This window comes from Algoriphagus sp., from assembly GCF_046296635.1.
Taxonomy (GTDB): Bacteria; Bacteroidota; Bacteroidia; order Cytophagales; family Cyclobacteriaceae; genus Algoriphagus.
In genome coordinates this window covers 1-57671 of sequence record NZ_JBKBKZ010000030.1, presented here as the reverse complement: position 1 = coordinate 57671, position 57671 = coordinate 1, and the positions used below count along the sequence as shown (strand labels likewise).

The following is a 57671-nucleotide window of genomic DNA, read 5'->3' as shown; positions in this document are numbered from 1 at the left end:
CGTACACTTTATCCACCAAACCTTGCTCTTTAGCATCTACATATTGTAGAATTGTGTCAATGGATTCCTGCTTGGCATTGTCGATAAATCCGCAAGTATTGATAATAATGATGTTGTTATCCTGAGAGTTAGACTCGTGACTGGCATTGATTCCGTTGCCTCTAAGCTGGGTCAATAAGACCTCGGAATCCACCAGGTTTTTGGAGCAACCCATGGTGATAATATTGACTTTGTCTTTCTTTAATGTTCTCGCTTTCACAGAATTCGCTTCAATTTGGGAGGGCAAAGGTAGGCAAAAATGGATTCGAAAGCTGATAAAGTCAGAAAGTTCCTTCCTTATCTTAGAACCGAGAGAGAAGCTAGTAAACTACATCAAAAACCTGTTATTTCTTTCAACAGCTTGAAAAATCCTTTTTTCCGTTCGGAATTTATTCCCCAATCCACTGGGACACTTTGGTAGCCTTCTTCAAATCCCTCATCTTTCATCCGATAATCAAATAATCCCCAAGACGCATAGGAGGAAACTGCTGCAGTAAAGTTGTTTTTTGGCTGCTCAAAGTTGAAATGATCATCTTCGTTGAAAATAATCGGCATAGGCCTATAGCCTGTGACATTTTTAGTCTGCTGTACCATTTCTACGATTCTATCCGGTTCCGAAACTCCATTCCCATGAAGCAAAATAAAATCGGAAGCTCTCACTACATTTTCTTTTGGGATTGTACCTCCACCATAGCTCGTACTGACCAATAATCTATTTCCATTCCTTTTTTTACTTTTTACTAATTCTATCAACTCATGAACCCGCGCTGGCTGTAGTATTTCATGGTCATAGTTGACATTACACTCATTGTTGATCTCAATTAAAATATTAGTGTATCCCTTTTCCAAAATCCAATCTACAGACTCAGTCACAGCATTTATTACTGCTTTTTCATCTGCTAATCGTTCATCTTGGCCAAAATAAAACAACCCAAGCATAGGCACCATCCCAAGTTCATCGGCTTTATCAAGAATTCTTTCCAGCCTTTCAAAATAATCCAGCCGTAATTGGCCCGCTTCGGTAAATGCAGAATTGATCCAAGGCTGACTTTGAGAATAGCCAAAAGGGCTCCCTCCTTGAAGGTTTATCGTAAATGACAAGAGTCCATGGGACTTCCAAATGGGCATATTTTCAATAAACTCATCCGTATTCCGATCAGCGTCCCACTTCTTGGTATCTGGATATTCCCAATTTTTAACAGTCTCTGGATTTAAGTCATCGAAAATCCCCTGCACCATTCTGGAATTCATCAATAAACCTTCAATCCGGTGTCCATTCCAGTATCGTCCCGGGTAGGTCAACTTCCCATTGATTAAGAATTGTTGCTCAGTAATACTGATAGTAGTCTTTCGGGAAGTTTGAGAATGAGCCGTTTCAAAAAGAAGAAAGGCACTCAAAGCGAAGAATAAGAGTTTGATTTTCATAGGTTTTATGGATTGATTAAAATGACAACCTTAATTCCAAACATGATTTTGGATTTCAATAATTTGACTTCCGCTATTTTTAGATTCGAAGCCAATATTACCTTAAGATCATTTAAGGTAATGTTTTAGTAAACCAACCTTAATGCAAATTATCACACTTCGGTAAATGCTTTACCTAATTTCGCATTGTACAGCAAATACTTTTTAACTCCTTGCATTATATTTTTGAGCCCCGATGTGAATCGGGGCTTTTTGGTTTTATAGTCAAAACATTTTTTGCTGATTTGAGGGCTTCCCTTACCTTAGATTCGAAAATCGACCTCAATGGAATTCACCGCTCCCAACGCCCAAAAATTAACTTTTGACAGGAAAAATCTCTCAGACGAAACGCTACTCAAACTTTACGAGTCACTTATCATGCCTCGCCGGATCGAGGAGAAAATGTTGATTCTTCTACGACAGGGTAGAATCACCAAATGGTTCAGCGGTTGGGGACAGGAAGCAATTTCGATTGGTGCTGTAAATGCCCTTCATGCTAATGAATTTATCCTTCCCATGCATCGAAATCTGGGGATTTTTACAGGCAGGAATATGCCTTTGGAGCGTCTTTTCGCTCAGTTTCAGGGAAAAAAGTCCGGTTTCACCAAGGGTCGTGATCGCTCCTTTCACTTTGGCAGCATCGAGCACCACGTCGTTGGAATGATTTCTCACCTTGGTCCACAGTTAGCAATAGCAGACGGGATTGGATTGGCACATAAACTCTCCGGAGAACAGAAAATCAGCCTGGTTTTTTCAGGAGACGGAGCGAGTTCGGAAGGTGATTTTCACGAGGGTTTGAATGTGGCTGCAGTCTGGAAATTACCCGTCATTTTTGTCGTGGAGCATAACGGCTACGGCCTTTCCACTCCAAGTGAGGAACAGTTTGCTTTCAAGTTTTTTACTGAAAAAGGTCCCGGATATGGAATGGAGACAGTCCGCATCCAAGGAAATAATGTGCTGGAAGTCTATGACACCATCCTGCGATTGGCGGAAAATATCCGTGAAAATCCGAGACCTGTTTTGGTTGAAGCGATCACTTTCCGAATGCGGGGACACGAAGAATCCTCCGGAACCAAGTACGTTCCCAAGCATTTGATAGAAGAATGGGCCCAGCTTGATCCTGTGGACAATTATGAGGCATATCTCGAATCAATTGGAGTATTAGATAATTCCATCAAGGAAAAACTAAATAAAAAAGTCAAAAAAGCGATCAACGATGCCTTGGAAATCGCTTTTGCTGAAGAGTCAATAACTCCAAGTTTGGAAGAAGAATTAGCAGATGTTTACTCTCCCTTTTCCCAAAAAGTAATAGAACCTGAAGGATTAAGTACTGAGAAGCGTTTCATCGATGCCATCAGCGACGGACTTCGCCAATCCATGGAAAAATATCCAAAACTCATCCTGATGGGTCAGGATATCGGAGAATACGGAGGAGTCTTTAAAATCACTGATGGGTTTAAAAATAAATTCGGAGCGGATCGCGTCAGAAATACTCCCCTATGCGAAAGTGCAATCATCGGTGCTGGACTTGGGCTCTCGATCAAAGGCTACAAAGCCATGGTGGAAATGCAGTTTGCAGACTTTGTCAGCGTCGGTTTTAATCAAATTGTGAACAACCTCGCTAAAATCCACTATCGCTGGGGTCAACATGCCGATGTGGTAATTCGAATGCCAACCGGTGCTGGAACCGCTGCAGGACCTTTTCATTCCCAATCCAATGAAGCTTGGTTTTTTCACACCCCCGGACTGAAAATCGTTTATCCTTCCAATCCTCACGATGCTAAGGGCTTGCTAAATGCAGCATTGGAAGACCCCAATCCATACCTCTACTTTGAGCACAAAATGCTTTACCGTTCCATCTCAGGGCCAGTTCCTGACAGTTACTACACTGTCGAAATTGGAAAGGCGGCTCTGGCGAAAACAGGAACTCAGATTTCGATTATCACTTATGGAATGGGCGTACATTGGGCGATCAGAGCCGTCGAAGAAATGGGCATTTCAGCAGATATTCTGGATTTGAGAACGCTGTTGCCTTGGGACCAAGAAGCCGTGGCTGCGACGGTGAAAAAGACCGGAAAGGTAATTTTCCTCCACGAAGACACCTTGACCGGAGGAATTGGAGCGGAGATCTGTGCTTGGATTTCTGAGCATTGCTTCCGCTGGCTGGATGCTCCCGTGATGCGGGAAGGCAGTTTGGATACACCTGTACCGTTTGCACCGAATCTGGAAAAGCAGTTTTTGCCTACAGAGAGATTTAAGAGGAAGTTGAGGGAGTTGGTTGAATTTTAATATTGGAAAATTGGAAGATTGGGCTGGGAGGCAAGGAAGTTAGGATGTTTGGAGTTTTTCAATTTCCAATGATCAAACTCAATGATCAATTGACAAGGAATTACTCTGAAAATTGAGAATTGGTCATTGAAGATTGATCATTTTGTACCTCGTAAATCGTAATTTAAAAATCGTCGATAAATTTCAAACCTTTAGCCAAACAAGAACTTATTTTAATTCCACCCATCCTGATTTTCGAACTGTGTAAGCGGAGAAGTTACCCAAGCCACCTTGCACATTGTTAGGAATCCTAATTGAAGTAACAAAAGGGTAGTCACCATAATATTTTTGCTGGATTACAGCCACATAATAATCATAGTAGCTTTTGCTGATGGTCCGTATTTCTGCACTTAGTTCATATTGAATCTCGGGGAAGAAAATAACCGATAAATATTCCAACACGATGATTCGCTTATTGCTTTTTGATCCAAAGACGTTGGGATTATACATAATACCTGAATTTAGTCCTCCTTCGAAGGCCACGCCATTGGTATCGACATTTAACAATCCTTCGTTGTCCAACACCACCTTGACTTGTTCAACTTGTTCAACGTCATTAAATCCGTTTGTCCTGACAAAAAACAGTAAATGGAAGTAATTTTTTTCATCCAAAAGCTCTAAATCCACTTCTACAGTGATTAGACCATTGGCCCTGTTGATAGAGAGGATTCGAAATGAGGGCGCCTCTGCTGCATTCTCAGGGACCCGATCCGTGGTTTCCACAGCCGGATATCCGGGAGCATTGACTTTGAGCGAATAGGACTTACCTGCCTCAGGCACGGACTCAAATGCAAAAAAGGCCCTGTAAGCAAAATGATTTGGAAACTTTTTTTCAATTTCAGGCAAGCCCACAGTGACAGTTGCTGAAGGTTGGAACACCCCCTCCTCCAACTTCCGGGCATCTTCCCAAAGTTCTACTTTTGCATCCGGAATATTCTGCAAGGCAAACATGGCAGTGGTAAATGGGATGTTATTGGTCACGGATATCATCAATGGTACATCGGGGCTGATATGACCATTGACTACCAATTTCTTTTGGGAATCAATGATTTCAATTGGGGAAGGAGACTCAGATAGACAGGAACAGGTCGCATAAATCAAAGCTAGGGCTGCTAAATTTCGGATGACATTAGAAGAATATTCCATAAGAAAAACCGGGGATAAGTGGAAATAAGGGATTGTCTATAAGTTGAATAGATCCGTCAGATGCTGCTCCAGGATCCTGGGATAGGAAGAAGGTGTTTTGTCGGTTATATAGATTATACACACTGACTGAAAAGCGGTGACCTCCCCAAGTAGTTGTTTTTTCGTAATTAGCAGAAACATCCAATCGGTGATAGGGCTTAAAGCGATAGGCATTTCGGGTACTGTACTCAATGAGATCTGCATTGTTTCCTATCCTATCACCCGGGATCACTACATTTTCAACGAAGGTCGAAACAGGCAATGTCACCGCTCTGCCTGTCAGGTAAATCCAAGTGGCACTGAGATTCCATCGTTTGCCAACTTGCTGATTGATCAAGGCTGAAAAATCATGTCTTCTGTCGAAAATGAACGGGAACTGTTCCCCGTTATTGATTTCTTGGAAAATTAGGTCTGATTTTGACCAAGTATAGGATATCCAACCCTGAGTTTTCCCCAACTGCTTTTGAAGCATCATTTCCACCCCTTTGGCCAATCCTTCTCCGGTGGTCACCTTTTCATTGGTGCTTCCCGTATTCAGAAAAAATGTCACCCCATCTTTGAAATCCAAAAGGCCTTCCATTTCCTTATGGAAGCCTTCTACCGTTAAATCAACCCCTCTGGAAAACGTTTTGGTATAGCCCAAAGACCACTGATTGGCATTTTGTGGACCTATCTCCGGATTAGACCCCAGCCAAAGATCAGTTGGCAGCCCGATGCCGCTATTGGTCAGCAGATGGAGGTATTGGGTCATTTTTGCGTACCCTCCCTTGATGGCGTTTGAAGAATTGATTGCCCATCTAAAGGAAGCCCTGGGCTGAATGGAAGGATAACTTACCCCACCCGACCAAAAATTACTGGCATGGATACCGACATTGACGCCCAACTGTCGGTTGATCGTAATCTCGTCCTCCACAAAAACAAACCCTTCCCATGCGTTATTCTCTTCCCTTAAGCTGGAAGAATCCTCCTCCCGTTGGTTGTTGCGGGTGATGGAGAAGTTGGACTGAAACTGATTTACAAATCTATGTCTGAGTAAAAGTCCACCAAATTTCACAAAGTGGGTTGGATTTGGGAAATAGCTGAAATCAATTTTTCCCCCAAAATCCCGGATTAAGGACTGTTGGTCAGAATAGTCCTCACTGAATATCCAGCCGCCCCCTGACCTGATTTCTACATAATTATCAGAAACGCTATTCAACTGATACCTGCTTGTAAAAAGATTGACATTGGAAAAAAGGGTTGGCTGAAAAACATGGTTCCATCGCAAAGAGGCTACCTGATTGCCCCATCCAAGTTTGACATCTTGTTCACTTTCTACCCTTGTATTTCCGAAGGAGCTTATCCTTAGTGTATTGTCTTTGTAGCGATCATTTCCCTGATAAATGCTCAGATAGATCCGATCCTTGGCAGAAAAGGTGTAATTGACCTTGGCGTTGACATCGTAGAAAGAATAATTGCTTTGGCCTCCGCTGGCACCATTTTCGATTTTTTGCCTTCTGGTAATAGGAATCAAAATGGGATCCAAAAAGCTTCTCCGGGCCGAAACCATAAAGGTCATTTTCTCCCCGGCCATCGGCCCTTCCAAAAAGAACTTCGAGGCAAAGGTACTGAGTCCGACATTTCCCGAAATCCTTTCCTTACTGCCTTCCTTCATGCTGATGTCCAAGACGGAGGAAAGCCTTCCTCCATATCGGGCAGGAAAAGCTCCTTTGGTCAAATCCATATTCTGGATTGCGTCAGAATTGAATACCGAGAGAAAGCCAAAAAGATGGGAGACATTGTACATGGGCACGCCGTCCAAGAGAATCAGATTTTGATCCTGAGATCCGCCGCGCACATTGAATCCCGAAGTGCCCTCGGTACCAAACTGCACGCCCGGAAGCAGTTGAAGAATCCGCAGGGGATCGACCTCTCCGCCGATTGCAGGCAGCTTTCGGACCAAAGCCATATTTACCTTGAAGGTACTCATCTGAATTTCCTCCACCTTGTCCTCCACCGAGACTACGGATACCTCGTCCAATAGCACATTGGCAATTTGGAGCTGGAAATTTTTTGCGATGTCTTGGAATAAAGCAACCTCTTTGGTCAGGGTCTGAAAACCCACATAAGAAATCCTAAGAGAATATGTCCCAGATGGAAGGGAAAGTGCAAAGTAACCATACTCATTGGTGGTTACTCCGATTCCTGTGCCCAAGATCTGAATGTTGGCACCGATTAGCTTTTCTCCATCGCCCTGATTGGTCACATAGCCGCTGAGGATTCTTTTTGAGGAAGCGGCAGGTGACAATAAGATAAGACTCCCCTGAATCTTATATTCCAATTGTAAGGCAGCTGTCCAAAAAGCAAGGATATCTTCAAGTTTAGCTCCCTCAAAATTTAATTCCACAACCTTCCCTTTTGGGAGGATTTGGCTTTGGTAGACAAACCGAAATGGAGTCTGCTTCTCAATACTTTCGATCAGTTGCTCGGAGGAGTAGGTTCCATTCAAACTTATCCGTTCCTGAGCTTTGGCCCAAAAAGACAAAAAACAGAGGAGAAAAATCAAGGACAACCTTACCATGAGGCACCTCCCGTTTCACAATTTCCACCTTGCATTACCATACTTGATTTGGAGGATTGCTGCAGTTCACTTCCGAAGGTCATGGCAACAGCCTGCACCATCTCATCGGGAGTCAATCCTTCAAACTTGGCCGTGAGTCCGCAGCCCATCAAAGAAGTAGCCGAGACCTTTACCTCCATGCCAAAATTATAGGCCATATCGGAGACAAACCGAGACAATGGCGCATTGTCATACTTCAGTTCTCCTGTCCACCAAGCGAGGTCATTAGCGCTTTTTCCCTTTTCTACGAACTGATCACCCAAAATGGTCAGTGACAGGTCCTTTGTCAGGATGCTGCTCCGACCTGAAGGGATACCAAATTCAACTTTACCGGAGAAAACAGAAACGGTGGCTTCGTCCGATTTAGGCGTTTGGACCAAAAAGGATGTCCCCAATACTTTGACAAAATGAGATTCGGTTTGCACCAAAAATGGTTTTTGCTCATTTCTTTTTACTTCAAAAAATGCATCGCCTTCCAAAAATACTGTTCGATCCTCCTTCAAATAGATCTTGGAAACTTTCAATTCAGCCCCCTCTTTCAACACTACGCGGGAACTGTCGGACAGCCAAATCTCCAATGGCCCTTTTCCCGCAATGTAATGTTGCTGCTTGGATGAAATTGAAAGCCAAATGGAAATAGAAATCGTCAGAATGACGGCCGCGGCTGCTGCATATTTGAAAAAGGCAGGAATAGTAAAAGTCTTCTTTTCTCCGATTTCCGCTTCAATTCCTGACCAAATTCTTTCCCGGTCAGGCAGAGGAATCCTGGAAGCCAACTTTGCAGAATTTTGCCAGAGCATTTGGTAGCTCTCCCACTTTTGAAGATTCTCAGGACTTTTGTCAAGCCACTCATGCAATTCCTGAATATCATCCTGACTCGGACTTTCGAGCCATCTTGCCAATTGTTCGTCTGTAGGTTCCATCAGTTTCCTCTTTTCCTATAAGTCGAAAAGTGGATTCAAAACCCCCATCCTGCTACTGAAAAATTTGCAGCAATCCGAAAAATAGTTGTGGAAGGAGGTTTTTTCTTAAAATTTTGAGGGCTTTACCGATTTGGTTTTCTACCGTTTTGGGACTGACATCCAGAGTTTTGGCAATATCGGCATAGCTCATCTGCTCATAGCGACTGAGCTTGAATATCACCTGACACCGGTCAGGAAGTGAATCGATCTCTTTATCAAGCAGTTCTAATTGGATATCTTCCTCCTCGACCTCCTTGACCTCGGCGATGATTCCCTCGGCCTCGAGATCTTCGGTGAATTTTAGGATATCCTTTCTTTTTCTTCGGTAATCTATGGCTTTGAAGGTGGCGGATTTCAGCAGGTAACTGGTCCAATTTTCAATGGAGGGCAGTTCAAACCTCCTTTGCCAAAGGCTCACAAAGATATCCTGACACAATTCCTCAGAAAGCTGAGAATCTCCTAATAGGGAATATAATCTTCGATATACGAGGGAATAATAGCTATCGAAAAAATCCCTGAATGAATTTTGATCGAAAGCTTTTTCAGAAGGTCGCTTGCCAAAAATACCCATCTCTTCTTCCTTTGATTGAGTACAGGGAAAACTAGCACTGGGCCTAAAAAGTTATTCTCCACATATTTCAATTGATCAGATCGGACTTAGCCTTTTCTTTTATCAAAAGTTTGATGTAGCCTGATCTATTTACTTTTAAATTCTTTTCAAAAAATAGAGATTTACACCTCCTTACCGCTACCCAAAGTTTGTGCTTTGTAGAGGAAAAATCTAGGAATCAACTCCGACCTACTCAGCACCTCGTAAAGTAAAAATCGTAAATCTTAAATGATTCAAATCCGAACACTCTTCAAAGAAGACCTATCAAAAGTTCAGTCTATTGCCCATCGCACTTGGCCATCCACTTTTGCTGATATCCTCAGTCCGGAGCAGATCGAATACATGCTCAATTGGATGTATTCTTTAGAAATGTTGGAGTCTCAATTTGAAAAGGGACACACTTTTTTGCTTGCTGAGGAAAATGGGGAAGAATTGGGATTCGCAGGTTTTGAATTGAATGTTGCCGAAGGTCCAAAAGCCAAACTTCATAAAATTTATCTATTGCCTTCTTCTCAAGGAAAAGGAGTGGGGAAAGCCTTGATTTTCGAAGTCGCAGATCGAGCAAGAAAAGCCGGACAAAAAAGTTTGCTTTTGAATGTCAATAAATACAACCAAAAGGCCATAGATTTTTACCTGAGAGTAGGTTTTCAGGAGATCTACAAAGAAGTGATCGACATCGGAAACGGCTACATAATGGATGATGTGGTGATGGAATTGAAGCTTTGAGGTTGACTTAACCTTTGAGGTTTTCCAAACCTCGAAGGTTTCATCTAAAAATCTAGCTCTGTTATGCTGCTTTTCCGAAAGCAGCATATTAGTTCTATTTGACATTGTCCTGCTTCTGGAGAAGCAGGACAACAAAAGGCTATTTTTCCCCTTAATTCTTCGAGATATGTAAAACCTCAAAGGTTATCTAACACCGTCTCCCAAAGCACCAAACCATTTGCAGAAGCAGTCGGCACAGGTTCCCAAGGCCCTTCCGGATTTTCAAGCCTTTCTTTGATTTGATCTGGTGAAAAATACCAGATGGCATAGATCATTTTCCGCACTTGATGATAGAGAAAACCCGTCCCAGTGACTTCAAAACAATAAGATTTAGCTGGTGAAAATTCGGTGGAAAAAATATCCGATTCAAAAACTCTTGCCGATAAAACTTCCCTTACAAAATCTATTTTCGTTCCACTAGCCTTGCAGAATGCTTTGAAATCATACTTTCCAATGAAAAGCTCTGCATTTTCTTGCATTTGATCCAAGGAATTAATTCCATTCACTATAGTCAAAAAAGCAGAAGCGAAAGGATGAAAAGACTCAGAATCGGAAAAAAAGTAACGGTAAGTTTTCTGCTTTACAGATTGAATCAGATTAAAATCTCTGCGAATTTCCTGAACGGTATTGAGTCGGATTTCTCCACCCAAGTTTTGGTTCAGTAATGCCAATAGCGGTTCGAATTCCAGCTTTTCCCGGAGAAATACCTGAAGAAATCCAGCTCTGCAACTTACTCCGGAATCAGTCCGACTCGAACCGATCAGACTGAAATCATCATGACCCAATACAAATCGAAAGACTCGCTCCAACTTTCCCTCCACTGTGGGTTGGCCGGCCTGCTTCGCCCAACCCTTGAATCTGGCACCGAAGTATGAAATGGAAAAGAGGTAAGAATAGGGTCTTGTGCGCATGTCTTAAATTCAATATTGACAAATCCTTTGAAACCCCTGACGGGTTAACTAAATTGAGGTAACCCAAAAGTAATGACCATGAAGAAACTTCTTAGCCTTTTGATGATTTTCGCCTGTTTTCAGGCAATCTCACAAACTCCGCCCACTAAAGAAATCCAGATCAAAATGGCAGTATTGGCTGCTCCTGAGGATCAGCGTGCCACAGCGACAGTATATGGCTATGATGCCAAAGGAGAAGTCATTTTGCTTCGCCAAGGAACAAATCAAACCGTTTGCCTAGCTGATGATTCGACAAGAGAAGGACTCAGCGTATCGTGTTACCATATCAGTGCACAGCCATTTATGGCCAGAGGTTGGGATTTAAGAAAAGAAGGTAAAAATGCAGATGAGATCTTTAAAGCAAGAGAAGCAGAATCCAAAAGCGGCAAACTTCAACTTCCTGATCAGGGAAGTTTGCTCAATGCTCTGACTGCAGATGAAAAAGATGTAAACTGGACTACAGGTGAAGCGAAAAACACTTACACTCGTTCAGTGGTCTATATTCCTTGGGCGACTGCGGAAAGCACAGGCTTACCTCTAAAACCAGCCGGTCCAGGCTTACCTTGGATCATGGATCCAGGAACTCACAGAGCGCATATTATGATCAATCCAGCGAGGAATTAGTATTAAGTTATTGGTTATTCGCAGAATTGTAAGGGGTTCGGGTTGTCACCCTGAGCGGAGTCGAAGGGTAATTAATTAATTGTTCATAGGATATGGTAGATATTCAATTTAATAACGATGAATTGGTCATTCTAAAGAACAGCCAAAGGAAAGTAATTCCATTAAAGGAACTTTCTCCTAAGCTCTTGAACGCTTCTAATAATGAACGTAATTTGTATCGGATTTCTACCTCAGGATATGGAATTCACTGGCCTTTGAATGATGAGGATATCTCCATAAAAGCATTATTTAATGACTAATAGTTTTCAGATATTAAAAATCTACTCATGGAAATCACCTTAAAAGAAGTATTTGAGGCTTCGAAAAAAGCGCTTTCAGAACTTGTAAGTTTACCAGAACCGGATTTTCGACTTGAGCAAGTGGAATATAAGAAAGATGAAAAATTATGGGATGTGGTAGTTTCCTTCCTTGTGGAAAATAAAAATCGAGCTGTTTGGGAAACCCCGATTTTCACTTCTTTGCCTTTCGAAAGAGTCTACAAACGGTTAAAAATTGATGAAAACAAAGAAGTCGTGGGTATCTACATGTTTTCCGAAATAGGATGATTTTTGTTGACACCAATGCGCTGATTCTTTTGGTTGTGGGGCTTATTGATAAGCCTCTTATCTCGACTCATAAACGAACTTCCATTTACGAATCAGTAGACTTTGATAATCTGGTTTTTTTGATTGGAAACTTGGAGAAAATCGTAACAAATCCCAACGTTTTAACTGAGGTAGACAACCTTCTAAACAACTTCCAAAAAGGTCATAGATGGGCTTATTTTCAGGTTTTGAAAGAATTGGTATCTAAGTCCACAGAAAAATTTCTTGAGTCTAAAAGGATTATTGAATCCAATGCTTTTTTTGAACTCGGTATAACAGATTCAGGAGTTTTAGAAATCTGTAAAGAGTGCGATTTGTTGATCACCGGTGATTCCAGACTTGCTGACTATGCGAACGCTTTTGGAATTAAAGTAGTGGACTTGGTGAAAATTAGAAATGAATGCTTAAACTGAAAAACCACCCCATTCTTAAAGTGATTTCTTCATTTCTAAAATGATAGCATCAAACTAAATTCTTCGAAGAAAGCCAATCCCCAACCTCGGAGGTCTATTATGCTTTGCCGCCGTTAGAGAAATTTTCGGATTCAAAAACGATAACTAAATTACTAAATCATTCAATTAGAAAGGTTACTTCCACAGCAGGGTGAATGGGAGAACTCTCAAAAACACCTATAATTCCTCCAGTGATGTAGAATCCCAGATCAATGTTTTTTGTGACCGTCTGGTCACTCAAAGAAAACCCAGACTTTTCTCCGTCTCCTAATAGGTCAAAAACTATAAAAATATTAGCGGCATTTTTTGGTAATGGAATCGGTTCATTGAATCCTACTGTATTCCATCCAGGATTATCAATAGAAACAATCTTAATTTCTCTAAGAACCTCCACGAATTCAGAAATAGAATTGTTTTTTCCAGGTCTCAAGTTTTTGGAATTATCGACTGCCAATATCCTCAACGATACATTAACTTTTTCCTTTAAATTTTGAGAGATATGGAACTTGATTTCGTCTAGGTGAAGCTGCTTTTTTTTTGGTGTTTTAACTCGAATTGTATAACGATAAAATTCATCTTCGGATCCTCCATAAAGTGTTATTGGATTAGAAACTTCCCTTATACCAGCAGATGCATCTCCAATTTTCAATTCACTCAGCAGCGTGGAATTAATGGCAAATTCAGGAAGTACAAAATCTTTGGTCTTCAAAAAAATTGTGTCCAAATCCCAAATCTGCTTTATAGAAAGCAAAGTATCATTGATTCCATAGCCAGATATATTGATCAAGGAGTTCTCGGGGATTTCCTTTTTTAGGTATTCCAGTTTCCCCGTCAAATTAGTAAAATCCATAAAACTACCTCCCTCTACTTGCACTCTGAGATATGAAAGGGGCATACGCTCATTAGAGGAATAGAAATAAGTTGTGTTTTTTTCTTGTCCATAAGACTGGACAAAGATCAATAAAAAAGGAACAATCAGCCATTTATTGACCGATGGTATAAGACACCAAAACGGGTTTTTCATAGTCTACTTCACTAAGATTTAATGACTCAATCACATCTTCATCATATTCGCCTGGTAACAACACAGTATGAAATAAACCCTCGCGAACGGCTATCGGCTTTAAAAAGAGCTCCTTCAGATCAGAATCAATCGAAAAACGGAAGGCCTTTCCATTTTGAATCAAGCCAAAGTTCAGGTTATCAATATTTTCGTTGAAGAAGTTAAAAGCAATTACGCTATCTTTTACCAGGAGATTAGTAGGAGCAAAATAATATGAACCTGATGAAAGGGTTTCGTATAGATCCTCTGCTCGATCAAATGTCGAGACCTTCTCTGGGATCCTTTTGCTTCCAAAGTCAATTACCTCAATTAAAGAAAGAGAGTCTCTCTCAATTTGATAAACTCTATCGCTAAACGGTTGCACAAGAAAATATTTATCTCCAAAATGAGATATGCTTTTGGGAAGAAAACCTTCTATAAAACCTGAAAATTGTGGTTCAAATTTAAAATTTGTAAAGTTTTCGTCAGAAAACCCATACCCTTTTTGAATTCCTGTCTCAATATCTGTGTCTGATACGAAAAACATTCTCCTCGAATTTGGAACAGAGAAAGCCCCTACCAAATAATCTTTTATATCATAAGCCTGAAAAACTGAGAAGTCCCCTAAGGAATAACTTATTAGTTTCATTTGACTTCTATCATAAATCGTAATGTTTTTTTCGTCAAAAATAAATAAATCGATTTGTACATATTCACCTGGTCCAGAACCCAATTTTAAAAGTTGTCTTTTAAACTGACCTTCCCTATCAAAAACCAAAATCGAAGATGTAACACCGTCCTCCAACACATAAATTAAAGAATCAGCAAACTCTATTTGCTTTATAACTCCTACACCAATAGAGTCCGGTACTTCCAAAAGAAATGACTCCTTTACCTTGATCCAATCACTGAAATTTTCATTTATAGCTATTGGGTCTAAATACTTTATGCTTCTAAGGTTAGATTCAGGTGTACAACCCACTACTAATATAATCAGTAGGAAATGATAAATTCTCATCTTTTATAATTTAAAATCTTCCCAGAAATTATTCTGGGAAGATTAGTTAAACCTAATAAGTTACGCACAACAGACGTAACCAACCTTGACTTTGCAACCAGATCTAAGCCACATTACTTTCATGTCCGTGACACAAACAGAATCAGAAATCCCTCCTACAGTGAATGTTTCCTGAGCCTTAACATTAACAGGCACGGATAAAATAACCATTGCAATAATAAGAATTAATAAATCTTTCATAAATATTAGATTTTAGTTTTACAAAGTATAGCAGGTTCACTCTGGCTAATCACCTCCAAAGTGATTAAAATTTTTATACGCCAATCTTTGGTACATCTGGATATTCTGGTTGCGCGCATCTCAAAAGGCAATTATAACCTGTTTTAGGTTTGCATCCCGAAACAAAAAATTGTTTCTTCATATCGAAATAAACTTTATCACAATCACCAGTTTCAGTTTGTGCCGTAGTTGGTGTTACTGAAAATGATGCGATCCCAGCAAGTGCAATTGTCATAATTACAAAGAATTTCTTTTTCATTTTTTTTAAGTTTTAAGTTAAATAAAGATTAAGAGGCCTTTAATGTGCACAACTAAAAATACTCCTCCCTGAATTAAAAAGCAAATTAACTTAGGAAAAAAAATGCGAAAAATTAATAAATGAATAAACCACCCCATTCCTGAGGTGGTTTCTTCGTTTTCGACAGGAAAGATTATCCCAAAATCTTGGCTGCCAACCAATCTCCAACTTCAGAAGTCTTATAAGCTTTTCCGCCGTCAGCAATATCCTCTGTCACATAGCCTTCGGCAAGTGATTGATTAACCACATCACTGATCAGTTTCGATTCTTCTGCCAAATCAAACGCATAATCAAACATCATGGCTGCAGAAAGAACTGTTCCCAGCGGATTTGCAATGTCTTTCCCAGCTGCTTGCGGATAAGAGCCATGGATCGGTTCGAATAGCTTCACTTTTGATCCCAAAGAAGCGGATGGCATCAAACCCATGGAACCCGAGATTACAGAAGCTTCGTCGGTCAGGATGTCACCAAAGAGGTTTTCCGTGATTAAGACATCGTAAGCTTTTGGCCATTGGATCAGTCGCATCGCAACAGCATCGACGAATTCATATTCCACTTTGACATCCGGGTATTCAGGGGCTAATTCCTGCACAGTTTCTCTCCAAAGTCGGGAAGTGGCCATCACATTGGCTTTGTCCACGCAGGTCAACAGTTTTCTCCTTTTTTGCGCAGCTTCAAAACCCATTCGTGCTAAACGGACAATCTCGTCTTTGCTGTAAATATTGGTATCGAATGCTTTGGTTCCCTGCTCATTTCTGCCTCTAGGCTCTCCGAAATAAATCCCACCTGTCAATTCTCTAAAAAACACCAAATCCACTCCGTCCACACGATCGAGTTTCAATGGAGACTTATGAACCAAGGACGGGAAAGTAAAAGTCGGTCGGACGTTGGCGAAAAGACCTAATTTCTGCCGCATTCGAAGCAAACCTTGCTCAGGTCGAACTTTGGCTTTGGGGTCATTGTCATATTTTGGATCGCCAATCGCACCAAAAAGAACTGCATCAGAAGCAGCGCAAATCTCATGTGTAGCATCCGGATAAGGATCTCCTGTGGCGTCAATAGCGCATGCGCCAACGAGTCCTTCTTGAAAGCTTATTTTGTGACCGAATTTTTGCCCGATTGCATTGACTACTTTCACTGCCTGAGCGATTACTTCAGGGCCGATGCCGTCACCCGGCAACAGCGCGATATTCATTTCCATAGTTCGTGGATTCTTTTTCTGGGTTTGTATTAAATGATTCGACGATGTTCAACATTTTTTCGGTGGCCATCATCGCAGCCACAGTTTGATCAGGGTCAAGCCCTTTTGTTTTAAAGATTTTGCCATAATCCCAGGTAATCACCGTCTCCACAAAAGCGTCGGTTTTTCCTCCCGGAGGAATAGAGACATGGTAATCAATCAACTTGGGAAGTTCCTTTTTCAGAGATTTGTAAATCTTTCTTACAGCCTTCATAAAAGAGTCGTATTGACCGTCTCCAGTGGCTGTGGCATCGTAGGGTTTTCCATGAACATTCAGCCTAAGCTGAACAGATGGCTTTAATCCCTTGGAATGTGTCATGTGATACCCTTCGATGCTGATGTTTTTGGAGATCGAGTTGTTCTGCAACACATCAGAAATGATGTAAGGCAAATCTTCTGTTGTTACTCGTTCTTTTTTGTCTCCCAATTCAATAATTCGTTGAGTTACTCTTGTGAGTTCTTCTTTCTCTAGGGAAATCCCCAACTCTTCTAAATTCTTGAGAATATTGGCTTTGCCGGAGGTCTTCCCAAGTGCGTATTTCCGCTGTCTTCCAAATCGCTCTGGAAGTAAATCATTGAAATAAAGATTCTTCTTATTGTCTCCGTCAGCATGGATTCCTGCTGTTTGAGTAAAGACATTTTCACCTACAACGGGTTTGTTGGCGGGGATATGTTGACCTGAAAACTGCTCCACCAATTTGGAAACACGGAAGATTTTTTGCTCCTGAACGCCGATCTCGAAGTCTGTGAAATCTTTGATTACGGCGATTACAGATTCCAAAGGCGCATTTCCGGCACGCTCACCCAAGCCGTTGACAGTAGTATGAATTCCGGCTGCTCCGTGAAGAATACCTTCCATGACATTGGCCACAGACAGGTCGTAATCATTGTGTGCATGAAAATCAAAGTGTGTTTCGGGAAATTTCCCAACAATCAAGTCCATGAAATCCCGAACCTCATCTGGCGAAAGCAATCCCAATGTATCGGGAAGCATAATTCGCTTGACCGACTGCCTGGTCAGAAATTCAATCAAACTGAGCGTGTATTCCGGAGAATTACGCATGCCATTTGACCAGTCTTCCAAGTAGACATTGACGGTAATTCCTTTTTCCTGAGCATAGGAAATGCTTTTTCCAATCTCTGCAAAATGCTGTTCAGGTGTCTTTTTCAACTGATGAACCAAATGATTCAGTGAGCCTTTGGTGAGTAGATTTAAAACTTTTGCGCCAGCTTCAATAATCCAATTCACTGAAACAGGCGTATCGACAAAACCCAAAACCTCCACTCGATCGAGATAGCCTTTTTGAGCTGCCCAAGCGGTGATTTTTTGAACCCCCTCCAACTCGCCCTCTGATACCCGAGCCGAAGCAACTTCGATTCGATCTACTTTGAGCTCTTCCAGCAAAAGCTTAGCAATCTGGAGCTTTTCAGAAGGCAAAAAGGAAACTCCCGAGGTCTGTTCGCCATCCCTCAGCGTGGTATCCATGATTTCTATGCGTCTGCCCACAGAATCCTCCAAGAGTTTTGAACCCTTGGAAAATTGGACTGCATGATTTCCAGTTGCCTTCATTATTAAGCTTAATTTATTTGGATGCCGCAAAGGCATCTATTTCAGCAGACATACTTAGCAAATAGTCGATGTCATCGAAGCCATTTTGCATATTGTCTTTTTTGTATTCATTGATATCAAAAGACTCGAACTCCCCTGTGGAAAGTAAGGTGATCTGCTGTTTCGGCAGATTTACTTCAATTTCAGTCTTGGGATCTGCTTGGATTGCATTGAAAAGGGTATCTGCAAATTCCGCTGAAATAGTCACTGGAAGCACTCCGATATTCAGACAGTTATTTTTAAAGATATCTGCGAAAAAGCTGGAAACCACACAGCGAAATCCATAATCATAAATCGCCCAAACCGCATGCTCTCGGCTGGAACCAGAACCAAAATTCTTTCCAGCCACCAAAATTTTACCGGAATAGGTTGGATCATTTAGGACAAAGTCCTTTTTAGGATTGCCCTCGACATCATATCTCCAGTCACGGAAGAGATTATCACCAAAACCTTCACGCTCGGTTGCCTTCAGGAATCTTGCAGGGATGATTTGGTCGGTATCCACATTTTCCGTTGGCAAAGGAACTGCGGTGCCAGTGAGGATAGTAAATTTATCGTAAGCCATGTTTTTTCTAATGAAAGATTGGAAAATTGAAAGAACTTGTCCGTCGTGGCGGATTGGAAGATTAAGGAAACCCGAGTGGTGAAGAGAAATTGAAATAATTTCTCATTTACCCAGCAAGGGAAATTAATTCCTCTTCTGACTTCTGACTTTAAAATTCTTAATTGTGAAATACTTCCCGTGGATCGGTTATTCTGCCAGTAATAGCTACAGCTGCCACGGTCAATGGAGACGCAAGCATCGTTCTAGCTCCAGGACCTTGACGGCCTTCGAAGTTTCTGTTAGATGTTGAAACCGCATATTTTCCAGAAGGAATCTTGTCGTCATTCATCGCCAAACAAGCAGAGCAACCCGGTTGACGCAAAACAAAGCCTGCTTCTTCCAAGATTTTCACCAAACCCTCTTCATTCGCCATTTTCTCCACTTCTTTGGAACCAGGCACAATCCAAGCAGTGATGTTATCCGCTTTTTTATGCCCTTTCACAAACTGAGCTACCGAACGGATATCTTCGATCCGACCATTGGTGCAAGAGCCCACAAAAACATAATCGACCAGCTTTCCTTTCACAGGTTCGCCCGGAGCAAATCCCATATATTCCAAAGATTTCAGGTAAGAAGTCTTGTTTGACCCCTCCATTCCTTCTGTTGAGGGGATGTTTCCGATTACTTTAATTCCCATTCCAGGATTGGTTCCGTAGGTAATCATCGGCTCGATATCCGCTGCTTCAAAGACTAATTCTTTGTCAAAAACAGCACCTTCATCGGTTTTCAAAGTTTTCCAATAGGCTACTGCTTTATCCCACTCTGCACCTTTTGGGGCATATTGTTTTCCTTCCAAGTAATTGAAAGTCGTCTCATCCGGTGATATCAGTCCACCACGAGCCCCCATTTCAATAGACATATTGCAAATGGTCATTCGAGCTTCCATCGACAGGCTTGTGATAGCCGAACCCGCATATTCTACAAAGTAACCTGTAGCACCTGCAGCGGATATTTTTGAAATGATGTAAAGAATGATGTCTTTAGAAGTAACACCAGCACCTAGAGTTCCATTGACGGAGATCCTCATTTTCTTGGCTTTGGATTGCATTATACACTGCGTTGCCAAAACCATTTCTACTTCCGAAGTTCCGATTCCAAAAGCAATTGCTCCAAAAGCTCCATGAGTAGAGGTATGTGAATCTCCACAAACAATCGTCATCCCCGGTTGGGTGATTCCCAATTCTGGCCCAATCACGTGCACAATGCCGTGATGAGCTGACCCTAGATCATGAAGTTCTATTCCGTGTTTTGCGCAGTTTTCGCGTAGTCGCTCTACTTGCATTCGGGAAAGCTTGTCTTTTATCGTCTGATCCTGATCGACCGTTGGCACGTTGTGATCAGGAGTAGCAACGGTTCTGCTTGGATTTTTTACACCGACTCCACGTTTTTCCAAGTTGAGAAAAGCTACCGGAGAGGTGACTTCGTGGATAAAATGCTTATCGATGAAGAACACATCGGGACCGGCAGGCACGGATTTGACCACGTGCGCATCCCATATTTTATCGAATAAAGTTGTCTTTTCCATAATTATGCTATCGCATATTCTTTGACTGGTATTTTATTGAGTGCATCGACAAAAGCTTGTGCTGAGGCCAATACGATGTCTTCATTTGAGGCAAATCCGTAATAAGGTTTTTCAGATTTAATGACCCGCATATGAACTTTTGCCACATCGTTGGAGCCATGGGTCATGGCTTGAATTAGAAATTCTTCCAATTCTACTTGAGGCTGTACCATAGTTTCAATTGCTTTCAGTACAGCGTCCACAGGACCAACCCCTGTCTCAGAAGCTTCATGTTCTTCATTTCCGATTCTAAGTTTAACCGTTGCGGAGATTTGTCCATTTGATAAATAGCTTACTTTTCCAAGCTCGATAAAATTGGAATCCTCCATGTATTTACCTACCAATCCCAAGAGATCCTTGCGGCCGATATCTCTTTTGCTATCTGCCAAAATCAAGAATTCCTCGTACACTTCACGCAGTTCCTCGCCTTCCAATTCCACACCTAATGCGTCCAAATGATGTTTTAGCGCAGCTCTTCCTGACCTTGCAGTCAACACGATGGTAGATTCATCCACTCCAACTTCCTTAGGGTCGATGATTTCATAATTCTCTCTGTGCTTCAATACACCATCTTGGTGAATGCCGGAAGAATGTGCAAAAGCATTTCTGCCCACAATTGCCTTGTTTGGTTGAACTGGCATATTCATCAGCTTGGAAACCAATCGGCTTGTTTGATAAATTTTCTGAGTCACGATGTCTGTGTAAACAGGAATGGATTTATGGCATTTGATTGCCATGACCACTTCTTCCATAGAAGTATTTCCAGCACGCTCACCGATTCCGTTGATGGTTACCTCCACCTGACGAGCACCATGCTGGACACCTGCTACGGTATTTGCGGTAGCCATACCCAAATCATTATGACAATGCGTCGCTATGATCGCACGGTCAATATTTGGTACATTATTTTTCAAGTTGGCTATGATTGCCCCGTATTGTTCGGGCAGGCAATATCCGGTTGTATCAGGAATATTGACCACGGTAGCTCCGGCTTTAATTACTTCCTCGATGATTCTGCAAAGAAAATAAGGTTCAGAACGTCCGGCATCTTCAGCGTAGAATTCTACATCCTCAACAAATCGCTTGGCATATTTGACCGCTGCTACGCCACGGGCAATGATATCTTCCGGCGTAGATCGGAGTTTGAATTGGATGTGATAGGGCGAAACACCAATTCCAGTATGAATTCGGCCCCTTTTTGCGAATTTGAGTGATTGAGCTGCTACGTCAATATCTTTTTCAACCGCTCTGGAGAGCGCACAAATAATCGGGTTGTAAACTGCCTTGGAAATCTCCTGAACAGAATTGAAATCACCTGGGCTGGATATTGGAAATCCCGCCTCGATAATATCTACTCCTAAAGCTTCCAGAGCTTTTGCCACCACAATCTTCTCCTGGGTGTTCAACTGACACCCGGGTACTTGTTCCCCATCTCTCAGGGTCGTATCAAAAATCCACAGCTTGTCACTCATATTCTTAGGGGTTTGGGTTTTAATTATTTTCTGGTCTCAACTGACGGACCACCGCACCGGCCTGCCACATTTCCGACTCTCGCAATTCTTTCAATTCAGCTTCTAGCTTTTCTCTGTAATCAGCCTTGGAGTTGGAATCAATAGACTTTTGAGCTTCTTGTCCTGTCTTTACGGACTCATAAAGCTTTTCAAAAACCGGCTTTGTCGCATCACGGAAAGGCTTCCACCAATCCAAGGCGCCTCTTTGGGCTGTAGTCGAACAGTTGGCATACATCCAATCCATTCCGTTTTCTGCCACAAGCGGCATCAATGACTGGGTCAGTTCTTCTACAGTCTCGTTGAAAGCCTCGGAAGGAGTGTGACCATTGGATCTCAACACTTCGTATTGTGCTGCAAAAATCCCTTGGATTGCGCCCATCAAAGTCCCTCTTTCTCCAGTCAAATCAGAAGTTACTTCTCTGTAGAAATCAGTCTCGAAAAGGTAGCCTGATCCAACACCGATACCCAAAGCAATCACTCGGTCTTTCGCTTTGCCTGTACCATCTTGGAAAATTGCGTAGGAAGAGTTTAGGCCTCGACCTTCCACAAACATTCTTCTTAAAGATGTACCGGAGCCTTTGGGTGCTACCAAAATCACGTCTACATCCGAAGGTGGAATGATGCCTGTTTTTTCTTTATAAGTTATTCCAAACCCGTGAGAGAAATAAAGTGCTTTACCCGGCGTCAAATGTTTTTTAACAGTAGGCCAAAGGGCGATTTGTCCCGCATCAGAAAGTAAAAACTGAAGAATTGTTCCTTTTTCACAGGCTTCCTCCAAATCAAAAAGTGTAACACCGGGAACCCAACCGTCAGATACGGCTTTATCCCAAGTCTTGGAGCCTTTTCGCTGCCCAACAATCACGTTGAATCCATTGTCCTTCAGATTTAATGCCTGACCCGGACCCTGGACTCCGTAACCCAATACTGCGATAACTTCGTTTTTGAGGACTTCTCTGGCTTTTTCCAAAGGAAATTCGTCCCTCGTTACTACATTTTCTTCAACTGTGCCGAATTTTAATTTCATCGTCTTAAATTTTGATTTAGAGGTTTGATTATGCTTGGGTTGAAATTTTATTTGATAAAGGATTCAATCGTAAGCATTCGCTTCGCCACGGCCACACGACCGGATCGGGCAAACTCCAACAATCCATATCCTTTGAGTATTTCCAATAATTCCTGAGTTTGCTCCTTGTGACCTGTGAGTTCGAGGACCACAAAATCCGGCTCAGCAGCAATGATTTTTGCATTATGCTGACGAATCACCTTTTCCAAGCCTCCATCAAGTCTGGAGACAGGGATTTTGTAAAGCGCAATTTCCTGATACACTACACCCTCATCTTCATGATAAAAGGCCTTGATCACATCGATGATTTTCTCGATCTGATTAACCAGTTGAATAACCGTATCCTCATTTACCGTCACTTCGATGGTTACTCGATGGATTCCTGGAATTCGGCTTTCGGAGGCGGTCAAGGCATCAATATTGATCCCGCGTCGGGTGAAAATGATGGTGATTCGATTGAGAATTCCGATGAAATTCTCTGTAATGACGAAAATGGTATATCTCTTCATAGGTTTGAATTAGCTCAATCTTACCTCTTCTACCGAGCAACCGGTAGCTATCATTGGGAATACGTTGTCTTCTTTCTCGACCACTACCTCAAGGAAGAAAGGTCCATCGTGGATCAACATATCCTCAATGGCTTCCTTCAAATCAGTCCTTTCTGTTACTTTTTGAGCCCTGATATTGTAGGCATCAGCTATTTTGGTAAAATCCGGATTGTCAAGCTCTGTGAAGGAATAACGTCTGTCAAAAAACATCTGCTGCCATTGACGGACCATTCCAAGGAAGTTGTTATTCAACAGGACAATTTTCACAGGAGCTTTCGTCTGCATGATGGTACCCAATTCCTGAATAGTCATCTGAATTCCACCATCCCCAACAACACAAATCACTTGTCTCGAATAGTCGTGTAATTGAGCTCCCAACGCTGCAGGAAGGGCAAAGCCCATCGTGCCTAATCCACCGGAGGTCACTTGTGTCCTTGTTTTCTTATAGTTGAAATATCGCCAAGCAATCATTTGATGCTGACCGACGTCTGTTACCAGTATTGCATCATCTGCTTTGTATTGATTGATCTGATGGATCACTTCACCCATGGTTAGCCCCACTTTGGATGGCATAAGGTCATGCTGCTTTACTGCCTCAGTTTCCTGGCGTTCCAGCTCTCGGAATTTTTCCATCCAAGCATCATGCTTTTTGGATTGAATAGCTTCATTGAGCATGGAAAGGCTTTCTTTGCAGTCGCCCATGACAGCTACCTCCACCTTCACGTTTTTATTAACTTCAGCAGCGTCAAGTTCCAAATGAATGACTTTTGCCTGCTTTGCGTAACGCTTTAAATCGCCGGTGACACGATCGTCAAATCGCATCCCTACCGCAACCAACACATCACACTTATTAGTCAAAAGATTTGGTGCATAATTCCCATGCATACCAAGCTTACCGACATAGTTTGGATGGTCTTCAGATAAAGCTCCCGAACCCAAAAGTGTAGATGCTGCCGGTATGCCCGATTTATCCAGGAAGAACTTCAGCTCTGCTTCCGCCTTCCCCAATACTACTCCCTGACCAAAAAGCAGATAAGGTCTTTCCGCAGAATTGATCAGTTCAGCAGCTTGTTTGATCTGAGAAACTTCAATCGGAGTATGCGTCTTATAAGATCTGAACCCAAGGCAAGGGGTATAATTCCACTCTCCAAAATCAACCTGAGCATTTTTAGTAATATCGATCAAAACCGGACCTGGTCTACCGGAACGGGCGATGTAAAACCCTTTTGCGATAGCAGGAGCAATATCTTCTACTCGTCTTACCTGAATATTCCACTTGGTACCAGGCATAGAAATGCCGACCACATCAGTTTCTTGAAAGGCATCCGTTCCAAGCAAATGTGCTGCAACCTGACCGGTAATACATACCAATGGCGTGCTGTCGATCTGTGCATCCGCAAGTCCTGTTATTAAATTAGTGGCACCAGGACCAGAAGTAGCGATGCAGACTCCAACTTTGCCAGAGACTCGCGCATAGCCCTGCGCTGCGTGAATTGCTCCCTGCTCATGACGGGTCAGTACGTGTTTGACCTGATCATGATAATCATACAAGGCATCATATACCGGCATAATTGCCCCGCCTGGATAGCCAAAAATGATATTGGCATTTTCGGCTATAATTGACCTCACTACAATGTCTGCTCCTCTGATCATCGAATCCTTCATAGAATTAGAATTTATCGGTAACGCATCCTTCAGATGCGGTTGACACAAGTTTATTGTATTTTTTCAGCGTCCCCTGAAGGCCTTCGATGGATTTCGGGGACCAGGTTTTTCTACGTTCAGCAAACAATTCATCGCTTACTTGCACGCTAAGAAGTTGATTATCTGTATCTATGGTGATCAAATCATCGTCATGAAGTAATCCAATAGGACCACCACACCAAGCCTCCGGCGTCACGTGACCTACGACAAACCCATGAGTTCCTCCTGAAAATCGACCATCAGTGATCAATGCCACATCAGATCCAAGTCCTGCCCCGATAATCATAGAGGTAGGCTTTAGCATTTCCGGCATTCCGGGAGCGCCCTTAGGACCGACATTACGAATTACAACTACATCTCCTGCCTTAACCTGATGATCACGGATTGCATTATTCGCATCCAATTCTGAGTCAAAAACCCTCGCCGGTCCTGTAAATAATCGCCCTTCTTTTCCGGTAATTTTAGCAACCGCTCCTTCTGGAGCAAGATTTCCCGATAGGATACATAAGTGTCCAGTTTCTTTTATTGGTGATTCGATCGGGTGAATCACATTGACAGAAGAGGGTATGATCTGCTGAATATTTTCCAGATTTTCTGCCAATGTCTTTCCGGTCACGGTCATACAATCACCGTGTAAGTACCCCTTTTCGAGGAAGTATTTCATGAAAGCCGGTAATCCACCTTGCTCGTGTAGGTCCTCCATAAGAAATTTTCCGGAGGGCTTGAAATCTCCGATCATTGGAGTCTTAGCATTAAGCTCTTTGAAGTCCTGAAGTGAAAAGTCAACTCTAGCTGTTCGTGCAATTGCCAAAATATGCAGGACAGCATTTGTACTTCCTCCGAGTGCAATAGCTACACGTACTGCATTCTCAATGCTTTTCCGAGTGATGATATCGCTCGGTTTGATGTCTTTTTCCAATAGTATCCGCATGTACTTATTGACCTCGCGGCACTCTCGAAGTTTTTCTGGTGAATTAGCTGGAAAGGAGGCGGAATATGGCAAGGACATTCCCATCGCCTCAATTGCTGAAGACATCGTATTGGCGGTGTACATTCCCCCACAGGCGCCTGCACCAGGGCAGGCATTTCTAATCACCCCATCATAATCTTCTTCTGAGATTGATCCTTGTATTTTCTTGCCAAAGGCCTCAAAGGCAGATACAATGTTGAGTTTCTCTCCCTTGTACAGTCCTGATGCTATTGTTCCCCCATAGACCATGATAGCGGGCCGGTTGATGCGTAACATCCCCATTACAGCTCCCGGCATATTTTTATCGCATCCGGCGACGGCAATGCAGGAGTCAAAGGAATGTCCGAGGATGAATGATTCGATTGAGTCAGCGATGATTTCTCTTGAAACTAAGGAATAGCGCATTCCTAAGGTGCCCATGGAAGTTCCGTCAGAAATTCCGATGGTATTAAAAACCAAACCGGTCAGATCATATTCCTGGGAGGAGTTTTTGATCAGACCGGCGAAGTCATTCAGGTGCATATTGCAGGGATTACTTTCATAGCCGCAACTGGCTATCCCCACAAATGGCTGTTTCATTTTTTTATCGCTCAAACCAGTGGCGTACAACATGGCTTTACCCGCCGGATGCTCGTCGTTGTCGCTGATTTCCCAACTGTATTTCTTAAGGTTGTTCGGGGTCATAGGTATGAAAAATAAAAAAGTGTCCCATTTGAGTGAGACACTTTAGATTATTTATGCTGATTTATAATAGTCTAGTGCCTCACTTCGATAATCCGATGAGAATAATAAAGCTTAGCAAGAAGACTGATAGGTTCATAGGGTGGCTTGAGATTTTATGCTTCGTGAATGAATCACACGACAATATTAAAACTCATTCACCAGACTTACAATATTTAATTCTTTACAAATCGTTTTTGACAGACTTTAATAATAGAGTTAAATATTTTTTTACAAATTTTATTCTTCTTTTCAGGAAAATACGAAATCAATTTTCCAAAATAGTATCCAAATAACTGCCACTCAAAATTTTGTATCGATTTCAAGAAATTTCAAAATAACTGAAAAATTATTCTCTTTTATTTAAGAAAAAAAATGATAAGCTATCAAAAACCTAATAAAAGGTGAAAACATTAAGGATTTATCAAAGATGTAAAAGGAATTCTCCATCAATGAAATTCACTTATTTTTGTCAAAACCCCGTCAACAAATGATCAGCTTTCCAAACGCCAAAATAAACTTAGGTCTTCATATTACCGGTAAGCGAAAAGACGGGTACCATGACATCGAAACTTGTATGGTTCCGATACCCCTACACGATGCATTGGAAATGATCCTTGACAAAAAGCCTACTTGCAATTCTTCAGGCCTGGAAATTCCGGGTGATCCAACCGATAATTTGATTTTGAAGGCTGAAAAACTGTTAAGGAAAGACTTTCCAAATTTGCCAACTTTAAATATTCACCTGCATAAAAACATTCCAATGGGTGCAGGTTTAGGTGGTGGATCGGCTGATGGAGCTTTTGCGCTTAAGTTGATGAATAATTTGTTTGATCTGCATTTGGATGATTTCTTCTTGGAAGAATATGCTGCTCAACTCGGAAGTGACTGCCCATTTTTTATCGAAAACACACCTAAAATTGCCAGAGGAAGAGGTGAGATTTTAGAACCAATTGATATTTCGCTCAAAGGAAACTACATCCTCTTAATCAATCCTCGAATCCATATCGGCACCAAAGAAGCCTATGCAGGAGTAACACCGGCCACTCCCAAAATTAAGCTTGAGGAAATTTTAGCAGATCGAAACCGCTGGAAAACAGAGCTTGTCAATGACTTCGAGCTCAGCATTTTCAAAAACCATCCAGAAATTGCAGCTATAAAAGAAAAGCTTTACCAAGCTGGTGCTTTCTACGCAGCGATGTCGGGTTCTGGATCGAGTGTGTTTGGATTATTTGCCAAGCAACCTTCAGAATTGGAGTTTTCAGATCGCTATTTCAGGTTTGAAAGTTTTTTATAAAAAACCAGATTCAAACTGGATACAAACTGTAAATGTTTTTATATTTACATTTCATAAATATAAATTACAATGGCGACCTTCACTAGTACACTACCCGACGACCTACTGCAGCGACTCGCTGACTATGCCAAGAAGCTTTCTCTTCCCAAAAATAAATTGATGGAGAATGCGCTGAATCTCTATCTGGATCACCTCAAGAGGGCCGAATACGCCAAATCTTACAGACAAGCAGCGCAGGATGAGGACATTCTTCTGGTAGCAGAAGAAGGAATGGGTGACTACTTGAAGCAGATCGAAGATGAGGCAGGGTGAAATTTGGATGTCAGATCTGAATCCTGTAATTGGCTCTGAGCAAGCAGGCAGAAGACCTGTGGTAATTCTGAGCGGTAATCTGATGAATAAATTTCTGCAAGTAGTGATCACCGCTCCACTCACTTCCAAAATCAAAAACTATCAGGGAAATCCGATTTTGAAACCTTCGTCTTTGAATGGACTGAAATTGGAGTCTGAACTGATGGTTTTTCATATCCGATCTATCTCCAAAGATCGATTAATAGAAAAAATCGGAGAAATCACAAAAGAAGAATTACTAACAGCGCTCGCCACACTTAACGATATTACTACGCTTTAACGGTTCTCAACCAAGTGTTCTTACGGCTTTTCTTCTCTTATTCCAAAAATTCAAGACAGGATAAATCAGGACCGAAAGGAGTATAATCAGCGTTCCGATGTAAAATTGGGTAGTCATTTTTTCACTTTCCCCCAAAATCATAACTGCAAGTAAAATCCCATAAACAGGCTCCAGATTCATAGTTAAGTTTATTGAAAAAACAGGAAGTCTTTTCATTAATTCAACCGTAACAGAAAAAGGGTAAACGGTACAAACCAATCCTAAAATTAAAAGCCATAGCCAATCCCAACCCGTCCACATCCATTGAATTGAATTTGCCTGAGTCATTAGTCCTGTATAAAATGGCAACATCATCAGGGCAAAAAGGCAAGCAGCAAGCATTTCGTAAAATGTAATTTGGTAGGGAGAATGCCTTTGAGAGAGTCTCCCATTCAAGACCGAAAACAAAGCCGCTAAAAATGCTGAAACCAAGGCCACCGAGAGCCCCAACCAATATCCTGATTCAAACTGAAAAATCACTAACAGTCCGGAAATCACTATAAATCCCAAAACAACTTCATACCATTTTACTTTGGTCCGATTCACTAATGGCTCGATAAAAGCTGTCCAAAGTGAGGTGGTAGCCATTCCGGCTAAGCAGACGGAAGCAGTGGATAATCGGGCAGACCAGAAAAAGGTGATCCAGTGAAGTGAAATCAAAATTCCGACTCCCATTATTTTTAATATTTGAGAGGGGGGTACTACAAGAGACTCCTTTTTGAAGTAAATCAGTCCTGCCACCCCAATAGAGGCAATGAGCGTTCGATAAAACACCAACTCCAGTGAGGGCAAACTAATCAGCAAACCCAAAATGGCTGTAAAACCCCAAATCAAAACAATGAAATGGAGTATTAAATAATCTTTTACAGTACGTTGAAGCAACATCTATCTCGGCACTGTTTTATATAGCACAAGACCTGTCACCGCAAAGACAATATTAGGTAGCCAAACCGAAAAAATTGGATATTGAGAACCAGCTTCGGCAAAAGTTCTGGACAGTATAAAAAGCAGGATGTAGACAAAAGCCAATAAAAACCCCATCGCAATCTGAAACCCGGAGCCCCCTCTTGTCTTTCTGGCAGACATAATCACTCCTATGAAAGTCAAAATCAAAGCCGCAAAAGGAGACATAAATCGGACATACCGCTCGATCCGGTAAAAGCTCACGTTATCTGCACCACGATCTTCCAAAATCTTTATCTGACGGCTCAATTCCGGGAGTTTAAGGGTTTCATGATGATTTTCGGGCAAATTAAAATCCGCCGGTGAAATCGAGAGTATTGTATCCAATTTTTCCCCAGAGGTATATCCTTCACCTCGGTCCTCGAGTTTTCTCAGTCTCCAATTGATTAACGTCCAGACATTTTTTGCGGTATCCCACTCAATCCGATCCGAGGAAAGCTTTGATAATAGCTGTCCGTCATTTATTTCTTCTAAAGTAAAGTAGTATCCAGTATTACTCGTTTTGTAAAAACGGTTAAAATAAGCATAGGCCTCTGGACCAACTTTGATGTGAATATCCGTGTCTGTGGATGCGCTACCCTTGTCCAAATAGGCAATTCTAAACTTAGTAACTCCTCCTGTTGCTAAAGGTAAAACCCATCCATTGAGAAGAAAACTTATCGCTCCGATCATTGAAGCTGCAAACAGGAAAGGTCTTAGCAATCTCACAAAACTAACTCCTGAACTAAGAATCGCGATGATTTCAGTTCTTCCTGCCATTTTGGAGGTGATGAAAATGACCGCAATAAATACTGTAATAGGTGTCAGGAGATTATTGAGATACAGGCCATAATTCCCCATGTATTTCAAAATATCTTTGGCAGGAACGGAATTGCGGATGTAGGTATCATTCTTTTCCGTGAAGTCCAAAACCAAAACTACAAGGATCAGCATGACCACTACGAAAAAGTAGGTCTTCAAAAATTCCTTGATGATCAGTTTGTCTAGAATCTTCATTTCAAAGTCGTGTGCTCACTTTTTTCACCATCTGATCCTTCCAAACGGCAAAATCCCCAGCTTGGATATGTTCTCTTGCTTGACCCACCAACCAAAGGTAAAAAGCCAAATTATGAATACTTGCAATTTGCGCTGCAAGAATTTCCTTAGAAACAGTCAGGTGTCGAAGATAAGCTTTGGAATAAAAAGTACTCGCATAATTTCCTATCGCAGGATCAATCGAGCTAAAATCATCCTTCCATTTTTCATTTCGGATGTTGATAATTCCTTCCGAGGTGAAAAGCATACCATTTCGGGCATTTCTTGTAGGCATCACACAGTCAAACATATCAACACCCAAAGCGATACATTCCAAAATATTCGCCGGAGTACCCACTCCCATCAGATAGCGTGGCTTATCCGAGGGTAAAATATCCGTCACCAATTCGGTCATTTCATACATCATTTCGGCAGGTTCTCCCACCGAAAGTCCTCCAATCGCATTGCCTTCTCTTCCTTGTGCAGCGATGAATTCCGCACTTTGCTTGCGCAAATCCTTGTAAACCGAACCCTGAACAATAGGAAAAAACGTCTGGCTGTAGCCATATTTTCCTTCCGTTGAATCGAATCGGTCAATGCAACGCGTCAACCATCTATGGGTCATTTCTATAGAATTCCTCGCATAGCCATATTCGCAAGGAAAAGGTGTGCATTCGTCAAAAGCCATGATGATGTCAGCTCCGATTGTACGCTGGATATCCATTACATTTTCCGGAGTAAACTCATGCTTGGACCCATCGATATGAGATTTGAAGGTCACGCCAGCTTCTTTGATTTTTCGGGTTCCGGAAAGTGAAAAAACCTGATAACCACCACTATCAGTTAAAATGGGTCGATCCCAGCCGTTGAATTTATGAAGCCCTCCGGCTTTCTCGAGAATGTCAAGTCCGGGTCTTAAATATAGGTGATAGGTGTTTCCAAGAATGATCTGAGCCCTGACATCTTCTTTAAGTTCGCGCTGATGAACTGCCTTGACAGTAGCTGCAGTTCCGACAGGCATAAAAATAGGGGTTTGTATTTCCCCATGTTCAGTAAAAAGTGTCCCTGTTCGTGCTTTTGTGTGTAAATCTTTTTTTTCTAAAGTAAACTTCATATCGTACTTTCTGAGGCTGTAGCACTGAGCTACAATCTATCCGGATTAGCACGCAAAAATATCCACTATTTCTTAAATGAGTTGCTGAAATTGATTTTATATTTGCCCAGCAAAATTGACCTATGGGCCTATTTTTACTCTGGTTTTTCTTTGGCATCGGCGTTATCATACAGGTAGTTTATCTTCTTGTGATTTTCGGACGAACTGCCTTGTTTAAATCATTCACAAAGTCTGCAAAAAACCAAAACCCTGAGGAGGGTGTGACAGTCCTTGTGGCTGCTCACAATGAATTTCAAAACCTCAAGGTCCTCATTCCCAAACTTTTCGAGCAGGATTATCCAAAATTTGATGTGATGATTGTCAATGATCGCAGCACCGATCGGACGAAAAGATTGCTGGAAGAGATGATGGCCATCTACCCGAAACTTAGGTCCGTCACGATTAAATACACACCTAAACATGTGACTGCAAAAAAATTTGCACTCACCCTTGGTATCAAAGTAGCAAAAAATGACGTCATACTACTGACAGACGCTGACTGCATGCCAACTAGCAACCAATGGATTCGAAAAATGACTGCGCCGGTGCGAGAAAATGACAAAACTTTCTCCATTGGCTTCTCAGGTTATGCCATCAAATCCACCATGCTCAATAAATGGATTCAGTTTGAGACCATTTTGACAGCACTATTTTACTTTTCTTTTGGATTGTGGAAAGCGCCATTCATGGGAGTGGGTAGAAATCTCTGCTACCGTAAAAGTTTCTTCATGGATATAAAGGCCTTCAAGGGAATCTGGCATTTGGAAGGTGGCGATGATGACCTTTTTGTCAATCAATATGCCACTGGGAAGAACTCCACAATTGTGATCGATCCAGAGGCCAATACAACTTCGATTCCTAAAGAAACTTGGAAAGAATACCTGATTCAGAAAAAAAGACACCTGCATGCCGGAAAATATTACAGAGCCGAAGACAAGCGAAAAATTGGATTATTCTCTTTTTCTCATGCATTATTTTGGATTGGAGCATTAGGACTGTTAATTTATTTTGGATTAGGGCAACATTTGGAACAATTTTTAATCGTTTTGGGTATTGTTTTAGTACGATCTGCAATGGTGGTGTGGATTTTCAAATCTGCCTCCAAAAAAATTCAGGGTTCCACGACTCCTATGAATATCCTTGTTAACGACATTTCGTATCTGGGATATTTCTGGGTTTTGGGATCAGTTTCTTACCAAGCAAAAGACATCCAATGGAAATAAACGAACGCGGTTTTTCAAACAAAGCACTCGAAGATTTCGATCTGATCGATCGTGCCGTCCAAGGTAAAGACCAGCAAGCCTACGCTACTTTGATGAAGCGGTATAAAAAGGCCGTTTATTTTATGATCCTAAAGATGATCCGAGATGCAGATGATGCTGAGGATTTGACAATGGAAGCTTTTGCCAAGGCGTTCCGAAATTTGGAGCGTTTTAAAAAAGATTACACATTCAGCACCTGGTTGTTTCGAATTGCTACTAACAATACCATTGACTTCATTCGAAAGAAAAAGCTCAAAACCATGAGTCTTAATAATACTCTTTCGGATGATAGCGGAAATGCAGTAACTATCGATATCGAAGACGATGACAACAATCCACAGGATGTCTATATCCGCACGCAGCGAATCGAGATGGTTCGGATCTTTGTAGATAAACTTCCCGCCAAATACCGAAAGTTGGTGCAGCTTCGATATTTCGATGAGCTATCCTATGAGGAGATTGCCCAAGAACTGGAGAAGCCCCTTGGAACTGTCAAAGCTCAACTTCATAGATCGCGTGAATTGCTTTTTGAAATCGCTTCAGGAAAAGAAAAACATATCTGATGAACTCTGGTACCGAGCTTATCCTTTCCTATTTTCCAAATCTAAGCGAAAACCAAATCGCACAATTCGAGAAGCTTCAGGAGCTCTATGAAGATTGGAATTCCAAAATCAACGTGATCAGTCGCAAAGACATGGACAAATTTTACGTCCATCATGTCTTGCATTCCTTGGGTATTGCCAAAGTGATGGCATTTCAGCCCGGAACAAAAGTCCTAGACATCGGCACAGGAGGAGGATTTCCAGGAGTTCCTTTAGCCATACTTTTCCCTGATACTCATTTTCATTTGGTTGATTCCATCGGGAAAAAAATAAGCGTGGTGAAAGATGTCGCCAAGCAATTGAAGCTAACTAATGTAGAGGCACAGCAAGCCCGGGCTGAAGAGTTGGTTCGCAAATATGATTTTGTAATCAGCCGCGCAGTAACTCAGATGGTCAATTTTTATCCTTGGGTGAAGGGAAAGATCAAAAAAGAGGACTTCAACGAATTCCAAAACGGCATCCTCTATCTGAAAGGTGGAGATGTGGATGAAGAAATGGAGGCACTTGACAAATCGTATGTCGTCTACCATCTAGAAGATTACTTCAAAGAGGAATTTTTTCAGACCAAAAAGGTGGTCTACATGCCTTGGGAGGATAAAAGGTAATGAAGTGTATTTTTGAAGGTGCAGTGTTTTGTATTTTTTGTACCTTCTAAAATACATTTTTAATTATTTCATGTACCTTTGAAGATACAATGGATGACTTTCTCAAAAGATATCAGTCTCTTCTTTCCAATGTCCAACTTGGATTCGAGCGAAACCTTTCTTCCAAAATCAATTGGGATGCTAGGGCTATTGGACAAAAAGGAGCACGAGGAACAGGGAAGTCTACACTCATGCTTCAGCAAATCAAAAAGCTGGAAGACTTTTCAAAATCCGTATATATTTCACTGGATGACCTATATTTCAAAAACAACACTGTACTAGAAACTGCTGAACAACTTTATCGAGACGGAATCCGATATCTTTACTTGGATGAAGTTCACAAATACCAAGATTGGCAACGGGAAATAAAAAATCTGTATGACTTCTACCCTGATCTGAAGTTGATCATTTCAGGATCTTCTATTCTTGAACTTCAAAAATCGAGTGTTGACCTGAGTCGAAGGGTCTTGTTTTATGAATTGACAAGTCTTTCCTTTCGAGAATTCTTAGAACTGAAATACCACGTCATAATTCCAAGTTTTACCCTTGAAGAATTGCAATCCAATCACATTTCGATTGCTCAAAGTATCAAGGAAAAGCTAGACTCGCCACTTATTTACTTTCGAGAATTCTTGGAACATGGTGCTTATCCCTACTTTATGGAAGGGATTGCAGATTTCAGCTATCGACTTCAGCAAGTGGTAAATGTGGTTATCGATTATGATTTACCTGAGGCTAAAGACATCTCCGTAAGCACCCAAGGCAAACTGAAGAAGCTACTTTTTATACTCTCCGAATCTGTTCCATTCACTCCGAACATATCAAAACTAGCCACTCAACTCGGAACAACTCGGCCAATTCTAACTGAAATGTTGCACTTACTGGAAGAAGCGCGCCTAGTTCGAAATCTACGATCCGCAACAAAAGGCACTTCTTTACTTAATAAACCCGAAAAAATCTACCTTTCCAATACCAGTTTGATCCATAGTTTTTCAGAAAAAGGAAGAAATCAAGGGAATCTCAGAGAGACTTTTGCAATTGATCAACTCCAAAATGCAGGCTATTCAGTCACTTTTCCGAAACAGGGAGATTTTCTAGTGAATGAAACTCAATTATTAGAAATCGGAGGAGCGGGAAAAGGTGCTTCCCAGGTTTCGGATTTTGAGAACCATCTGATTTTCTCCGACGACTTGGAAATCGGCTGGGGAAGAAAGCTACCGCTGTTTTTGCTTGGTTTTTTATATTAAAAATAAGATTGAGGCTTGTACAATTTCAAAATGAAAGCTGTACAATTTCAAAATAACCTTTGTACAATTTCAAAGTATAAGCTGTACAATTTCAAAATAAAACTTGTACAAATTCAAAATTAACCTTGTACAAATTCAAAATAGGTTGTTCCTTTGTAGCAAATGAATGTAATCAATAGGCACATTTACAAGGCTATACGGGAATATCAAGACAAATACCCGATTCTAGCTCTGACTGGACCAAGGCAGTCAGGGAAGACAACCTTGTTGAAAAAACTTTTTCCTGATTACCGCTACGTCAGTTTAGAAAATCCGGATGCCCGTGATTTTGCGCTGAAAGACCCTAATGGATTTTTGGCTGAATACAATGACCAAATGATCTTTGATGAAGTCCAACAGGCCCCGGCAATTTTCTCCTACCTCCAAACTTTGGTAGACAGCCGACCTGATCGGATGGGAGGATTTATTCTTTCCGGCTCTCAAAATTTCCACTTGATGGAGCGAATCACACAAAGTCTCGCGGGAAGAGTAGCGCTGTTCAAGTTGTTTCCACTGGATATTCAGGAACTGAAGGATGCGAATTTGCTTGCTGAAGATCCTTTTGATCAACTTCTTCACGGTTTCTATCCTGCGCTCTATGACCGGAAGATCTCTCCGGGAGTTTTCTATTCTAACTACGTGCAGACCTATGTGAATCGTGATGTGACGGAACTCATGACTGTGAAGGATTTGAGGCAATTTCAAAACTTCCTGAGTCTCTGCGCTGCACGCGCAGGTCAACTCTTGAATCTGAGCGCTTTGGCCAATGAAACCGGAATCAGTCAACCCACAGCAAAGTCCTGGCTTTCCGCACTTGAGTCGAGCTACATCACGTTTCAACTCTATCCTTATCACAAGAATTTCAGCAAGCGAGTGGTCAAAACTCCCAAGCTCTATTTCTATGACACGGGACTATTGGCCTTTCTCCTAAAAATCAAAAACAGAGAAACCTTGCTAACCCATCCTGTCAAAGGCGCTTTGTTTGAAAACATGATCATTGCCGAATTTCACAAGCAAATGCATCATGGGTACCAAAATCAAAGTCCTTGGTTTTGGAGAGACAACCATGGCGATGAAGTGGACTTGCTGTTGGATCAGGGTCTAAGCTTGGACATCTTTGAAATCAAAGCCAGTGAAACGATCCTCACTGAAAACTTCAAAGGCTTAACAAAATTTGAGCAGATATCTGATATTCCATTGAATACGAAAGGCTTGATCAATACAGGGGATCTAAATCAAAAACGATCACACGGACATGTGATTTCCTGGAGGGATTTTCCTAAATTTTAGGTTAAATTCTCTGCCTGAAGAGATTAGAAAAACAGGTTGCAAATTCTCCGACAATTACCTCCTTTCCTTTAGTGGCTTTCACAGATAAGCCTTAATTTGAAGGCTCAATTCCCTGTGATATGTATATAATTTTTGATACCGAGACCACCGGTTTGCCCCGGGATTACAATGCCCCCATGTCCGATGTGGACAATTGGCCACGTCTCGTTCAGATTGCCTGGCAGCTACACGACGTCCGTGGCAAGCTCCTTTCCAACCATAATTACATCATTCGGCCAGAGGGCTTTACCATTCCCTACAATGCAGAGAAAGTCCACGGCATCTCTACCAAACGTGCTTTGGCGGAAGGTCATGATTTAAAAGAAATCCTACAAGTCTTCCGTGAAGATGTGATTCAAGCCAAGTACCTCGTTGGTCACAACATCGGCTTTGACATCAATGTGGTCGGTTCAGAGTATCTCCGTTCAGCCTTAGTAATGCCTTTAGCAGAGAAAAAGGAATTGGACACCAAAGATATTTCCACCGAATTCTGTGCACTTCCCGGCGGAAAAGGCGGAAAATTCAAGTGGCCCACTTTGACTGAACTTCATCAGAAATTGTTCGGTGGAGGTTTTGGTGATGCCCACGATGCCGCTTACGATGTGGACGCAACTGCCCGATGTTTCTTTGGCTTGATCACCCAAGGTATTCAACAGCCGGAAGCAGGAATCACCATTGCAGAAGTTATTTATGAAGCCCCAAGCTTGGCAGAAGCTAACTTTGTCCAAGCCAAAGATGCCCAAAAAGCCAGTGCAAAAGACGTTCTAAAGCAGGCTGGAAAAGCTGACATTTCAGATTTGGCAAATGTGCCATTTACGCATTTGCACGTTCATAGTCAGTATTCTGTTTTACAGGCAACCTCTGAAATCCCTTCTTTAGTCGCCAAGGCAAAAGCCTTCGGTATGACAGCTATAGCCATGACTGACCATGGTAATATGATGGGTACTTTCAACTTCGTGAAGGAGGCAATGGCAAAAGAGCTTAAGCCAATTCTAGGCTGCGAATTTAATCTAAATCGTGACCGTAAAAATAAATCCAACAAGGACGACGGCTATCAGACTGTCTTGCTGGCTAAAAATAAAGCTGGGTATCACAACCTGGCAAAACTAGCCTCCTACGCCAATACTGAGGGTTTTTATTACGTGCCTCGAATCGACAAAGACCTTTTGGTTCAGTACAAAGGCGATTTGATTGCTACCACAGGAGGACTTTGGGGAGAGATTCCCTATCTGATTCTGAACGTCGGAGAAACTCAGGCGGAGGAGGCTTTTGTCTGGTGGAAGGAGCAGTTTGGAGATGATTTTTATGTAGAGCTCAATCGGCACGGAATTCCTGAAGAGGAAAAAGTCAATGAGGTGCTTTTGGATTTTGCCCTGAAATATGATGTAAAGTATTTCGCTGCCAACAATACCTACTACAATGAAAAGCCAGATGCCAAAGCACATGATATTTTGCTTTGCGTGAAAGATGGCGAGTTGGTAGAAAAGCCTAAAAAGTATATTGGGAAGCGTGGTCGGGAATTCCGCTACGGTTTTCCAAACGATGAATTCTACATCAAAAGTCCTGAAGAGATGAAAAAGCTCTTTTCGGACTTACCTGAAGCCATCATTTGTACGCAGGAAATTGTTGACAAAATAGAGGCGTACAAACTTGCGAGAGAGGTTTTACTTCCAAAATTTGACATCCCTGAAGAATTTAAGCATCCAGAGGATGAAGTGGATGGAGGAAAGCGTGGAGAAAATGCTTACCTGCGTCATTTAACCTATGAAGGTGCCAAGAAGCGCTACAAGGAATTAACCCCAGAAATACAGGATCGCCTGGACTTTGAGCTTGCGACCGTTGAAAAAACCGGCTACCCAGGTTACTTCTTGATCGTGCAAGACTTCATCGTCGAAGCCCGAAAAATGGGAGTTTCTGTGGGGCCTGGCCGTGGTTCTGCCGCAGGATCTGCAGTGGCCTATTGCACTGGCATCACCAACATCGATCCAATTGAGTACAACCTGCTTTTTGAGAGATTCCTAAATCCTGACCGGGTATCCATGCCCGATATTGACATTGACTTTGACGATGAAGGACGCCAGTCAGTGATTGATTATGTGATCAAAAAATACGGATCAAATCAAGTCGCACAAATTATCACTTACGGTACTATGGCGGCCAAGTCGGCGATCCGGGATACTGCAAGGGTATTGAATCTTCCTCTGGCAGAAGCCGGTAGATTAGCCAATCTGGTTCCTGATATTAAATTGAAAGTACTTTTTGCTTTGCAAGGAAATCGGGCAGCAATTTCTGAAAAACTGAATGGCCAAGGTGAAATGATTGCCAAGGCAGATGAATTGATTCGGATCTCCAAAGGCCAGGATGAGTCCGCCAAAACCATCAATCAAGCCACAATGCTGGAAGGTTCGGTGCGGAATCTTGGCATCCACGCTTGCGGTGTAATCATCACTCCAAGCGACATCACCAACTTCGTCCCTGTCGCTTTAGCAAAGGACTCAGACATGGTTTGTACCCAGTTTGACAACTCGGTGGTGGAATCAGCAGGCTTGCTGAAAATGGACTTTTTGGGCCTGAAAACCTTGACCTTGATCAAGGATGCGATCAAAATCGTCAAGGAACGACACGGCATTCAGCTTAACGCAGATGAATTTGATATCGAGGATGCTAAAACCTATGAGCTTTTCCAACGTGGTGAAACGGTCGGCATTTTTCAATATGAATCTGCCGGAATGCAGAAATACATGCGCGAATTGAAGCCGACTGTTTTTGCGGATTTAATCGCCATGAACGCTTTGTATCGCCCAGGACCTTTGGCTTACATTCCGTCTTTTATCAAAAGAAAACATGGAACCGAGCCGATCACTTATGATCTGGATGACATGAAGGAGTACTTGGAAGAGACCTACGGAATCACGGTCTACCAAGAACAGGTGATGCTTTTATCTCAGAAGTTAGCAGGATTCACTAAAGGTGAGGCTGACGTTTTGCGTAAGGCAATGGGTAAAAAGCAGAAGGATGTCTTGGATAAAATGAAGCCAAAATTCGTCGAACAGGCTTCAGCTAAAGGCCACGATGCTAAAAAACTTGAAAAGATCTGGACTGACTGGGAGGCTTTTGCATCCTACGCATTTAACAAATCCCACTCGACCTGCTACGCTTGGATAGCCTATCAGACTGCATATTTGAAGGCGCATTACCCGGCAGAATACATGGCTTCGGTGCTGAGCAACAACATGAATGACATCACCCAAGTGTCATTTTTCATGGAGGAATGTAAGCGAATGGGCATCAAAGTCGCCGGGCCGGATGTCAACGAATCCAAGGGCGGATTTACAGTGAACAAAGCCGGTGAAGTACGCTTTGGGATGGCTGCCATCAAAGGTGCAGGTTCGGCAGCGGTAGAAGAAATCATCATCGAACGAGAGAAAAATGGCCCTTACAAAAACATTTTTGACTTTGCTAAGCGAGTCAATTCCAGAGCCCTTAACAAAAAAACGATGGAGGCACTTGCCATGGCAGGAGCGTTTGATGGCTTCAAAGAACATCATAGAAGACAATATCTCGAGGCACCTCCAGGAGATATAACCCTTATCGAAAAGGCAACCAAATACGCTCAAAAGATTCAGCAAGAAGAAGACAGTGCGCAAGTGAGTCTCTTTGGAGGAGGAGGGGGAAGTATGGAAGTTCCTGTGCCGACGATCGCTCCGATGGAGCCATTTTCGCAGATCCAACAGCTAAATATCGAAAAAGAGGTGGTGGGACTTTTCATCTCCGGTCACCCGCTTGATCAGTATCGACTCGAGATCGAATCCTTCACCAATACTCCTCTGACTGCATTGGCTGATTTGGAAAGCCTGAGAGGGAAAAGTGAACTTAAGCTCGCTGGATCTGTCAGTAGTTTCGCCCATCGGACGACTAAAACCGGGAAGCCTTTCGGGACTTTAACCATGGAAGACTACCACGGCTCATTTACTTTCTTCCTTTTCGGAGATGATTACGTGAAATTCAAAGAGTACTTCATGACAGGTTGGTTCTTATTCTTGACAGGAAAAGTAGAACAACGAAAGTGGGGAAATGAAAATGAGGTGGAGTTTAAAATTAACAGCATGATGCTCCTGAGTGAAGTTCGTGGAAAAATGGTGAAGGGGATCCGAGTCAATATCGATCTGGATGACCTGACTTTGGACTTGATGGAAAAACTGGAAGCCATTACGACCAAGTACAAGGGCGATGCGAAACTCTACATTGATGTGGTCGACAAAAAGGAAAACATTGCATTGGAGCTTTTCTCCAAAAAATTCACCATCGATCCGAGTTCAGAAATGATTCAGGAACTTAAGACAATACCAGAGGTAGTTTATAAAGTTGTCTAGATAAAAAGAGGAAGCAAATTGCTTCCTTTTTTATTACCTAAGAAATAATTACATTGATATGACATTGATTGTTAAATCCTTTACAATTGAGACCAATTACTTTAGTATTTTTCCTTTTTGTGGCATTGCTTTCAGCCTGTTCTGACCCAGGAGAACCTACTCCAATAATTGAAGTGGATCAACGGATTATTTTTCTTGAACAGGTGTTAAACGGCCAGTTGTCCACTCCAGAAGGAAAACTCAAGAGCGAGTCATTCTATTATGGCCCAAACACCCTCCAATATCGCACAGATTTTTATTACGATTCCCAAGGACGGGAACTCTTGCGAGTTGGGATCCAAGATGAGGATACCACAGCAGTATATCTTAACGAATATCTGGAAGATGGGAAATTAGATCAGACAGGTATGTATTCATTGGGTCCGGCTGGGTTTGTCTTCACGCATTATTTCAAAAGGTTCTATGAAAATAATGGTCAAACGATCAACGTGTTGATTGGGAGAGACGGTAATTTTTCTCAACACGAACAGTTTAAGCTTGATGAGCGGGGAAGGAAAATTTCCTATCGTAGAGGTACTGAAACTGCCTATGACCTTCATGAATACTTTTATGCAAATGACCAGTCAACTCAAATCATTGAGGAACACTATCTCCAAAGTGGAATGACGGAGCCATTTTATCGCTATCGCTATGATTATGATGAACAGGATCTCCTTTTTGCAAAATCCCTACAGCTTCTAGGTCCTGAATACAGGCCAGCATTTGAATACAACTATGATGAAAAAGGTAATCTTATTGAGGAAATCACTAACGACCTCTATTTTGGCACTTTACCTACGGAAAGAAAAACATTTGAATATTATTGATCTCATTTTGATTTCTTCAATCTCCCATAGACATAATTTCTAATCCTATCGGAACTTAATAGCCTCGATTCCGCTTTTGCTGATATATTTGAAAACAGAAATTATAAATCCAATAATAAAATGGGAAAAGCAATAGAAATCACCGACGCCAACTTTGAAGAAATAATCGCAGGCGACCAACCTATTTTGGTTGACTTTTGGGCGGAATGGTGCGGACCATGTAAAATGATCGGTCCTGTGGTAGAACAATTGGCGGCAGAATATGACGGCAAAGCGGTCATTGGCAAAGTGGATGTAGACTCCAATCCCTCTGTGGCGCAAGCCTTCGGAATCCGTTCAATCCCAACCCTCCTTTTCTTCAAGGGCGGACAAATCGTCGACAAGCAAGTCGGAGCAGTACCAAAAGCCGTCCTAGCTCAAAAGCTTGACGCACAACTTTAAATCTTAATTACATTTAGATTCGAAAGCCGTAAAGAACTCTTTGCGGCTTTTTTTATTTCAAAGTAAATTTTACGATAACCGGATTTTCAGATTTCCCAAAATTTGGCTCAAGACCATATGATGCATAATCTGCATTTGTTAAGTAACAATAAACTTCGTTTTCATTTAAATAAAACGGTCTTTTGAAGATAACTTTGTCATCAGATGAATTATAAAGTGTTTTTTTTGATTTATCATAAATCATGGAGTTTTCCAACTCACCTTCATCCCATGAAATAAAGAACAAATACTTAGAGTTTTCTATAAAATTTCCATTATGATAATGGGGCAACTCTTTCATCATCTGATCAAACATTTCGTTGAATGGTTTTACCTTGGTTTCTTTGGGAATACCCTTATCACTAAAATCAATGAAATACTTTGGTTTAAATCCATCAGCAGTAACTGTATAAATTGTATCATTCATTGATTTTGAAAAAAGAACTTCTTTATTTAAGTTGTAAAAATCTCCGGCAGTAACCATTTGGTCTGTTTTCGAAAAGTCATAAACAAAACTTTTTTTCTGACCTGTTGGCAAATGAAAAATCAAACCATGATAATCCATTTCATTTCCAAAAAAATTCCCATCTAAATGGACCGCAAGATTTTCAGAATCAAGAAACTTGATTGATTTTGCTTTAAAATCAATCCTTTCTTCCTCAATAAAATGTCCGTCAACTAAACTGTAGTAAAGAAGCTTGGATTGATTATTATCCAACACACACAGGATGTCTTGATCGGGAATAATTGAAAAGTCAAAAGGAAGAATAAACTTTCCAGGACCTTCTCCAGCTTCGCCAATTTTAAATTGGCAATTGCCCACGCTGTCAAACTTTAAAATTGATTTTGTTTTCGATTTATCTGAAATTATGAATGAAGAGTTATTGAATTCAACTTTGGTTATATCGCCTACAATACAATCCTCGCAAAACTCAAGTGGAATATAACTTGTGTCTGAAAATATTCCGGGCACTATATTTATTTTTTTCTGAACATCAATTATTTCAATAGAACTTTCGCTCTCAACTTTTTTTTGACAGGACCAAATTGAAATAAAAAAAACATACACAAGAAACGACCTCAACATGCTTTTTAGTTATTTTAAAATTAAACAGGCTCAGATTATCTGAGCCTGAAACCGAATTCTAGTCTCCAATTTCTGGATCCTTTTTTGGATGAGAAACACAACAGATAGCCATCGTAGTTTGGTCGCAAACAAGCTCCCATCTTCCATTTGGTCCCCCTCTACTTTGATTCCCTGTGGATTCGTGGCCTTCGTTACAAGCTGCAACCGTAGAAGGTACAGATGAGAACATCGCGAAACCCAAGAACAATGCGGTTAATACTAGTTTTGACTTTAGCATAGATAAATTGTTTTTGGTTAATAAAAAAGACTCCCTATAAAGGTTGTTCCAAGAAAGGAAGAAAGAAATAAACAAGTATTTGGGTAACTTATTTAAAAAAAATCATAAGATTAAAAATCTTAATTGTCACCTAGCTATTAAATCGCTTATACCAAACTGGAGCCGCGATGGGAAGTTTTTGATCATCAATGCCGCTGGACTTCTGGAAAAAATAGACCTAAAAGGAAAGCAATTAGGTAAAATCAATCTCGATGGCATTAACACAGTGAACAATGACCATGGATTAACCTTCGACGGAAAGTTCTTGGTCTTCAGCAAAAATGATGAAGCTGCTGCACCCGGCAATAATTCCCGAGTCTATGTGACCAATGCAGAAGGCAGCAATCTAAGACTGGTGACACCTGATTTCCCCAGTTATTGGCATGGAATAAGCCCAGACAATAAGTATCTCGTATACACTGCTCAGCGAAACGGCGAGTGGGACATTTATCGAATTCCAACTGCTAGCGGAACTGAGGAGAAAATTACAGATGCGAAAGGTTTGGACGATGGGCCGGAATATAACTACGACGGTAATTGGATCTACTTCAATTCGCACCGAACTGGAAAAATGCACCTTTATCGCATCAATACCAGCTTTAATTATGTTTAATTGAAGCGATTCAGATCTAAATTTTACCTTTGTGCCACCTATGGCAGAACACCTGATTTCTCTTGATCAATTTTTGAGTTTGCGCAAGCAAATCCCAATAATTGATGCCCGAAGTGAAAGTGAATTTATTCAAAGCCATATCCCCGGAGCGGTCAATCTCCCGATTTTAACGAACAGCGAGCGGGTAATTGTCGGTACACTGTATAAGGATAAAGGATCTGAAGCTGCGACTCTGAAAGGGTTTGAGTTGGTTGGGCCGAGATTTCATCAAATTCAAAAAGAAGCCATCCGACTATTCCCTAATCGAAAAATCATTGTCTATTGCTGGAGAGGCGGGATGCGAAGCCAAATTTTATCTTGGCTTCTTGAGATGATGGGTTTTGAAATTTATCGACTAAAAGGAGGCTACAAAACCTATCGAACGTTCACTTTTGAAGAAGTCAGGAAAGACCGAAAATTGATTGTGCTGGGGGGAAAAACCGGTTCTGCAAAAACCGTCTTGCTTCAAAAGCTCAAAGAAAAAGGCGAGCAAATTCTCGATCTGGAGAGAATTGCTAATCACAAGGGTTCATCTTTTGGAGCAATTGGGCTGCCTCCACAGCCTACCGTAGAGCAGTTTGAAAATCTATTAGCAGAAAATCTTCTCGTTCTCGATCCATCTATTCCAACTTGGGTGGAAAATGAAAGTCGGAAAATTGGACGGCTCATCCTTCCTGATCGACTGTATGAACAAATGAGTAAAGCACCACTTATCGATGTGCAGAAAACAGCAAAAGAGCGAATTGCGCATATCGCCGAGGAATATGGCGATCTACCGGAAGACGAGCTAATTGCAGCTGTTAAACGTATTCAAAAACGACTTGGAGGACTACGGACACAACAAGCTATAGAAGCCATCCAAGAGAAAAGGAAAGCGGATTGGATTGCCAATCTTTTGATCTATTATGACAAGACTTACGAGTTTGACTTGACACATCATGAAGAAGAAAAAACCACAATCCTTGATCTCTCTGGGAAATCACTGGAAGAACAGGTGTTACTTTTACTGAAAATCAAAAATAAAATCGAGCCTGCCTGAGGCAGACAGGCATGACTAGTACGTCACACACTGGGATGATTATTACTACAAGCGAGATTCCACCTGCCTGCCGGCAGGCAGGTGTGGCCTTTAAAAAACAAATTATAATCACATGAAATACCCATGTCGAGCGGCCGACACACAGGAGCATGATTATCTAGGGTATTCCATATGGCCATTGAAAAAAAAATTATAATCATATGAAAATGATGGAAAATAAACCAACTAGGCTAACTGAATGGAGTGAAGGATCTGGTTGCGGTTGCAAAATTGCGCCAGCTATCTTGGATCAAATTCTAAGTTCAAGCGGTTCATTTTTCCAATCTGACCCAAATCTTTTGGTTGGAAATTCGCATAAAGATGATGCAGCAGTATATCAGGTTTCGGATGATTTGGCGGTGATCAATACTGTTGATTTTTTTACACCTATTGTGGATGATCCGTTTGATTTTGGGAGAATTGCTGCGGCTAATGCCATTTCGGATGTGTATGCCATGGGAGGCAAGCCGATTTTTGCCAATGCAATCTTAAGCTGGCCTGTGGAAAAGATCGTGCCTGAACTAGCCGCAAAAGTATTAGAAGGTGCAAAAAGTATCTGTAAGCAAGCTGGAATTGAATTGGCAGGAGGACATTCGATTGCTGCCAAAGACCCGATTTTTGGTCTTTCCGTCAATGGAATAATTCATCCCAGAAAAATCAAAACCAATCAAGGCTCCAAACAAGGAGATTTGCTTTTTCTGACCAAACCACTTGGAATCGGAGTTTTGGCTACAGCTTTGAAAAGAGAAAAAATACAGGAAAAGGATTATCTCAATTTACTTGATACTGCTTGCAAGCTGAATTCCATCGGAGCTGTACTCGGAAATCATGAAGAAGTTCATGCAATGACAGATGTTACAGGATTTGGGCTCTTGGGCCATTTGATTGAAATGGCTGAAGGCGCCGGACTTTCTGCGGAAATAGAAATCAGTAAACTTCCCTTGATCGAAGGAATTCAGGAGTATATCAATCAATTTATTTTCCCTGATAACACCTACCGGAACTGGAATGCCTATAATACCAAAACAAAAGGTGTGGTCGGAATGGACTTGGTCAAGCTTTGTGATCCGCAGACTAGCGGGGGGCTTTTGATTTCAGTAGCACCGGAAAACCTCGGGTGGTTTGAAGAAACGATGATGCACGAAAATCAGCCATTTTGGGAAATCGGGAAGTTTGTGGTAAAAGGAGAGCATGTGGTGGAAGTTTTGCAGTAACTTCTCCTTGAGATCGATTAAACCCAAATACCATGAAAACGCTATTCCTGCTTTCATTTATTTTCCTAGCTAATTCATTCAAAGGTTTGGCACAGGTTCCTGAAAACATTACTTCTGAACTTATAGTACTGAATGTAAAGACAGCCGAAGAGCGAACTATTTTGAAGGAGCAGCGCCATTTTGAAGCTCCAAATTGGTCAAGAGACGGCGATTTTCTATTGATTAACACCGCAGGGTATTTAGAAAAAGTTGATCTGAATGGCCAAAAATTAGGTCAGTTTTACTCTGAACTAATCACTCGAGCCAATAACGATCATGGGATTAGCTTTGATGGCAAATTGTTGATTATCAGTAAAAGTGAGCCAGGTAAAAGCTCTCAGATCTACACCATGCCAATGGATGGAACATCACCCCCACAATTGATCACGGAAAAATACCCGAGCTACTGGCACGGAATCAGTCCTGACGGAAAAATGCTTGCCTACTGCGCACAACGAGACGGAGAATGGGATGTCTATGTGATTCCTACTCAAGGTGGAGAGGAAATACGTCTGACAAATACAGCGGGACTGGACGATGGACCGGAGTATTCTTACGATGGACAATGGATTTATTTCAATTCGCACCGCTCGGGAAGGATGCAAGCCTATCGGATGAAAACTGATGGCAGTCAACAGGAGCAACTTACCTTTGATGAATTGGACAACTGGTTTCCTCATCCCTCCCCAGATAATAAAACTGCAGTAATAATCTCATACTTGGAGGACCAAAAAGGCGCCCATCCCTTTGGCAAAGATGTAAAACTCCGATTACTGAATGTGGAGACCAAAGAAATCAAGGATTTAACATCGGTCTTCTATGGCGGGCAAGGCACTATCAATGTACACAGCTGGTCTCCTGATGGGGATTGGATTGCCTATGTGCGGTATCACAAAAATTAGGATTAATCCTTAATCATGCTCAATTAGTGGAGATACCCCGCCTGAAACCATAAACTTCATCACATCAGAGCTTGTCACTCCAGTTAAAGGTTTTACTTTTTCACGCTTTGCCAAAAATACGTTACCGGATACGTTATAGCTATGTGGAAAATAGACTGCAACCAGTTCTGGATGACTGATAATAGTCAAATCTTCCTGAGTAATAAAACCCAAACGGCACAACGAATCACTAATTTCAACGATCACAGGAGCGCTAAATTTCTTTTTGTCCCCGACAAATGCACCCATCAAGTCCTTAATGCTGGTATACAGCAAATTGACCAAGGGAATCTTAAAAACTCCTCGCTCGAACCAATCAAAAAATGGTTTGGCGAAGAATAAGCTGGCAAAATATCCTACGAAGGTAATCAAGGCCAAAACCATCAAAATCCCTATTCCTGGAATGGGCACGGGGATCAGGTTATCCAAAAAAATGAAAATTGCATAGACTACATAGACCGTCACAGCAAGTGGCGTGAGAAATAGTAATCCTCTAAAAAAATAGGAAATAATTCTTCGGGAGGTGAATGTCATAAGTTGGTTGATTTTGGGTATAGAGATCAAAAAAAATGCCTGATCCTAGGGATTAGACATTTAATGAAATAAAGGTATTACGTACTCAGTCCAGCAATTTAATTTTTACACTTCGATAGTAAATTACACTTTGCGGATCGTGAGCTTGCAAAGCAATAGTTCCTCGATCGAATTTCTTTTCTCCGGCATTAGCTGGCCTGTTTGTATCTTCAGATTCGGTGTATTCCATGACCACTTGATCATTTATTTTCACTGTGGCGTGGTCACCCTTTACAATGATGTGATAAGTGTACCATTCCCCATCGTGGACATAGACTTCACGGACGTCATTGAAAGAATATAGACTTCCGGACTTTCTCCAGTCGCTGTGAGATTGATTTACCTGAATTTCATAGCCTTTGTTGGGCCAGCCCGTCTCTTGATATGCTGTGTGAATAAAAATCCCTGAATTGGCTTTAGGCATTGTTTTCACTTCAACCTTCAATTCAAAGTCTTTGAAATCATGATTTCCAACTGGACCGGCATAAAAAGCATGTGCTCTGGGTCCATCAATTTTTATGGAATTATCCACAATAGCAAAGGAGGATGGATTTTCTGAGATTTTCCAGCCATCAAAGTTTTTGCCGTTGAAAAGTTCAATCCATTCACCCGACTGGGAAAATGCTGCAAATGATAACGAAAATAAGGCAAGTGAGAACAGAAGCTTCTTCATGGTTTTTGGGTCCTAGGTTTTTGATCTTCTAAGATAAAAACTCTAAGAGGAAACCTAGTCACCATTAAAAAGAAAAGGCCCTGAAAAACTTATTTCAGAGCCTTTAATTAGAAAAAGATTTTGTTTAGATATCAATTCCCATAAAGGACATAAAAGCCAAGCCCATTAGACCTGTCAGAAGCATCGTGATGCCCAATCCCTTTAATCCATTTGGAACATGGGAATACTTCAATTTCTCACGAATTGCGGCAAGGGCTACAATTGCCAAAAAGAAACCAGTTCCAGAACCAAAACCATAGACTGCTGATTCAGCAAATGTATAGTCTCTTTGTGCCATAAATAAAGAACCTCCAAGAATAGCACAGTTCACAGCGATCAGGGGAAGGAATATACCCAATTGACCATACAAGGCTGGCGCAAACTTTTCCACAATCATCTCAACCAACTGAACCATGGCTGCAATGATCGCAATGAACATGATGAATCTAAGGAAGGTAAGATCTATAGTGGCTAGTGAGGCATTAACCCAGGTCAATGCACCTTCTTTGAGCACAAATTCATTCAAAAGCCAATTGACCGGTACCGTCACAGTCAAAACAAAGATTACTGCTGCACCAAGTCCAAGTGCTGTACTTACTTTTTTGGAAACTGCTAAGAAAGAGCACATTCCAAGGAAGTAAGCGAAAACCATATTGTCGATAAAGATCGACCGAATAGCTAAGCTAAATAATTCCATTTTTTAAATATTTTTAGTGTTCAACATAACCTGTTTTGGTACGCTGTACCCAAATGATCAACCCGAGAATGATGAATGCTCCCACAGGAGAAACCATCAGGCCATTGGTAGCAAGCTTAAAGTCTGGACCGAAAATGCTTGACACATATTCAAAAACCGGAATTCCAAATACTGCTCCTGAGCCCCACAGTTCTCTAAAGAATGCCACAGCCAAAATGATCCATGAATACCCCAATGCGGAACCAAAACCGTCCAAAATAGCATCATATGGCTTATTTCCCAATGCGAATGCCTCCAATCGACCCATTACAATACAATTGGTAATAATCAATCCGACGAATACTGAAAGTTCTTTATACATGTCGTATGCAAAAGCTTTCAGTACTTCAGAAACCAAAGTAACCAGGGTAGCTACAACAGCCAGTTGAACGATAATTCGAACTCGGGTCGGAATCGTATTTCGCAACAGCGAGATGGCCAAATTAGCCATTACAATTACGAAAATTACCGAAATTGCCATTACTAAGGTAGGCTTCATTTGGGTGGTCACCGCCAGCGCTGAGCAAATCCCCAGAACCTGTATGGTGATCGGGTTTTCGTCGACCAATGGGTCAGATATAAGTTTTTTACGACGTTTGGAAAATAAAGCCTCTGAAGGCTTTTTTTCAATCGCTTTTTCTAATGTTTCAGCACTCATTTTTTATTAATTAGGTGAGTTGAATTTTTATTAAAGACCGGCTACAGCGGTACTAGAAGACTTTTGCTTGATGAATGCCTCGTAGTGGCTCAAATATGACTTCAACATATTATTCACCCCATTTGCAGTAATAGTGGCTCCCGACATCCCGTCTACCTTATGAGAATCGCTTGAGTAGTCTTTACCCTCCCCTTTCATCATTTGCACAGCGACCAGTTCTCCAGAATCGTCAAATACTTTTTTGTCCACGTATCGCTCCTGTACTCCACCTTCGGTTATTCTGGCACCAAGACCCGGGGTTTCGCCAGCATGAGCCAAGGTGATTCCCTTCACTGTGTTCATATCTGTATCCAAAGCAATAAAGCCCCAGATTGCATCCCAAAGACCTGCTCCGTAAAGCGGAAAAATGTAGGATTGAACATCATCACTTCCACCATCTCCAAGAAAAATGAAAACTGGAAATAATCTTTTATCAGCAGGTTTCTTGTAATTTTTTGCAATATCTACTGTCTCAGCAGTAACCGATATACCTGCGTCTTCGGAAACTTCTTTACCATTGATATCCACTACGACTGAAGAGATTCTCTTGGCATAGTATTCATTGATCTGCTCCGGATTCATCGCATCGATTTCTTCTGCAGAAATCACTGCACCTAGGATCTGCTTTTTCTTATCCAAAGCGATCGCTTCCTTTTGCAAAGGACCGAGAACTTGTGAAGTTCCGGATAGAAGAAGTCCAAGTACTACGGTCAAAATGACCGAGAACGTAATAATGTAAGCGTTAGACTGTTGCACGTTGTAACCTCCTTGTTTTATTGGCTTTTACTACATAATAATCAATCAGGGGAGCAAACACATTCATAAACAGAACGGCAAGCATGATTCCCTCTGGATAAGCTGGATTTGTCACTCGAATGATAACGGTAAATACACCAATCAAAAGACCATAGATCCATTTCCCAGTTTCAGTTTGAGAAGCTGAGACAGGATCTGTTGCCATGAATACAATACCAAACGCTAGACCTCCCATTACCCAGTGATATTGAGGTGGCATAGCCATATATTCGTTCACAGCAAGTACGTTCAATAAAAATCCCATCAGGTAAGCACCTGCAAACCCGGAAACGATAATCTTCCAGCTAGCAACACCAGTGCCGATTAAGATGGCCGCACCTAATAAGGCCATGAGGGTAGAGGTCTCTCCTATTGATCCAGGTATCCAACCCATAAATAAGTTAGAAAAGCTAAATACATCAGCCCCTAGGACGGTATTGTGTTCGGCCAAGGCATCAACTACCGGAACACCATCTACACCTGCATTATACGCTACTGCAAGTGCTGTTGCTCCAGAGAATCCATCCACTGCTGTTTTCTCCCCTAGGTAGGTCCATACTTGATCACCTGAGATCTGCGCAGGATAAGCGAAATACAAAAAAGCTCTCGCAGTCATTGCCACGTTCAGGATATTCATTCCTGTGCCACCAAAAACTTCTTTTGCAATCACCACAGCAAAAACTGTTGCTAATGCTACTTGCCAAAGCGGTGTGGAAGCCGGAACCACCAAAGGAATCAACATCCCCGTTACTAGGAAACCTTCGTTGATTGGGTGCTTACGTATAACGGCAAAAGTTGCTTCGACCAAGCCTCCTGCGGCATAAGCAACGATTACAATTGGAAGTACAAGCGTAAGACCAATGATTGCTTTATCACCAAAATTATCCCACAGGCCGGCTGTTTCCCCTGTTGCCAACAAACTCTGATGTCCAGTATTGTAAATACCGAACAGCAAACATGGGATCATGGCAATCACCACGGTGATCATCATACGCTTCAGGTCAATGGCGTCTTTTACTTGGGCACCTTTAATACCTGTGGTATGATTGGGGGAAAAGAGAAAGGTCTCTCCCGCCTCAAATGCATAATATAAACTTTCAAGCTTTCCTCCTTTTTCAAAAAGGGGACGCTGCTTGTCCATCAAATCTCTTAGAAACTTCATATGGATTAACTGTATTGGATTAATTCTATACCTTTTCTTACCAACTCCTGCACCGGGTGCTTGGACACATCGACAAATTCGCAAAGTGCCAAATCCTCTTCTACAATCTCATAGATTCCCAATTCTTCCATTTCGTCATAATCTTCTGCCATGATGGCTTTCAACAAATAAACAGGAAGAATATCCATTGGAGTCACTGACTCAAACACACCAGTTTGCACAAATGCCCGCTCCTCTCCTCTTGCATTTGAATCAAGAACAAACTCCTTATTTGGAGTAAGGAAGGATAAAAGACCCAATGCACGGTGATAACTAAGTTTGGAAGCAGTCGGTTTGGCCCAGCCCAAAAACTCATAATAATCTCCCTCAGGGATGACTGTAATCTGATTGCTATAAAAACCAAGAAAGCCTTCCAGATTGATTTTTTCGCCAGTCAAAACGTTTCCGGAGATTACTCTCACGTGACCGGAGTTTAGATTTCCCTTTACAAAAGGAGAAACATTGGCACCGACATAGGTTTTCACATACGCTGCCTTTGTCAATTCAGAACCAGTGAGTGCAATCACTTTGGAGGCATCGTAAATTCCTTCCAAAACCGCTTTACCTATTTGAGCTACTCCCGTTGGATTGACTGTCCATACGATATCTCCTTTGTTGATTGGGTCAAGGTGATGGATCTGAACCCCTACGTTACCGGCTGGATGCGGTCCGGAGAATTGATTGACTTGAGCATTTTTTACTCCGGAGAATACACCCGCCGTTGGCTTGGAACCGTCAACATTGAGATGGACTTTCCCTGAGGTAAGTTTTGCCAATGCATCGATTCCTGCCTGAAAATACTTTTCCTCACCTTGCAAGGTAAATCCGTAATCAGGAGCAAGCGGATGCGTATCAAAAGCCGAAATGAAAATCGCTTTTGGGGTGTCGGTTGGGTTGGCCACAATTCCAAAAGGCCGCTGCATGATATTTGGCCAAACTCCGGTGGAGGCTAGTTTTGCAGCTAGGGAATCTCGACTTTGATCTAAATCAATTTTTCCAAAATTTTCATGAGCGACTGTTTTGTCAGCCAAAATTTTGATTTCGAGAAGCTTCCGCTTATCTCCTCTTTTGATCTCAACGATCTCACCGGATACAGGAGCTGCATAGATGACCTGATCCAAAGCTTTGTCGATCAGAATTGGAGTTCCGGCCTTCACCGTATCACCTTCATTGACAAGGACTTTTGGACGCTGAAGTCCTATGAAGTCTGTCGGCTTAATGGCGAAAGTCTGAGCTGAGGCAAAATTAGCGATCTCTTGCGAGGCCTTTCCTACCAGTCTGATGTCAAATCCTTTCTTAAGCTTCACTATTTTAGACATATCTGTTTTTGAACTATGAGCTATTGAAAAACGCCCCAAATCTAAAGAAAAACCATTTGAATTGGAGCTTTAATCATATTAAATGTTCGAACTTTTGATATAAGGGGCCATCGGTGGATATCAGGCATGAAGTAAGTTTTCTTCTAAGGACTCCAAGTAGGATTTTACCTGTTCCATTAACCACATGGGTGTAGAGGTAGCTCCACAGATACCTACCCTATCCTCTTGATGAAACCACTCAGGGTCTAAGTCTGTTTCGCTTTCGATAAAATAACTTCTTGGATTTTCACTGAGGCAGATCTGATAAAGTGCCTTTCCGTTAGAGCTTTTCTTTCCCGAAACGAAAAGAATCACATCATTTTCTTGGGAAAACTTCTTCAGCTGTGGCTCTCGATTGGACACCTGTCTACAGATAGAATCATTGGCATTGAAGTCCAATTCGGTAAGATCACCTTTGGCAGTTTTGATTCGATCCTCAATTTTCTGAGAAAGCTCATAAAAGCCCTTCGTGCTTTTTGTTGTTTGGCTAAAAAGTGTGACTGGACGACTGTAATCTATCTTATCGAGATCAGCATCTTCCATCACCACCACTGCTTTTTCCAGGGTTTGACCCGTCAAGCCGATCACTTCTGCATGACCTTTTTTACCATAGATGACGATTTGGCCATTTTCCCGCTCCATTTTATCAAAAGCATTTTTCACACGATGCTGAAGCTTGAGTACAACGGGACAAGAAGCATCTATAAGTTCGATATTATTTTCAATCGCTGTTCTGTAAGTTTCTGGAGGTTCTCCATGTGCTCTGATCAAAACTTTGCAATTGGTCAATTCCTGAAGCTGATCTCGATCGATGACCACGAGACCCTTTTCTCTCAGGCGGCTGACCTCCATGTCGTTGTGAACAATGTCGCCTAAGCAATACAGCTGATCACTGTTCTCCATCTCATCTTCGGCCATTTTGATGGCAAATTCAACTCCGAAACAATAGCCTGAATTTTTATCTATGGTTACCTGCATAATCTTTTTCGTTATCGATTACTCCTTTTGCCAACTGCACAATCTGTGCTACCTGCTCTTCAAAAGTCAGATTACTTGTGTCAATTTCAACTGCATCCGGGACTTTGATCAAAGGACTTTCTTTCCTTGTCGAATCAATTCGATCCCGTTCGGCAAGATTTTTAATTATGTCTTCCAATTCCACAAGGTCACCTTTTTCATAAAGTTCCTGCTGTCTTCTAACCGCCCTAGTTTCTAAATCGGCTGTCATGAAGACTTTCAATTCAGCATCTGGAAAAACAACCGAACCAATATCCCGTCCATCCATTACCACACCTTTTTTTCTCCCTAAACGCTTTTGCTGCGCAACCAGTTCTTTGCGGATTTCTTTGACGGTAGCTATTTCACTTACCTTTTCGGATACACCCATAGATCGGATTTCATCCTCTACGTTAAGACCATTGAGGTAAGTTTCTTGCTTGCCTGAATCGGGGTTAATTTGAAAAGTAATTTCCAATGTTCTTAACCCCTTTTCTACATCATGGGGATTGGAAATGGAAAGAAAATTATTCAAAAAATGCAATGTAGCCGCACGATACATCGCTCCTGAATCAATATAAGTAAAGCCTAAATCTTTAGCCACTGCCTTTGCGGTAGAGCTCTTCCCGCATCCCGAATATCCATCTATAGCAACGACAATTTTACCCATCAAAAAAAACCTGTCTTGGTTTACTGATTAACTTTGCGCAAATATAGGTGTTTTAATCTTAACCGTTTCCCCAATCTGTGAATGCGAATCGCACCGGTCAAATGGAAGTTCATGGATTTTTATTCCAATCAACTATGAAAATCAAAGGAAATCTTGTTGACATCCTAAATCGAAAAATTAACACTGCAGAAATTGAAATATCCGAGGGGAAAATTCTTGAAATCAAGAAAATACAACCCGAAGCCAATCTACCTTTTCTAATGCCTGGATTCATTGATGCACATGTCCATGTGGAATCTTCCATGCTAGTCCCATCTGAGTTTGCGCGATTGGCGGTGGTCCATGGCACTGTTGCAACTATCTCTGATCCCCATGAAATTGCCAATGTATGCGGAATGGAAGGGGTAGAATATATGATCGAAAATGGGAACCAAGTTCCTTTCAAGTTCTACTTTGGTGCGCCCTCTTGTGTGCCGGCCACACCATTTGAAACAGCTGGGGGAGAAATCAATGCTGGGGAAATCGAGAAACTGATGGCAAGGCCGGAGATTCACTACTTGGCTGAAATGATGAACTGGCCGGGAACAGTAAACGGTGATCCACTGGTGATGGAAAAAATCAGGATTTCACAGAAATATGGCAAACCAATCGATGGTCATGCGCCAGGGTTGAAAGGTGAACTTGCAGCAAAATATGTTAATGCTGGTCCAAGTACAGATCACGAATGCTTCACAGCTGAGGAAGCTCGGGGCAAACTTGAACTTGGAATGAAAATCGCCATCCGCGAAGGATCTGCTGCCAAAAATTTTGAAGCACTGATTGATTTGATTGATGAGTTTCCGGATATGATTATGTTTTGTTCGGATGACAAGCATCCCGACAATCTTGCTTTCAGCCACATCAATGAACTAGCAGCGAGAGCAATAGCGAAAGGGAAAGACTTATTTGATGTTCTCAAAGCTGCTTGCATCACTCCCATTTCACACTATTCCTTGAATGTTGGACAACTTCGAGCCGGGGATCCGGCAGATTTTATCCTGGTTAAGGATCTAATTAGTTTTGAGGTGCTTTCTACATGTATTGATGGAAAAATGGTGGCTGAAAATGGTAAAACGCTTATTAACAGCATCGAAAACACCCTCCTCAACAATTTCAATACCTCACTCAAAAGACGTGAAGATTTCCAAGTTCTGGCTAAAAGTACCAAAGTTAGAATAATTGAAGCCTTGGATGGACAATTGATCACTCCTGAAATTCAAGGAGAAATTAAGATTCTAAATGGTTTTGCCGAATCCAATCTTGAGCGTGATATCCTTAAAATCGCGGTAGTCAATCGCTATCAAGATTCAACTCCCGCAGTAGCATTTATAAAAAACTTCGGGTTGAAATCCGGTGCTATCGCTTCATCAGTAGGCCACGATTCACACAATATTATTGCAGTGGGAGTAGATGCTGATTCCATCTGCAAAGCTGTTAATCTGATTATTGAAGCCAAAGGTGGAATATCAGCGGTCTCCGAAAGTAGAGAGGAAATCCTCCCCCTCCCCGTGGCAGGAATTATGTCACCAAACGATGGCTATCAAGTAGCCAAGGCCTATACAAAAATCGACCGATTGGCGAAAGAAATGGGATCAAATCTCAACTCGCCATTTATGACCCTCAGCTTTATGGCATTGCTGGTCATTCCTGATTTGAAGCTCAGCGATAAAGGATTGTTTGATGGACAGACATTTCAATTCACTGAAGTTTTTATTTAGCTAAAAGTTAGGCAACCTCTACTTTTTCCAAAAAGGGTATAAAAAAATATGGATATACGCAATTCTGCCAGTAGCCAAATTCTATTTAGTTTCACCTCGACTTCGCTCGGTGTCCGTT

At 41.7% G+C, this 57671-nt stretch carries 56 protein-coding genes (1 of these 56 running past the window's edge); 22 read left to right on the top strand and 34 right to left on the bottom strand.

The window, feature by feature from the left end; translation table 11 throughout:
• Window positions 1-259, bottom strand: partial view of a 30S ribosomal protein S12 methylthiotransferase RimO gene (gene rimO, locus ACK4HU_RS18450; protein ID WP_409809197.1) — the start only. The gene continues 1055 nt to the left of window position 1, outside the view; 259 of the gene's 1314 nt are visible here — the first part of the coding sequence; the start codon lies at window positions 257-259; the stop codon falls past the left edge of the window.
• 113 nt (window positions 260-372) lie between these two features.
• Window positions 373-1464 carry a hypothetical protein gene (locus tag ACK4HU_RS18445; RefSeq protein WP_409809196.1) on the bottom strand — a complete coding sequence of 364 codons (1092 nt, stop codon included), beginning with the start codon at window positions 1462-1464 and terminating at the stop codon, window positions 373-375.
• Window positions 1465-1788: 324 nt separating this feature from the next.
• Here ACK4HU_RS18445 and ACK4HU_RS18440 point away from each other — a divergent pair, with 324 nt between their 5' ends.
• Entirely contained in the window at window positions 1789-3792 is a 2004-nt protein-coding gene (locus ACK4HU_RS18440; protein WP_409809195.1) for a thiamine pyrophosphate-dependent enzyme, read from the top strand.
• Window positions 3793-3999: 207 nt separating this feature from the next.
• Here the strand turns inward: ACK4HU_RS18440 and ACK4HU_RS18435 are convergent, their stop codons facing one another.
• The 4 genes from ACK4HU_RS18435 to ACK4HU_RS18420 are packed head-to-tail and all read right to left on the bottom strand — an operon-like array spanning window position 4000 to window position 9148.
• Entirely contained in the window at window positions 4000-4977 is a 978-nt protein-coding gene (locus tag ACK4HU_RS18435; protein ID WP_409809194.1) for a DUF4249 domain-containing protein, read from the bottom strand.
• Window positions 4961-7576: a TonB-dependent receptor gene (locus ACK4HU_RS18430; protein ID WP_409809193.1), complete on the bottom strand. Its 2616-nt coding sequence runs from the start codon at window positions 7574-7576 to the stop codon at window positions 4961-4963. Before ACK4HU_RS18430 ends, ACK4HU_RS18435 begins: the two co-directional genes overlap by 17 nt.
• Window positions 7570-8538 carry a FecR family protein gene (locus tag ACK4HU_RS18425; protein ID WP_409809192.1) on the bottom strand — a complete coding sequence of 323 codons (969 nt, stop codon included), beginning with the start codon at window positions 8536-8538 and terminating at the stop codon, window positions 7570-7572. The genes ACK4HU_RS18430 and ACK4HU_RS18425 overlap by 7 nt, the downstream gene beginning before the upstream one ends.
• A gap of 52 nt (window positions 8539-8590) precedes the next feature.
• Window positions 8591-9148, bottom strand: a complete 558-nt coding sequence (locus tag ACK4HU_RS18420) for an RNA polymerase sigma-70 factor (protein WP_409809191.1) — start codon at window positions 9146-9148, stop codon at window positions 8591-8593.
• A gap of 267 nt (window positions 9149-9415) precedes the next feature.
• Between ACK4HU_RS18420 and ACK4HU_RS18415 the strand changes: the two genes are divergently transcribed.
• Window positions 9416-9913, top strand: coding sequence for an N-acetyltransferase family protein (locus ACK4HU_RS18415; protein WP_409809190.1), 498 nt, complete (start codon window positions 9416-9418; stop codon window positions 9911-9913).
• Between the two features lie 176 nt (window positions 9914-10089).
• Here the strand turns inward: ACK4HU_RS18415 and ACK4HU_RS18410 are convergent, their stop codons facing one another.
• The gene (locus ACK4HU_RS18410) at window positions 10090-10863 is read right to left on the bottom strand and encodes a tRNA pseudouridine(38-40) synthase TruA (RefSeq protein WP_409809189.1); all 774 of its coding nucleotides are present in this window, start codon (window positions 10861-10863) and stop codon (window positions 10090-10092) included.
• Between the two features lie 78 nt (window positions 10864-10941).
• Here ACK4HU_RS18410 and ACK4HU_RS18405 point away from each other — a divergent pair, with 78 nt between their 5' ends.
• The 4 genes from ACK4HU_RS18405 (at window position 10942) to ACK4HU_RS18390 (ending at window position 12583) form a co-directional block, all read left to right on the top strand.
• Window positions 10942-11526, top strand: coding sequence for a hypothetical protein (locus tag ACK4HU_RS18405; protein WP_409809188.1), 585 nt, complete (start codon window positions 10942-10944; stop codon window positions 11524-11526).
• 92 nt (window positions 11527-11618) lie between these two features.
• Entirely contained in the window at window positions 11619-11825 is a 207-nt protein-coding gene (locus ACK4HU_RS18400; RefSeq protein ID WP_409809187.1) for a DUF2442 domain-containing protein, read from the top strand.
• Window positions 11826-11852: 27 nt separating this feature from the next.
• Entirely contained in the window at window positions 11853-12131 is a 279-nt protein-coding gene (locus tag ACK4HU_RS18395) for a hypothetical protein (protein WP_409809186.1), read from the top strand.
• The gene (locus ACK4HU_RS18390; RefSeq protein ID WP_409809185.1) at window positions 12128-12583 is read left to right on the top strand and encodes a PIN domain-containing protein; all 456 of its coding nucleotides are present in this window, start codon (window positions 12128-12130) and stop codon (window positions 12581-12583) included. The genes ACK4HU_RS18395 and ACK4HU_RS18390 overlap by 4 nt, the downstream gene beginning before the upstream one ends.
• 157 nt (window positions 12584-12740) lie before the next feature.
• Here ACK4HU_RS18390 and ACK4HU_RS18385 read toward each other — a convergent pair whose 3' ends face one another.
• From ACK4HU_RS18385 to ilvD, 13 genes are all read right to left on the bottom strand, one after another.
• Window positions 12741-13646: a hypothetical protein gene (locus ACK4HU_RS18385; protein ID WP_409809184.1), complete on the bottom strand. Its 906-nt coding sequence runs from the start codon at window positions 13644-13646 to the stop codon at window positions 12741-12743.
• Window positions 13606-14682, bottom strand: coding sequence for a 6-bladed beta-propeller (locus tag ACK4HU_RS18380; protein ID WP_409809183.1), 1077 nt, complete (start codon window positions 14680-14682; stop codon window positions 13606-13608). The genes ACK4HU_RS18385 and ACK4HU_RS18380 overlap by 41 nt, the downstream gene beginning before the upstream one ends.
• 60 nt (window positions 14683-14742) lie before the next feature.
• Entirely contained in the window at window positions 14743-14922 is a 180-nt protein-coding gene (locus ACK4HU_RS18375) for a hypothetical protein (protein ID WP_409809182.1), read from the bottom strand.
• Window positions 14923-14995: 73 nt separating this feature from the next.
• A complete protein-coding gene (locus ACK4HU_RS18370) occupies window positions 14996-15220 on the bottom strand; it encodes a hypothetical protein (RefSeq protein WP_409809181.1) in 225 nt (74 codons plus the stop codon).
• A gap of 172 nt (window positions 15221-15392) precedes the next feature.
• Window positions 15393-16460: a 3-isopropylmalate dehydrogenase gene (gene leuB / locus ACK4HU_RS18365; protein ID WP_409809180.1), complete on the bottom strand. Its 1068-nt coding sequence runs from the start codon at window positions 16458-16460 to the stop codon at window positions 15393-15395.
• Window positions 16429-17985 (bottom strand): alpha-isopropylmalate synthase regulatory domain-containing protein, encoded by a 1557-nt coding sequence (locus tag ACK4HU_RS18360; protein WP_409809211.1) that lies wholly within the window; start codon window positions 17983-17985, stop codon window positions 16429-16431. Before ACK4HU_RS18360 ends, leuB begins: the two co-directional genes overlap by 32 nt.
• Before the next feature lie 97 nt (window positions 17986-18082).
• A complete protein-coding gene (gene leuD, locus ACK4HU_RS18355; protein WP_409809179.1) occupies window positions 18083-18673 on the bottom strand; it encodes a 3-isopropylmalate dehydratase small subunit in 591 nt (196 codons plus the stop codon).
• A 157-nt stretch (window positions 18674-18830) separates the two neighbouring features.
• Window positions 18831-20237: a 3-isopropylmalate dehydratase large subunit gene (gene leuC / locus ACK4HU_RS18350; RefSeq protein ID WP_409809178.1), complete on the bottom strand. Its 1407-nt coding sequence runs from the start codon at window positions 20235-20237 to the stop codon at window positions 18831-18833.
• A 2-nt stretch (window positions 20238-20239) separates the two neighbouring features.
• A complete protein-coding gene (locus tag ACK4HU_RS18345; protein ID WP_409809177.1) occupies window positions 20240-21748 on the bottom strand; it encodes a 2-isopropylmalate synthase in 1509 nt (502 codons plus the stop codon).
• 19 nt (window positions 21749-21767) lie between these two features.
• On the bottom strand, window positions 21768-22811 hold the full coding sequence (gene ilvC / locus ACK4HU_RS18340) for a ketol-acid reductoisomerase (protein WP_409809176.1): 1044 nt from the start codon (window positions 22809-22811) through the stop codon (window positions 21768-21770).
• A gap of 47 nt (window positions 22812-22858) precedes the next feature.
• Window positions 22859-23359, bottom strand: a complete 501-nt coding sequence (gene ilvN, locus ACK4HU_RS18335) for an acetolactate synthase small subunit (RefSeq protein ID WP_111671699.1) — start codon at window positions 23357-23359, stop codon at window positions 22859-22861.
• A gap of 9 nt (window positions 23360-23368) precedes the next feature.
• Window positions 23369-25063 (bottom strand): biosynthetic-type acetolactate synthase large subunit, encoded by a 1695-nt coding sequence (gene ilvB, locus ACK4HU_RS18330; protein WP_409809175.1) that lies wholly within the window; start codon window positions 25061-25063, stop codon window positions 23369-23371.
• A 4-nt stretch (window positions 25064-25067) separates the two neighbouring features.
• Window positions 25068-26756 carry a dihydroxy-acid dehydratase gene (gene ilvD / locus ACK4HU_RS18325; protein WP_409809174.1) on the bottom strand — a complete coding sequence of 563 codons (1689 nt, stop codon included), beginning with the start codon at window positions 26754-26756 and terminating at the stop codon, window positions 25068-25070.
• Window positions 26757-27282: 526 nt separating this feature from the next.
• On the opposite strand from ilvD, the gene ispE reads away from it, so the two are divergent.
• The 3 genes from ispE to ACK4HU_RS18310 all read left to right on the top strand — a co-directional run bounded on the left by ispE (window position 27283) and on the right by ACK4HU_RS18310 (window position 28720).
• A complete protein-coding gene (ispE, locus tag ACK4HU_RS18320; protein WP_409809173.1) occupies window positions 27283-28089 on the top strand; it encodes a 4-(cytidine 5'-diphospho)-2-C-methyl-D-erythritol kinase in 807 nt (268 codons plus the stop codon).
• A gap of 69 nt (window positions 28090-28158) precedes the next feature.
• Window positions 28159-28401, top strand: a complete 243-nt coding sequence (locus tag ACK4HU_RS18315; RefSeq protein ID WP_409809172.1) for a ribbon-helix-helix domain-containing protein — start codon at window positions 28159-28161, stop codon at window positions 28399-28401.
• 7 nt (window positions 28402-28408) lie between these two features.
• Window positions 28409-28720, top strand: a complete 312-nt coding sequence (locus tag ACK4HU_RS18310; protein WP_409809171.1) for a type II toxin-antitoxin system PemK/MazF family toxin — start codon at window positions 28409-28411, stop codon at window positions 28718-28720.
• A 6-nt stretch (window positions 28721-28726) separates the two neighbouring features.
• Here ACK4HU_RS18310 and ACK4HU_RS18305 read toward each other — a convergent pair whose 3' ends face one another.
• Genes ACK4HU_RS18305 through tgt form a run of 3 tightly spaced genes read right to left on the bottom strand, consistent with a single transcriptional unit; the run spans window position 28727 to window position 31850 of the window.
• On the bottom strand, window positions 28727-29644 hold the full coding sequence (locus tag ACK4HU_RS18305; protein WP_409809170.1) for a DMT family transporter: 918 nt from the start codon (window positions 29642-29644) through the stop codon (window positions 28727-28729).
• Entirely contained in the window at window positions 29645-30718 is a 1074-nt protein-coding gene (locus ACK4HU_RS18300; RefSeq protein WP_409809169.1) for an LptF/LptG family permease, read from the bottom strand.
• Between the two features lies 1 nt (window position 30719).
• On the bottom strand, window positions 30720-31850 hold the full coding sequence (tgt, locus tag ACK4HU_RS18295; RefSeq protein ID WP_409809168.1) for a tRNA guanosine(34) transglycosylase Tgt: 1131 nt from the start codon (window positions 31848-31850) through the stop codon (window positions 30720-30722).
• 122 nt (window positions 31851-31972) lie between these two features.
• Between tgt and ACK4HU_RS18290 the strand changes: the two genes are divergently transcribed.
• The 8 genes from ACK4HU_RS18290 to trxA all read left to right on the top strand — a co-directional run bounded on the left by ACK4HU_RS18290 (window position 31973) and on the right by trxA (window position 42692).
• Window positions 31973-33112: a glycosyltransferase gene (locus ACK4HU_RS18290; protein WP_409809167.1), complete on the top strand. Its 1140-nt coding sequence runs from the start codon at window positions 31973-31975 to the stop codon at window positions 33110-33112.
• Window positions 33103-33714 carry an RNA polymerase sigma factor gene (locus ACK4HU_RS18285; protein WP_409809166.1) on the top strand — a complete coding sequence of 204 codons (612 nt, stop codon included), beginning with the start codon at window positions 33103-33105 and terminating at the stop codon, window positions 33712-33714. The genes ACK4HU_RS18290 and ACK4HU_RS18285 overlap by 10 nt, the downstream gene beginning before the upstream one ends.
• On the top strand, window positions 33714-34358 hold the full coding sequence (rsmG, locus tag ACK4HU_RS18280) for a 16S rRNA (guanine(527)-N(7))-methyltransferase RsmG (RefSeq protein WP_409809165.1): 645 nt from the start codon (window positions 33714-33716) through the stop codon (window positions 34356-34358). The genes ACK4HU_RS18285 and rsmG overlap by 1 nt, the downstream gene beginning before the upstream one ends.
• Before the next feature lie 89 nt (window positions 34359-34447).
• A complete protein-coding gene (locus ACK4HU_RS18275) occupies window positions 34448-35644 on the top strand; it encodes an ATP-binding protein (RefSeq protein WP_409809164.1) in 1197 nt (398 codons plus the stop codon).
• A gap of 162 nt (window positions 35645-35806) precedes the next feature.
• Window positions 35807-36973, top strand: a complete 1167-nt coding sequence (locus tag ACK4HU_RS18270; protein ID WP_409809163.1) for an ATP-binding protein — start codon at window positions 35807-35809, stop codon at window positions 36971-36973.
• A 119-nt stretch (window positions 36974-37092) separates the two neighbouring features.
• A complete protein-coding gene (gene dnaE, locus ACK4HU_RS18265; protein ID WP_409809162.1) occupies window positions 37093-41385 on the top strand; it encodes a DNA polymerase III subunit alpha in 4293 nt (1430 codons plus the stop codon).
• Window positions 41386-41471: 86 nt separating this feature from the next.
• Window positions 41472-42251, top strand: coding sequence for a hypothetical protein (locus ACK4HU_RS18260; protein WP_409809161.1), 780 nt, complete (start codon window positions 41472-41474; stop codon window positions 42249-42251).
• Between the two features lie 120 nt (window positions 42252-42371).
• Window positions 42372-42692: a thioredoxin gene (gene trxA, locus ACK4HU_RS18255; RefSeq protein ID WP_103923992.1), complete on the top strand. Its 321-nt coding sequence runs from the start codon at window positions 42372-42374 to the stop codon at window positions 42690-42692.
• 52 nt (window positions 42693-42744) lie between these two features.
• On the opposite strand, the gene ACK4HU_RS18250 is transcribed toward trxA, so the two are convergent.
• Both ACK4HU_RS18250 and ACK4HU_RS18245 read right to left on the bottom strand, forming a co-directional pair.
• Window positions 42745-43818, bottom strand: a complete 1074-nt coding sequence (locus ACK4HU_RS18250) for a 6-bladed beta-propeller (protein ID WP_409809160.1) — start codon at window positions 43816-43818, stop codon at window positions 42745-42747.
• A 58-nt stretch (window positions 43819-43876) separates the two neighbouring features.
• Entirely contained in the window at window positions 43877-44095 is a 219-nt protein-coding gene (locus tag ACK4HU_RS18245) for a hypothetical protein (RefSeq protein ID WP_409809159.1), read from the bottom strand.
• A 178-nt stretch (window positions 44096-44273) separates the two neighbouring features.
• Between ACK4HU_RS18245 and ACK4HU_RS18240 the strand changes: the two genes are divergently transcribed.
• From ACK4HU_RS18240 to ACK4HU_RS18225, 4 genes are all read left to right on the top strand, one after another.
• Window positions 44274-44747: a TolB family protein gene (locus ACK4HU_RS18240; RefSeq protein ID WP_409809158.1), complete on the top strand. Its 474-nt coding sequence runs from the start codon at window positions 44274-44276 to the stop codon at window positions 44745-44747.
• 40 nt (window positions 44748-44787) lie between these two features.
• Window positions 44788-45825, top strand: a complete 1038-nt coding sequence (mnmH, locus tag ACK4HU_RS18235) for a tRNA 2-selenouridine(34) synthase MnmH (RefSeq protein WP_409809157.1) — start codon at window positions 44788-44790, stop codon at window positions 45823-45825.
• A gap of 206 nt (window positions 45826-46031) precedes the next feature.
• Complete coding sequence (selD, locus tag ACK4HU_RS18230; RefSeq protein ID WP_409809156.1) at window positions 46032-47078, top strand: selenide, water dikinase SelD; 1047 nt, start codon at window positions 46032-46034, stop codon at window positions 47076-47078.
• A gap of 32 nt (window positions 47079-47110) precedes the next feature.
• Window positions 47111-48019, top strand: a complete 909-nt coding sequence (locus ACK4HU_RS18225; protein WP_409809155.1) for a TolB family protein — start codon at window positions 47111-47113, stop codon at window positions 48017-48019.
• A 9-nt stretch (window positions 48020-48028) separates the two neighbouring features.
• On the opposite strand, the gene ACK4HU_RS18220 is transcribed toward ACK4HU_RS18225, so the two are convergent.
• The 9 genes from ACK4HU_RS18220 to cmk form a co-directional block, all read right to left on the bottom strand.
• Entirely contained in the window at window positions 48029-48592 is a 564-nt protein-coding gene (locus ACK4HU_RS18220; protein ID WP_409809154.1) for a DUF502 domain-containing protein, read from the bottom strand.
• Window positions 48593-48677: 85 nt separating this feature from the next.
• Window positions 48678-49304, bottom strand: a complete 627-nt coding sequence (locus tag ACK4HU_RS18215; RefSeq protein WP_409809153.1) for a DUF1080 domain-containing protein — start codon at window positions 49302-49304, stop codon at window positions 48678-48680.
• Window positions 49305-49428: 124 nt separating this feature from the next.
• Window positions 49429-50040: an NADH:ubiquinone reductase (Na(+)-transporting) subunit E gene (nqrE, locus tag ACK4HU_RS18210; RefSeq protein ID WP_409809152.1), complete on the bottom strand. Its 612-nt coding sequence runs from the start codon at window positions 50038-50040 to the stop codon at window positions 49429-49431.
• A 13-nt stretch (window positions 50041-50053) separates the two neighbouring features.
• Window positions 50054-50737: an NADH:ubiquinone reductase (Na(+)-transporting) subunit D gene (locus tag ACK4HU_RS18205; protein ID WP_409809151.1), complete on the bottom strand. Its 684-nt coding sequence runs from the start codon at window positions 50735-50737 to the stop codon at window positions 50054-50056.
• 30 nt (window positions 50738-50767) lie between these two features.
• Window positions 50768-51532 (bottom strand): NADH:ubiquinone reductase (Na(+)-transporting) subunit C, encoded by a 765-nt coding sequence (gene nqrC / locus ACK4HU_RS18200; protein ID WP_409809150.1) that lies wholly within the window; start codon window positions 51530-51532, stop codon window positions 50768-50770.
• Window positions 51519-52733 carry an NADH:ubiquinone reductase (Na(+)-transporting) subunit B gene (locus ACK4HU_RS18195; RefSeq protein ID WP_409809149.1) on the bottom strand — a complete coding sequence of 405 codons (1215 nt, stop codon included), beginning with the start codon at window positions 52731-52733 and terminating at the stop codon, window positions 51519-51521. The genes nqrC and ACK4HU_RS18195 overlap by 14 nt, the downstream gene beginning before the upstream one ends.
• A gap of 5 nt (window positions 52734-52738) precedes the next feature.
• Window positions 52739-54091, bottom strand: a complete 1353-nt coding sequence (locus tag ACK4HU_RS18190) for a Na(+)-translocating NADH-quinone reductase subunit A (protein ID WP_409809148.1) — start codon at window positions 54089-54091, stop codon at window positions 52739-52741.
• A 120-nt stretch (window positions 54092-54211) separates the two neighbouring features.
• Window positions 54212-55108 carry a 4-hydroxy-3-methylbut-2-enyl diphosphate reductase gene (locus tag ACK4HU_RS18185; RefSeq protein WP_409809147.1) on the bottom strand — a complete coding sequence of 299 codons (897 nt, stop codon included), beginning with the start codon at window positions 55106-55108 and terminating at the stop codon, window positions 54212-54214.
• A complete protein-coding gene (cmk, locus tag ACK4HU_RS18180; RefSeq protein WP_409809146.1) occupies window positions 55089-55796 on the bottom strand; it encodes a (d)CMP kinase in 708 nt (235 codons plus the stop codon). The genes ACK4HU_RS18185 and cmk overlap by 20 nt, the downstream gene beginning before the upstream one ends.
• A 134-nt stretch (window positions 55797-55930) precedes the next feature.
• Here cmk and ade point away from each other — a divergent pair, with 134 nt between their 5' ends.
• Window positions 55931-57553 (top strand): adenine deaminase, encoded by a 1623-nt coding sequence (ade, locus tag ACK4HU_RS18175; protein WP_409809145.1) that lies wholly within the window; start codon window positions 55931-55933, stop codon window positions 57551-57553.
• Window positions 57554-57671 lie beyond the last annotated feature (118 nt).

Excerpts from the sequence above, each read along its gene's own strand:
- ACK4HU_RS18345 (WP_409809177.1), bottom strand. The coding sequence starts at position 21,748 with ATGAGTGACAAGCTGTGGATTTTTGATACGACCCTGAGAGATGGGGAA.
- ACK4HU_RS18225 (WP_409809155.1), top strand. The coding sequence starts at position 47,111 with ATGAAAACGCTATTCCTGCTTTCATTTATTTTCCTAGCTAATTCATTC.
- ACK4HU_RS18305 (WP_409809170.1), bottom strand. The coding sequence starts at position 29,644 with ATGTTGCTTCAACGTACTGTAAAAGATTATTTAATACTCCATTTCATT.
- ACK4HU_RS18190 (WP_409809148.1), bottom strand. The coding sequence starts at position 54,091 with ATGTCTAAAATAGTGAAGCTTAAGAAAGGATTTGACATCAGACTGGTA.
- ACK4HU_RS18440 (WP_409809195.1), top strand. The coding sequence starts at position 1,789 with ATGGAATTCACCGCTCCCAACGCCCAAAAATTAACTTTTGACAGGAAA.
- ACK4HU_RS18285 (WP_409809166.1), top strand. The coding sequence starts at position 33,103 with ATGGAAATAAACGAACGCGGTTTTTCAAACAAAGCACTCGAAGATTTC.
- ACK4HU_RS18205 (WP_409809151.1), bottom strand. The coding sequence starts at position 50,737 with ATGAGTGCTGAAACATTAGAAAAAGCGATTGAAAAAAAGCCTTCAGAG.
- ACK4HU_RS18430 (WP_409809193.1), bottom strand. The coding sequence starts at position 7,576 with ATGGTAAGGTTGTCCTTGATTTTTCTCCTCTGTTTTTTGTCTTTTTGG.
- ACK4HU_RS18370 (WP_409809181.1), bottom strand. The coding sequence starts at position 15,220 with ATGAAAAAGAAATTCTTTGTAATTATGACAATTGCACTTGCTGGGATC.
- dnaE (WP_409809162.1), top strand. The coding sequence starts at position 37,093 with ATGTATATAATTTTTGATACCGAGACCACCGGTTTGCCCCGGGATTAC.
- ACK4HU_RS18215 (WP_409809153.1), bottom strand. The coding sequence starts at position 49,304 with ATGAAGAAGCTTCTGTTCTCACTTGCCTTATTTTCGTTATCATTTGCA.
- leuD (WP_409809179.1), bottom strand. The coding sequence starts at position 18,673 with ATGGCTTACGATAAATTTACTATCCTCACTGGCACCGCAGTTCCTTTG.
- ACK4HU_RS18290 (WP_409809167.1), top strand. The coding sequence starts at position 31,973 with ATGGGCCTATTTTTACTCTGGTTTTTCTTTGGCATCGGCGTTATCATA.
- ACK4HU_RS18250 (WP_409809160.1), bottom strand. The coding sequence starts at position 43,818 with ATGTTGAGGTCGTTTCTTGTGTATGTTTTTTTTATTTCAATTTGGTCC.
- ACK4HU_RS18435 (WP_409809194.1), bottom strand. The coding sequence starts at position 4,977 with ATGGAATATTCTTCTAATGTCATCCGAAATTTAGCAGCCCTAGCTTTG.
- ACK4HU_RS18395 (WP_409809186.1), top strand. The coding sequence starts at position 11,853 with ATGGAAATCACCTTAAAAGAAGTATTTGAGGCTTCGAAAAAAGCGCTT.
- mnmH (WP_409809157.1), top strand. The coding sequence starts at position 44,788 with ATGGCAGAACACCTGATTTCTCTTGATCAATTTTTGAGTTTGCGCAAG.
- ilvC (WP_409809176.1), bottom strand. The coding sequence starts at position 22,811 with ATGAAATTAAAATTCGGCACAGTTGAAGAAAATGTAGTAACGAGGGAC.
- rsmG (WP_409809165.1), top strand. The coding sequence starts at position 33,714 with ATGAACTCTGGTACCGAGCTTATCCTTTCCTATTTTCCAAATCTAAGC.
- ACK4HU_RS18315 (WP_409809172.1), top strand. The coding sequence starts at position 28,159 with ATGGCGACCTTCACTAGTACACTACCCGACGACCTACTGCAGCGACTC.
- leuB (WP_409809180.1), bottom strand. The coding sequence starts at position 16,460 with ATGGAAATGAATATCGCGCTGTTGCCGGGTGACGGCATCGGCCCTGAA.
- ACK4HU_RS18310 (WP_409809171.1), top strand. The coding sequence starts at position 28,409 with ATGTCAGATCTGAATCCTGTAATTGGCTCTGAGCAAGCAGGCAGAAGA.
- nqrE (WP_409809152.1), bottom strand. The coding sequence starts at position 50,040 with ATGGAATTATTTAGCTTAGCTATTCGGTCGATCTTTATCGACAATATG.
- tgt (WP_409809168.1), bottom strand. The coding sequence starts at position 31,850 with ATGAAGTTTACTTTAGAAAAAAAAGATTTACACACAAAAGCACGAACA.
- ACK4HU_RS18300 (WP_409809169.1), bottom strand. The coding sequence starts at position 30,718 with ATGAAGATTCTAGACAAACTGATCATCAAGGAATTTTTGAAGACCTAC.
- ACK4HU_RS18410 (WP_409809189.1), bottom strand. The coding sequence starts at position 10,863 with ATGCGCACAAGACCCTATTCTTACCTCTTTTCCATTTCATACTTCGGT.
- ACK4HU_RS18185 (WP_409809147.1), bottom strand. The coding sequence starts at position 55,108 with ATGCAGGTAACCATAGATAAAAATTCAGGCTATTGTTTCGGAGTTGAA.
- ACK4HU_RS18425 (WP_409809192.1), bottom strand. The coding sequence starts at position 8,538 with ATGGAACCTACAGACGAACAATTGGCAAGATGGCTCGAAAGTCCGAGT.
- ACK4HU_RS18220 (WP_409809154.1), bottom strand. The coding sequence starts at position 48,592 with ATGACATTCACCTCCCGAAGAATTATTTCCTATTTTTTTAGAGGATTA.
- ACK4HU_RS18270 (WP_409809163.1), top strand. The coding sequence starts at position 35,807 with ATGAATGTAATCAATAGGCACATTTACAAGGCTATACGGGAATATCAA.
- ACK4HU_RS18375 (WP_409809182.1), bottom strand. The coding sequence starts at position 14,922 with ATGAAAGATTTATTAATTCTTATTATTGCAATGGTTATTTTATCCGTG.
- ACK4HU_RS18360 (WP_409809211.1), bottom strand. The coding sequence starts at position 17,985 with ATGGATACCACGCTGAGGGATGGCGAACAGACCTCGGGAGTTTCCTTT.
- ACK4HU_RS18415 (WP_409809190.1), top strand. The coding sequence starts at position 9,416 with ATGATTCAAATCCGAACACTCTTCAAAGAAGACCTATCAAAAGTTCAG.
- trxA (WP_103923992.1), top strand. The coding sequence starts at position 42,372 with ATGGGAAAAGCAATAGAAATCACCGACGCCAACTTTGAAGAAATAATC.
- ACK4HU_RS18405 (WP_409809188.1), top strand. The coding sequence starts at position 10,942 with ATGAAGAAACTTCTTAGCCTTTTGATGATTTTCGCCTGTTTTCAGGCA.
- ilvD (WP_409809174.1), bottom strand. The coding sequence starts at position 26,756 with ATGACCCCGAACAACCTTAAGAAATACAGTTGGGAAATCAGCGACAAC.
- selD (WP_409809156.1), top strand. The coding sequence starts at position 46,032 with ATGATGGAAAATAAACCAACTAGGCTAACTGAATGGAGTGAAGGATCT.
- cmk (WP_409809146.1), bottom strand. The coding sequence starts at position 55,796 with ATGGGTAAAATTGTCGTTGCTATAGATGGATATTCGGGATGCGGGAAG.
- ACK4HU_RS18390 (WP_409809185.1), top strand. The coding sequence starts at position 12,128 with ATGATTTTTGTTGACACCAATGCGCTGATTCTTTTGGTTGTGGGGCTT.
- ACK4HU_RS18445 (WP_409809196.1), bottom strand. The coding sequence starts at position 1,464 with ATGAAAATCAAACTCTTATTCTTCGCTTTGAGTGCCTTTCTTCTTTTT.
- ACK4HU_RS18275 (WP_409809164.1), top strand. The coding sequence starts at position 34,448 with ATGGATGACTTTCTCAAAAGATATCAGTCTCTTCTTTCCAATGTCCAA.
- ACK4HU_RS18195 (WP_409809149.1), bottom strand. The coding sequence starts at position 52,733 with ATGAAGTTTCTAAGAGATTTGATGGACAAGCAGCGTCCCCTTTTTGAA.
- ACK4HU_RS18420 (WP_409809191.1), bottom strand. The coding sequence starts at position 9,148 with ATGGGTATTTTTGGCAAGCGACCTTCTGAAAAAGCTTTCGATCAAAAT.
- ACK4HU_RS18400 (WP_409809187.1), top strand. The coding sequence starts at position 11,619 with ATGGTAGATATTCAATTTAATAACGATGAATTGGTCATTCTAAAGAAC.
- ACK4HU_RS18385 (WP_409809184.1), bottom strand. The coding sequence starts at position 13,646 with ATGAAAAACCCGTTTTGGTGTCTTATACCATCGGTCAATAAATGGCTG.
- ilvN (WP_111671699.1), bottom strand. The coding sequence starts at position 23,359 with ATGAAGAGATATACCATTTTCGTCATTACAGAGAATTTCATCGGAATT.
- ACK4HU_RS18380 (WP_409809183.1), bottom strand. The coding sequence starts at position 14,682 with ATGAGAATTTATCATTTCCTACTGATTATATTAGTAGTGGGTTGTACA.
- ACK4HU_RS18245 (WP_409809159.1), bottom strand. The coding sequence starts at position 44,095 with ATGCTAAAGTCAAAACTAGTATTAACCGCATTGTTCTTGGGTTTCGCG.
- leuC (WP_409809178.1), bottom strand. The coding sequence starts at position 20,237 with ATGGAAAAGACAACTTTATTCGATAAAATATGGGATGCGCACGTGGTC.
- ispE (WP_409809173.1), top strand. The coding sequence starts at position 27,283 with ATGATCAGCTTTCCAAACGCCAAAATAAACTTAGGTCTTCATATTACC.
- ilvB (WP_409809175.1), bottom strand. The coding sequence starts at position 25,063 with ATGAAGGATTCGATGATCAGAGGAGCAGACATTGTAGTGAGGTCAATT.
- ade (WP_409809145.1), top strand. The coding sequence starts at position 55,931 with ATGAAAATCAAAGGAAATCTTGTTGACATCCTAAATCGAAAAATTAAC.